39 protein-coding genes (2 of these 39 cut by a window edge) are annotated in these 57,671 nt (G+C 40.1%); 24 read left to right on the top strand and 15 right to left on the bottom strand.

What is annotated here, in order from left to right; translation table 11 throughout:
• The 3 genes from NK987_RS08405 to NK987_RS08395 form a co-directional block, all read right to left on the bottom strand.
• On the bottom strand, positions 1-4,067 hold the 5' portion of the coding sequence (locus NK987_RS08405) for a PAS domain S-box protein (RefSeq protein WP_259263487.1). It extends 247 nt beyond the left edge of the window; only the first 4,067 of its 4,314 coding nucleotides appear in the window; it begins with the start codon at positions 4,065-4,067; its stop codon lies beyond the left edge, outside the window.
• 593 nt (positions 4,068-4,660) lie between these two features.
• Complete coding sequence (locus NK987_RS08400; RefSeq protein ID WP_259263486.1) at positions 4,661-4,843, bottom strand: hypothetical protein; 183 nt, start codon at positions 4,841-4,843, stop codon at positions 4,661-4,663.
• 251 nt (positions 4,844-5,094) lie between these two features.
• Positions 5,095-5,460, bottom strand: a complete 366-nt coding sequence (locus tag NK987_RS08395) for a hypothetical protein (RefSeq protein ID WP_258422569.1) — start codon at positions 5,458-5,460, stop codon at positions 5,095-5,097.
• A 304-nt stretch (positions 5,461-5,764) separates the two neighbouring features.
• On the opposite strand from NK987_RS08395, the gene fmt reads away from it, so the two are divergent.
• The 6 genes from fmt (at position 5,765) to NK987_RS08365 (ending at position 11,859) form a co-directional block, all read left to right on the top strand.
• A complete protein-coding gene (gene fmt, locus NK987_RS08390; RefSeq protein WP_259263485.1) occupies positions 5,765-6,691 on the top strand; it encodes a methionyl-tRNA formyltransferase in 927 nt (308 codons plus the stop codon).
• A gap of 152 nt (positions 6,692-6,843) precedes the next feature.
• Entirely contained in the window at positions 6,844-7,773 is a 930-nt protein-coding gene (locus tag NK987_RS08385) for a DUF4412 domain-containing protein (protein ID WP_259263484.1), read from the top strand.
• 135 nt (positions 7,774-7,908) lie between these two features.
• The gene (locus NK987_RS08380) at positions 7,909-8,409 is read left to right on the top strand and encodes a dihydrofolate reductase (RefSeq protein WP_259263483.1); all 501 of its coding nucleotides are present in this window, start codon (positions 7,909-7,911) and stop codon (positions 8,407-8,409) included.
• Complete coding sequence (locus NK987_RS08375) at positions 8,406-9,191, top strand: SDR family oxidoreductase (RefSeq protein WP_259263482.1); 786 nt, start codon at positions 8,406-8,408, stop codon at positions 9,189-9,191. The genes NK987_RS08380 and NK987_RS08375 overlap by 4 nt, the downstream gene beginning before the upstream one ends.
• Before the next feature lie 8 nt (positions 9,192-9,199).
• On the top strand, positions 9,200-10,465 hold the full coding sequence (locus tag NK987_RS08370) for a competence/damage-inducible protein A (protein WP_259263481.1): 1,266 nt from the start codon (positions 9,200-9,202) through the stop codon (positions 10,463-10,465).
• Positions 10,466-10,548: 83 nt separating this feature from the next.
• Positions 10,549-11,859 carry a dihydrolipoamide acetyltransferase family protein gene (locus NK987_RS08365; RefSeq protein ID WP_259263480.1) on the top strand — a complete coding sequence of 437 codons (1,311 nt, stop codon included), beginning with the start codon at positions 10,549-10,551 and terminating at the stop codon, positions 11,857-11,859.
• 9 nt (positions 11,860-11,868) lie between these two features.
• On the opposite strand, the gene NK987_RS08360 is transcribed toward NK987_RS08365, so the two are convergent.
• From NK987_RS08360 to NK987_RS08340, 5 genes are all read right to left on the bottom strand, one after another.
• Positions 11,869-14,766 carry a PAS domain-containing hybrid sensor histidine kinase/response regulator gene (locus NK987_RS08360; protein WP_259263479.1) on the bottom strand — a complete coding sequence of 966 codons (2,898 nt, stop codon included), beginning with the start codon at positions 14,764-14,766 and terminating at the stop codon, positions 11,869-11,871.
• On the bottom strand, positions 14,767-15,765 hold the full coding sequence (locus tag NK987_RS08355; protein WP_259263478.1) for a PDC sensor domain-containing protein: 999 nt from the start codon (positions 15,763-15,765) through the stop codon (positions 14,767-14,769). It lies immediately after the preceding gene.
• Positions 15,766-15,792: 27 nt separating this feature from the next.
• Complete coding sequence (locus tag NK987_RS08350; protein WP_259263477.1) at positions 15,793-16,032, bottom strand: hypothetical protein; 240 nt, start codon at positions 16,030-16,032, stop codon at positions 15,793-15,795.
• Entirely contained in the window at positions 16,029-16,445 is a 417-nt protein-coding gene (locus NK987_RS08345; RefSeq protein ID WP_259263476.1) for an OsmC family protein, read from the bottom strand. Before NK987_RS08345 ends, NK987_RS08350 begins: the two co-directional genes overlap by 4 nt.
• Before the next feature lie 184 nt (positions 16,446-16,629).
• Positions 16,630-20,007: a methylmalonyl-CoA mutase family protein gene (locus tag NK987_RS08340; protein ID WP_259263475.1), complete on the bottom strand. Its 3,378-nt coding sequence runs from the start codon at positions 20,005-20,007 to the stop codon at positions 16,630-16,632.
• A 363-nt stretch (positions 20,008-20,370) separates the two neighbouring features.
• Between NK987_RS08340 and NK987_RS08335 the strand changes: the two genes are divergently transcribed.
• From NK987_RS08335 to NK987_RS08315, 5 genes are all read left to right on the top strand, one after another.
• Positions 20,371-21,459, top strand: coding sequence for a site-2 protease family protein (locus NK987_RS08335; RefSeq protein WP_258422557.1), 1,089 nt, complete (start codon positions 20,371-20,373; stop codon positions 21,457-21,459).
• Positions 21,456-24,098, top strand: a complete 2,643-nt coding sequence (locus NK987_RS08330) for a cation-translocating P-type ATPase (RefSeq protein ID WP_258422556.1) — start codon at positions 21,456-21,458, stop codon at positions 24,096-24,098. The genes NK987_RS08335 and NK987_RS08330 overlap by 4 nt, the downstream gene beginning before the upstream one ends.
• 61 nt (positions 24,099-24,159) lie before the next feature.
• The gene (locus NK987_RS08325; protein ID WP_259263474.1) at positions 24,160-26,298 is read left to right on the top strand and encodes a glycoside hydrolase family 97 protein; all 2,139 of its coding nucleotides are present in this window, start codon (positions 24,160-24,162) and stop codon (positions 26,296-26,298) included.
• A 345-nt stretch (positions 26,299-26,643) separates the two neighbouring features.
• Complete coding sequence (locus tag NK987_RS08320; protein ID WP_258422554.1) at positions 26,644-27,057, top strand: GxxExxY protein; 414 nt, start codon at positions 26,644-26,646, stop codon at positions 27,055-27,057.
• A 125-nt stretch (positions 27,058-27,182) separates the two neighbouring features.
• Positions 27,183-28,685 carry a glycoside hydrolase family 32 protein gene (locus tag NK987_RS08315; protein WP_258422803.1) on the top strand — a complete coding sequence of 501 codons (1,503 nt, stop codon included), beginning with the start codon at positions 27,183-27,185 and terminating at the stop codon, positions 28,683-28,685.
• Positions 28,686-28,874: 189 nt separating this feature from the next.
• Here NK987_RS08315 and NK987_RS08310 read toward each other — a convergent pair whose 3' ends face one another.
• Positions 28,875-31,724 carry a PD-(D/E)XK nuclease family protein gene (locus NK987_RS08310; protein WP_259263473.1) on the bottom strand — a complete coding sequence of 950 codons (2,850 nt, stop codon included), beginning with the start codon at positions 31,722-31,724 and terminating at the stop codon, positions 28,875-28,877.
• Positions 31,725-31,880: 156 nt separating this feature from the next.
• Between NK987_RS08310 and NK987_RS08305 the strand changes: the two genes are divergently transcribed.
• Together NK987_RS08305 and NK987_RS08300 are read left to right on the top strand one after the other, a co-directional pair.
• A complete protein-coding gene (locus NK987_RS08305; protein WP_259263472.1) occupies positions 31,881-32,090 on the top strand; it encodes a hypothetical protein in 210 nt (69 codons plus the stop codon).
• On the top strand, positions 32,087-32,407 hold the full coding sequence (locus NK987_RS08300; RefSeq protein WP_259263471.1) for a type II toxin-antitoxin system RelE/ParE family toxin: 321 nt from the start codon (positions 32,087-32,089) through the stop codon (positions 32,405-32,407). Before NK987_RS08305 ends, NK987_RS08300 begins: the two co-directional genes overlap by 4 nt.
• 28 nt (positions 32,408-32,435) lie before the next feature.
• On the opposite strand, the gene NK987_RS08295 is transcribed toward NK987_RS08300, so the two are convergent.
• Positions 32,436-35,657: a UvrD-helicase domain-containing protein gene (locus tag NK987_RS08295; protein WP_259263470.1), complete on the bottom strand. Its 3,222-nt coding sequence runs from the start codon at positions 35,655-35,657 to the stop codon at positions 32,436-32,438.
• 365 nt (positions 35,658-36,022) lie between these two features.
• Here NK987_RS08295 and NK987_RS08290 point away from each other — a divergent pair, with 365 nt between their 5' ends.
• Both NK987_RS08290 and NK987_RS08285 read left to right on the top strand, forming a co-directional pair.
• The gene (locus NK987_RS08290) at positions 36,023-36,343 is read left to right on the top strand and encodes a hypothetical protein (RefSeq protein ID WP_259263469.1); all 321 of its coding nucleotides are present in this window, start codon (positions 36,023-36,025) and stop codon (positions 36,341-36,343) included.
• Complete coding sequence (locus NK987_RS08285; protein WP_259263468.1) at positions 36,333-36,659, top strand: hypothetical protein; 327 nt, start codon at positions 36,333-36,335, stop codon at positions 36,657-36,659. The genes NK987_RS08290 and NK987_RS08285 overlap by 11 nt, the downstream gene beginning before the upstream one ends.
• A gap of 138 nt (positions 36,660-36,797) precedes the next feature.
• On the opposite strand, the gene NK987_RS08280 is transcribed toward NK987_RS08285, so the two are convergent.
• Positions 36,798-39,743, bottom strand: coding sequence for an FAD-binding and (Fe-S)-binding domain-containing protein (locus NK987_RS08280; RefSeq protein ID WP_259263467.1), 2,946 nt, complete (start codon positions 39,741-39,743; stop codon positions 36,798-36,800).
• 219 nt (positions 39,744-39,962) lie between these two features.
• On the opposite strand from NK987_RS08280, the gene NK987_RS08275 reads away from it, so the two are divergent.
• Positions 39,963-40,226 carry a hypothetical protein gene (locus NK987_RS08275; RefSeq protein ID WP_259263466.1) on the top strand — a complete coding sequence of 88 codons (264 nt, stop codon included), beginning with the start codon at positions 39,963-39,965 and terminating at the stop codon, positions 40,224-40,226.
• A 453-nt stretch (positions 40,227-40,679) separates the two neighbouring features.
• On the opposite strand, the gene NK987_RS08270 is transcribed toward NK987_RS08275, so the two are convergent.
• The 3 genes from NK987_RS08270 to NK987_RS08260 form a co-directional block, all read right to left on the bottom strand.
• On the bottom strand, positions 40,680-41,183 hold the full coding sequence (locus NK987_RS08270) for a hypothetical protein (protein WP_258422545.1): 504 nt from the start codon (positions 41,181-41,183) through the stop codon (positions 40,680-40,682).
• Positions 41,184-41,335: 152 nt separating this feature from the next.
• A complete protein-coding gene (locus NK987_RS08265; protein ID WP_259263465.1) occupies positions 41,336-42,442 on the bottom strand; it encodes a Gfo/Idh/MocA family protein in 1,107 nt (368 codons plus the stop codon).
• 150 nt (positions 42,443-42,592) lie between these two features.
• Entirely contained in the window at positions 42,593-43,129 is a 537-nt protein-coding gene (locus tag NK987_RS08260; RefSeq protein ID WP_259263464.1) for a dihydrofolate reductase family protein, read from the bottom strand.
• Between the two features lie 289 nt (positions 43,130-43,418).
• Between NK987_RS08260 and NK987_RS08255 the strand changes: the two genes are divergently transcribed.
• From NK987_RS08255 to NK987_RS08230, 6 genes are all read left to right on the top strand, one after another.
• On the top strand, positions 43,419-44,747 hold the full coding sequence (locus NK987_RS08255; protein ID WP_259263463.1) for a DEAD/DEAH box helicase: 1,329 nt from the start codon (positions 43,419-43,421) through the stop codon (positions 44,745-44,747).
• Between the two features lie 603 nt (positions 44,748-45,350).
• Complete coding sequence (locus tag NK987_RS08250) at positions 45,351-48,569, top strand: SusC/RagA family TonB-linked outer membrane protein (protein WP_258422541.1); 3,219 nt, start codon at positions 45,351-45,353, stop codon at positions 48,567-48,569.
• Positions 48,570-48,597: 28 nt separating this feature from the next.
• Complete coding sequence (locus NK987_RS08245) at positions 48,598-50,154, top strand: SusD/RagB family nutrient-binding outer membrane lipoprotein (RefSeq protein ID WP_258422540.1); 1,557 nt, start codon at positions 48,598-48,600, stop codon at positions 50,152-50,154.
• A 70-nt stretch (positions 50,155-50,224) separates the two neighbouring features.
• Positions 50,225-52,774 (top strand): phosphocholine-specific phospholipase C, encoded by a 2,550-nt coding sequence (locus NK987_RS08240; protein ID WP_259263462.1) that lies wholly within the window; start codon positions 50,225-50,227, stop codon positions 52,772-52,774.
• Positions 52,771-53,862, top strand: coding sequence for a phosphoglyceromutase (locus NK987_RS08235; RefSeq protein WP_259263461.1), 1,092 nt, complete (start codon positions 52,771-52,773; stop codon positions 53,860-53,862). Before NK987_RS08240 ends, NK987_RS08235 begins: the two co-directional genes overlap by 4 nt.
• Positions 53,859-55,517, top strand: a complete 1,659-nt coding sequence (locus tag NK987_RS08230; RefSeq protein ID WP_259263460.1) for a metallophosphoesterase family protein — start codon at positions 53,859-53,861, stop codon at positions 55,515-55,517. The genes NK987_RS08235 and NK987_RS08230 overlap by 4 nt, the downstream gene beginning before the upstream one ends.
• A 1-nt stretch (position 55,518) precedes the next feature.
• Here the strand turns inward: NK987_RS08230 and NK987_RS08225 are convergent, their stop codons facing one another.
• The gene (locus tag NK987_RS08225) at positions 55,519-56,088 is read right to left on the bottom strand and encodes an HD domain-containing protein (protein ID WP_258422536.1); all 570 of its coding nucleotides are present in this window, start codon (positions 56,086-56,088) and stop codon (positions 55,519-55,521) included.
• Positions 56,089-56,391: 303 nt separating this feature from the next.
• Here NK987_RS08225 and NK987_RS08220 point away from each other — a divergent pair, with 303 nt between their 5' ends.
• Together NK987_RS08220 and NK987_RS08215 are read left to right on the top strand one after the other, a co-directional pair.
• Positions 56,392-57,087: an HAD hydrolase-like protein gene (locus tag NK987_RS08220; RefSeq protein WP_258422535.1), complete on the top strand. Its 696-nt coding sequence runs from the start codon at positions 56,392-56,394 to the stop codon at positions 57,085-57,087.
• Between the two features lie 36 nt (positions 57,088-57,123).
• Positions 57,124-57,671: the 5' portion of a DUF5690 family protein gene (locus tag NK987_RS08215; protein ID WP_259263459.1), read on the top strand. The gene runs 820 nt beyond the window's last position; only the first 548 of its 1,368 coding nucleotides appear in the window; the start codon lies at positions 57,124-57,126; its stop codon lies beyond the right edge, outside the window.

Raw genomic sequence — 57,671 nt, 5'->3', positions numbered from 1 at the left:
ATAAATGCCTTGATTGCCTCATTTCCATCATTTGCCATGACAACATTTTTAACCCCCCATTTATGGAGAAATTTTTTGATCATGATCTGGTTTACAAGGTTATCTTCAGCGACAAGGATACTTGCTTCTTCCAGAAATTTTAATCCTTCTGAATGGTCACTTTGGGAGAAAACAGCCTTGGTTTGTGGCTTTTCAAATACGGCAGTAAATGTAAATCTTGTTCCCCCTTCTTCTCTTTGGTAAGCTTTGATCTCAGCCCCGAACAACTGCACCAATCTTTTGACAATCGCCAATCCAAGACCTGTCCCACCATATTTTCGGGTCGTTGCAGCACTTGCTTGGGTAAATGCCTCAAATACCAAGTCAAGTTTTTCCTTGGGAATTCCTATGCCTGAATCCTCAAAATCAAACCTGATGGCAATAGACTTTTCATTTTCTTTCTCGTTGGTCAACTTGATTTTGATAAATCCTTTTTCGGTGAATTTTATGGCATTGGAAACCAGGTTATTGACAATCTGCCCCAATCTCACTGGATCACCCATTAGATTTTGAGGCAATTTGTGATCAGCTTCAAAAATGACCTGAAGTGACTTTTCCCTAGCTTGATAAGAATAGGAATGAAGAATTCGGTTGAAAACATTACTGAGTTCAAAATTGACTTTTTCAAGCTCAACTTTTCCTGAGTCAATTTTGCTATAATCCAGGATATCATTAATCAATCCGAGGAGATTCTCGGCCGAAAATTGAAGGGTTTTTAAATTCTCCAATTGGTCCGGTCTAGGTTCATCTTCTATCAACAGGTGAGCCATCCCAATTACCGCATTCATGGGAGTCCTGATTTCATGACTCATGATGGAAAGAAATTGAGACTTTATAGTTGAGGCTTGTTCGGCTTTTTCTTTTGCATGGAAAAGTTCCTTTTGGGCTTCTTTGAGACTGGTAATATCCCTTGCAATCCCTGTGTAATACATTTTTTTTCCTTCGTCATCAATTACCAACTTCCCATTGGAACTGAAAACCCTATAATCCCCTTCCAGGTGCCGTAATCGAAATTCGAGATACTGGTTTTTTTCAAAAAAGTCAGGTTCAGATCCACTCTTTTCAGCAAATATTAAAATATCCTCAGGATGCAAAAATTCTGTCAAATTCCTACTCATGACTTCCTCGGAAGGATATCCAAGAAACTGCTTCACATTGGGAGAAATATAGATAAGCGTCATGTCAAGATCTAAAGAGAAAATGATTTCTGTAGATTCCTCTACCAGTTTTCTATACTTTTCTTCATTTTTTCTTAGATTTTCTTTTGCCTGATGTTCCTCATTGATATCTCTCAAAATCCCAAGTGCATATTCAATTTCACCCCCATACATAATAGGACGAACAGTAATTTCATATACCCTGCGACGGAACACAAGGTGCTTTTGGATAATCTCATTTTTGAGCAATGCTCTGGTAACTATAGGTTGAATTTCGTTAAGGTTACCGGTATGGACTTCTGCTAAGGTTTTTCCTTCAAAGTCCGAAGCCATCATTCCCCAATCAGCAAAATTTGTTCCCTGTGCTGCAATATATCTCAAGTCACGGTCTATCAGAAAGATACTTGTACCAGGTATATTTGAAGCTAATACACGGTATCTTTCTTGGCTTCTTAGAATTTCTTCTCTGTTGTTTTTTCTTTCGGTGATGTCCTGAAGAATTCCCTCATGCACAAAAATCCTTCCCTCCGAATCATACACTTCTCGTGTCCGGTCCTCGACCCATCTATAGGATCCGTCTCCTTTTCTTATTCTGTATTCTCCTGAAAAAGCTGGGATACCGTTTTCACTTTCTTTAGAATAATGATAATCCAAAAGCCTAACCACATCATCCGGATGAATCAAATCAAGTATGCTTGTTTTGGAATTTACAAGTTTGGTAGAGTTATAACCAAACTGCCTGATATTGTCAGTGATATAAAGTATCCTAAAATTCTCATTTGGATCTACTGTAAACAAAACTGCAGGACTGTTTTCGACAATCATCTGCGCCTTTCGAGCGATTGCTTCTTGCCTCACCTGAAGGGATAAATTTCTGATCACAAATGAAAACCCTATTTTTTCGAGGTCATCATTCAAAAACTGTTGCACAGAAACTTCATAAGGATCAACCACTCCTGTCCTCAACCTGAGTTGCATTTGTTTGGTAATGCCTTCATTGGATTTCAGGCTTACCAATAACTTTTCAAGTGTGTTGGAATCTTCGAATATAAATTCAAATAGGTCGGTGATTTTCCCTTGGAAATTCTCTGCTTCGGAAATTTTACATTCTTTGAGACCAGCCTTATTGATGTAGATTATTTTTAGGGAAGAATCAGTCACCACAATCGGGTCATCAACTTGGGTGAGGATCTGTGATTGAAGTTTCAGGTAATTTTCAGCATCTTTTTTATGTGTTATATCAGAGCAATATCCAAAAACTTCTACATCCTTACTGCCTTGGATTTCTCTCACCTGTATGGTGAAGTTTATAAATTTTTCTTTCCCTTCTCCTGTGTAAATACTAAACTCTCCATAAGTAGTACTTTTGGTCATGACAGCTTGGTTCAATCTTTCCACAAACCCTTTTCTGTCAGATTTTTTGATTCTTTTTAAAAAACCCAAAAAATTAGAAGAATACATATTTTCCTCTAATTCAAAAATCCTCTTTAAACCTGAGGAAAAGAAAATCTTTTTTTTGGTATTGCTAAATCTCCAGGAACCTGATTTGGCTAGAATTTCTGTGGAAGCCAACAGCTTTTCATTCCGTTCAAGTCTTTTCTTTATGGCCCTATTGATAAAACTTCCTGCATAAATATCTCCAAGCTGCCTGAGAACATATTCATCTTTTTCATGCCAAGCTCTTTTTTCATGGACTGCATCTAACCCAAAGAACCCTATCAGTTTGTTTTCAGAAAATATTGGGATCAATACAAAGGATTTGATTCCCTGCTGTTGGTAAATGTCTCTTTCTACCCCAAATTCGTCAGGCATTAGATCAACATCAGGGACAACAAGAACCTCACCTTTTCGCAAGGAATCTATCGTCAGGTTATCTTCAGTAATCGGAAGGTTTTTAAGGTATTGAATCTGGGGCTCTATCCCATCGGCTGTCCATTCATAGACATTTTCGATTTCCTGCAGGTCATCATGAACGAGAAATATATATGCCCTATCGGCTTTTTCAAATTCTCCCAACATCCTTAAAGAAAGGTTGAAAACCTGGTCGACTTGATTATATCCTGCATTGACAAATTTTGCAGAAATTCTGTTGATCAAATTCTCAAGTTCATACCTTTTCTGAAGAGACTTTTTTGCTTTCCAATAGGCAGTAATATCACGGGCACTAAAAAGTAATCCATTAATATTGGGGTCATCAAGTAGGTTCCTGCAGTAACTTTCAATATATACTTTCTTACCATCAGGAATATTTACCCAAAAGTTTATATTTATTTCAGACTTTGATTTAAAAACCTGATCAATATCCCCTTCATCAATTTTTATAATTCCTTCATTTACAAAATCTTTATATGATTTTCCGATGATCTTTGAGGTATCGATTCCCAATTTATCAATAACTGCAGCACTCAAAAATTTATACTTTCCATCTTTATCCAATATCACAACCATATCATGGCTATGCCTTAGGACGCTTGCCACAAAATTTAAATCAAGGACGCCAAGACTATTCTCTTTATCAAAGAATTCATCATTTTCCTGAATCGATTTGGCACCAAGTGCAACACAATACCTTTGCCCGGACGCATCAAAGATGCTTTTAAATTCCCAATTAATCTTTGGAGAAAGGCCATCTGATAAAAGCAGAGTGGAACAAAATTTACTTTCAGGCAGCTTACCTGTTTCTAGAAATATAACAAGCTCTTGATGGATTTTATCAGAATTGAATAATTCCTTCCAATCAGTGAAATTTCCTTTGACATTCTTGATAAAATAATCATTGAAAAAAATGTCGTTTTTGTTGGAAAAAACAACAACCGGATCTTTTAATTGATCAAAAAAACCTAAAATATCTAATTTATTTCTTACACTCATGTATTGCGGAATGACTTTCAATGAAATTTAAAATCTCAGCTCCTGTTTGGGAAATCAGCATGGAAATATACCTAATTACAAAGCCTAAGTTTAATCATTTAAAAAATAAAATCAATAATAAGTTTCAAATTAAAAAGTACTTAAAATCCGGATTTAAGAAATTAAACTATGTTTTTAAATTTATCTGATTGGATTTTCTATACCTTCTCTTTACAGTTATTTCCTAATCAATATCAATTCCAAAACTTTATTATTTTCCATTATTTATAATTCATTGCAGTTAAATAAAATTTGGTCAAAGAAGATTGATCTATAAAAACTTAATTTCAGAGCAATACAATTAAAACTTTAAATTATAAAATCAATCCAAAAAAAATCTTAATTAGATTTTTTACATCTTAAAGTATAATTTTTCTAATTTTCATCCTAGAAAAATACCCAGTATTGGTTATTTTTTATAGGCTTTTAATTGCATAAGTTTGATAAGTTTTTAGAGTCTCTCTGAAAAGTGTTTAAGTTCAATTAAGGGTTTACCCCAAAATAAAAATCCCCGATGTTATCGGGGATTTTTTTATTGTAAATTAATTTTTTAATTAATTCACTGCGGTGGTATCAGCTGCAGCAGCAGTAGTATCTACCGGTGCTTCTTCTACAACTTCAGGAGCTACTTCTTCAACTGGAGTTTCAACAACTTCTACCTCTTCAGTTGTTTTGTTGCCACAAGAAGCCATAAATGCAGTAGCAGCGATCATCATTGCAAAGATTGTCTTTTTCATAGTGTTTGTTTGTTTAATGTCCAAAAGGACGGTTTGTTTGATTTTTGTTTTTTTTGGTAATGTTTTATTTTAAATTGTACGTTAAGAAAATCCTTTAAAATCAGGCTTGTATCGTGTTCCTTACAAGGGAACACATACTTTGAACCTTTACAGAGAATAGGTTTACAAAACTGATTTTGGAAATTTTGGGGATTTTTAAGATCGATTTCTTACAAGAAATCAACAGCAAGAATTAGATTAATTGTGTTCTTTCAGGGTGCGTGAGTATTTAGAGAGAACTTAAGTAATCTTGAAACAGGTAAAAAAATATAAAGGGTTTCTGCCTCTAAATCATGAGAGACCAAAGGCAATTCAAATACTAAATGTGGAATTGAAATCAGGGAATGAATAACTTCAATTTTACCAAGCTTTGTAATTTTATTCCCTGAAGGAATTTGTAAGGTATTTGGAAGTTCAATAAATTTAAAATCTGCTTCAGAAACAAATTCACCCGTGTAAACTATTTCTGCTCTTTTTACAAAACTGTCAAAAACAGCCAATAAAGTAAAAAATATAGCCATGGAACCGACGAAAAGTCTAATTCCTTTTGAAAGACCAAATTTTAAACCTTGATTCATGTTGCAAAATTATATAATTTTTTATTAATCCTAATTATATTTTTCGATAAGAATAATAATTACTTCATTTATTGATGATTCTTTAAGATTTTACCAAAATATTTAACAATTAGAAAATATTAAAAATTTTACAAATTAATGAATATACATTGTTTTAATTATTTTTCATGAAATAATAGTGATACTTTTTGTTGTTTTACAACACATTATTTTGACCAAAAAAAGGAAATTTTATTTTTTATTATTTTTCTTCATATTGTTCCATAAATAATTTCCGACCTTCACAACAGTACATTGATGAAAAATGGATAAAAGTTTAAGAATAATTTTTATGGGAACCCCGGAATTTGCGGTTCCGTCTTTTGAAATCCTAATTGAAAACGGTTGGAACGTTGTAGCGTCCATTACTGCACCTGACAAACCACAAGGTCGCGGACAAAAACTGATCCCTTCCCCTGTAAAAGAAACCGCTTTAAAATTTGGTATTCCTATCCTTCAACCAACCAACCTTAAATCTCCTGAATTCATTGAACAGCTAAGGGATTTAAAAGCAGATTTACAAATTGTAGTAGCATTCAGGATGTTGCCTGAGATAGTTTGGAGTATGCCACCCCTAGGAACTTTTAATCTCCATGCTTCATTGCTTCCAAATTATAGGGGGGCCGCACCAATCAACTGGGCAATAATCAATGGTGAGAAAGAAACAGGCATAACCACTTTTTTTTTAAAGCATGAAATCGATACAGGCAGCATAATATTTCAAGAAAAAGAATCTATAAGTCCAGCAGACAATATTGGCACTTTGTACGAAAAGCTTAAGCTCAAGGGTGCCCAATTGGTCTTGAGAACTGTAGAAGCTATTGCAGGTAAAAAAATCAAGACTACGATCCAAGATGAATCGCTTGCAATACACCATGCACCTAAAATTTTCAAAGAGACCTGCGAAATAAAGTGGAATAAACCGGCCAAAGAGATACACAATCTGATCAGGGGACTTTCTCCTTATCCTGCTGCATGGACTCAATTGGACGGTAAAATTTGTAAGATTTTCAAAAGTGAAATTTCAGAAAATAACCTGACCGGACTCCAACCGGGAGAATTTCAGACCGATAACAAAAAGGAGTTGGTGTTTCAAACAGGCCTTGGTTCACTGAAAATTTTGGAACTTCAGTTGGAAGGGAAAAAAAAGTTAGAAATTTCTGAATTTTTAAGAGGGTACAAACTTACTTGATACTTGAGTAAGCAAAAGGAATTTTGAAATGCTCTATTTATTGGACCTGTTTTTTCTTGTCTTTCTAAGTCAAATAGAATAATTTACATTCCAATATTTTATAGGATTTCTTGAATAATCAAAACCACATCTTACAATAAAAATTTATTCAAATGAAAAGGACATTCCAATTCTTCTACACTCTTGCTTTTTTATTGACTTCGTTTTCTACAAATGCCCAATTTATAAATAAGATAAAAAATGCCGCTGAACGTGGCGTTAGCAGGGCAATTGAAAAGAAGGTGGAAAGTGAAATGGAAAAAATGGCGAGAAGAAAGCTCGACAAAATGTTCAAAGATGTTTATGGGACTGATGACCCAAGTACCATTCCAACTGTTGACTTTGAAAAAATGATGTCATCTGTTTATAATGATATCGAGGTGGATGAATCCTACGAATTTGAAGGCTTTGCGGTATTGGAAATTACAGGAATAGATGAAAAAGGAAAACAAAACGACCCTATCAATTTGACCTCTTACTATTCAGAAAATCCAAAAATAACAGGAATGAAATTTACAGATCCTGAAAAAAAAGAAGATGGAACCTATGTTCTTATCTACGACTTCAACAGGAATGCCGGAATTACTCTGCTTGAAAATGAAGGCGAAAAAATGAGGATGACTTTTGCTTATGACTATGCAGCTATGAGTGAAACAGAAATATCCGAAGATGCTGAAATCCAAGATAAATCAGAAGATGTCTCCTTCAAAAAAACCGGAAATTCCAAAACCATCCTAGGCAAGGAATGTGAAGAATACCTTATCGAAACAGATGAAAACATCACCCACTATTGGGTTACAAAAACCCCTATTACCGGAAATACTCCTTTTTGGAGCCAAAACAATCCGTTTCTGACGGCGAGAATGAAAGACCAAAACCCTGACCTTTTCAATAATCTACCTACCGGAAATATGATGGAAGCCCATGTTGTGAGCAAAGTAGATAAAAGCAAAATAGACATGGTTACCATCGAATTACAGGAAAACAGCAAAGAGACTTTTGTCATGGCGGATTATCCAAGCATCACAAAATCCATGAAATGAATCTGATTTCAATTTTTTTGTGATGGGAAACAAGGCTTTTTTTTTCCATAAGCCTGAATTGAAAATCCTATTCTTTTTACTTTGGATTTCTTGATTAAATAATCCTTGGTAACTTAGCCCAAAACTCAATAAATCTTGAAAATATCTATTATCGTTGCCAAGGCGAAGAATGGTGTCATTGGCAAAGACAATCAATTGATTTGGCGGCTATCAGCCGATTTACAGTTGTTCAAAAGCCATACAACAGGTCACCACATCATCATGGGAAGAAAAACCTATGAGTCAGTCGGGAGACCTCTCCCAAACAGAACATCTATTGTGATTACCAATAACCAGGATTTTAAAGTTCCTGAAGGGCATATGGTCGCTCATTCATTGGAAGAGGCCATACAATTCTGTATCGGCAAAAAATTAGACAATGTATTTATTATTGGAGGTGCAGAAATATATAAGCAGGCATTGCCTATCGCAGATGAATTGATGGTAACAGAAGTAAATGCCATGCCTGATGGAGATGTTTTTTTTCCTGAAATTGATAAAACCGAATGGAAAGTTGTATCGACTACCTCCTACTTCAAGGATGAGAAAAATGAATATGATTTTGATTTTGTGGTTTATAAAAAATCTAAACCATGAATCAAGAGGTAATCTGGAATACCGGAGCAACATCAGGAATCGGAGAAGCTTTATTCAATCAAAATTCCAAAACTGATTGTAAATTGATCATATCCGGTAGAAACATTGGAAAACTTGAATCCCTAAAAAACGGAGTCTTCAAACCAGAAAATGTGCATGTTTTGCCTTTGGATCTCACAGATACACCAAGTTTTTCTCACAAAGTATCTGAAGCAATCAATGCTTTTGGAAAAGTTGACGTCTTGATAAACAATGGTGGAGTCAGCCAACGGTCGCTTGTCAATGATACCCAATTGGAAGTAGACCGCAAGATCATGGAAGTAAATTTTTTTGGCACAATTGGATTGAGCAAAGCGCTACTTCCTCATTTTATTGAGAATAAAAAAGGTCATTTTGCCGTAGTGAGCAGCCTCGTTGGCAAGTTCGGTTCCCCATATCGATCCTCTTATGCAGCATCAAAGCATGCCCTTCATGGTTTTTTTGATACTTTAAGAGCAGAGCATCACAAGGATAAAATCGCTCTAACGATGGTTTATCCTGGATTTATCCGGACTAATGTCTCTATCAATGCACTGACCGGAGATGGAACCCCGCTACAGCAAATGGATGATGCCCAAAACAAAGGAATGAATCCTGAAGTCTGTGCAAGAAAAATAGTTGCAGCCATCTCAAACAAAAAAGAAGAAATAAATATTGGTGGAAAAGAGATTTATGCAGTTACCTTAAAAAGATTTTTCCCTTTGATATTTTCAAAATTTATAAAAAAAGCGAAAGTCAGGTAAACCGAAATATGGTCAATTATAAAGAAGTAAAAGCCGAGATTATATCCATTGGTGATGAATTACTATATGGTCAGATTACAGACACCAACAGCCAATGGATCAGTCAGGAACTCGACAAGATAGGTGTTCGAGTAGTCCATAGGTCGACAATAGGAGACAATAGAGATTCAATTCTTGCAGCATTTGCAGATGCTGAAAAAAGAGCAGACATAATTTTGATTACAGGTGGACTTGGCCCAACCAACGATGACCTGACCAAACCACTCTTGGCTGAATATTTTGGTTGTGGGATTGAAATGGTTCCTGAAGCATTAGAAGCTGTGAGAACCTTTTTTGAAAAGAGAGGAAGGGAATTGACTGAACTTAACAGATTCCAAGCCCACTTACCTACCAAATGCAACTATGTCCCAAATGATCTTGGGACAGCGCCGGGAATGTGGTTTGAAGAAAATGGAAAGAAATGGATGTCTATGCCAGGAGTGCCCCATGAGATGAAAAACCTGATGACTCAGCATGTCATTACAAAAATCAGATCGCTTTTTACACTTCCAAATATTTACCATAAAGTAATAAAAACTGTTGGCATTGGTGAGAGTTGGCTTGCTGACCTGATCAAAGATTGGGAAAACAACCTCCCATCCCACATTAAACTCGCCTACCTTCCATCTTTGGGTCAGGTAAAACTTAGGTTGACTGCCTTTGGGGAAGATCCAATTGACCTTCAAAATGATGTGGAAAATGAAATCGAAAAAGTAAAGCCGCTAATTGAAAAGTATATTTATGGTTACAACAAAGAAACGCTTGAAGAAACTGTTGGCCGATTGCTAAAGCAAAAGGACAAAAAAGTTTCCCTGGCAGAAAGTTGTACAGGGGGATATATTTCCCATTTAATTACAAGCATTGCTGGGAGCAGTGATTATTTTCAGGGTAGTATGATTCCCTACCACAATACTTTCAAAAACAAATTACTTGGTGTTGAAAATGAAATACTTGAAACCTACGGTGCAGTGAGTGAACCAACAATCATCCAAATGGCAGAAAACATCAGGAAGAAATTCAATGCAGATTTTGGCTTGGCAAGTAGCGGAATCGCAGGCCCGGGAGGTGGATGGGCAGAAAAACCCGTGGGAACAGTTTGGATTGCATGTGCTTTTGAAGGAAAAACCGTGACCAAAAAGTTGCAGCTCACCCAAGACAGGATGCTAAATATTCAATTGACTGCCGTAGCAGTTTTGAATTTGCTTCGTCTGTCCATTTTAGAAAAAACAGAATAAAGATTTTATTCATCGATTTTGCATTGGTTAAAATAAAATTTAATTTTAAAACTTGGAAATAAACCCAATTAAATAATAAAAGAATGGCAAATGTAGAAATGCTGATGCCCAAGATGGGTGAAAGTATTATTGAAGGAACAATACTCACTTGGTTAAAAAAAGAAGGGGATTTCATCGAACAAGATGAATCCGTTTTGGAGGTTGCAACAGACAAAGTGGACACTGAGGTGCCAGCAACTCATGCCGGTATTTTAAAAAAAATATTGGTCAAAGTAGGTGAAGTTGTTGCTGTAGGTGCTCCGATTGCAATCATTGAATCAACTGCTCAAGCCTCTGAATTATCTCAAAATGAGGAAAAAACCCAAACATCCCCAAAAGAAGAACTGCTTGCGGCGGCACCGGCCCAAACAACTGCAGTGATTTCTTCCTATTCCCAAGGGGAACCACAGTCAGGAGATGACCGATTTTATTCGCCTTTGGTTTTGAGCATTGCAAAAGAAGAAAATATCAGCAAATCTGAATTGGTCTCCATATCCGGGACAGGCAAAGATGGCCGGGTAACCAAACAGGACATTCTCTTATACTTAAAAAACCGTAAAGAAGGAAATATCGGGATATCCAATCCCTCAGTTTCGGGAGTACAACCTGTATTAACTTCTCCTAGGGTAGAAATGAGTATTTCAGCTCAGGATGAAATCATAGAAATGGACAGAATGCGCAAAATGATCGCGCAAAGAATGGTCGATTCACGACGGATATCTGCCCATGTAACTTCTTTTGTAGAAGCCGATGTGACCAATATCGTATTATGGAGAAATAAAGTAAAAGATCAGTACAAGAAAAAAGAAGGAGAAGGTTTGACCTTTACTCCGTTTTTTGTCGAAGCTGTTTCCAAGGCAATCAAAGATTTTCCGATGATAAATATCTCAGTGGACGGTGAAAAAATAATCAAAAGAAAAGATATCAATATTGGGGTTGCTGTGGCTTTGCCTTCCGGAAACCTTATTGTACCTGTGGTGAGAAACGCAGACCAACTCAACCTCATCGGTCTTTCCAAAAAAATAAATGATATAGCTAACAGAGCCCGCTTAAACAAACTTTCACCCGACGAATTGAGTGGAGGGACTTTTACTGTTTCCAATGTGGGTTCTTTTGGGAACGTAATGGGCACACCTATTATCATGCAGCCACAAGTTGCGATTCTTGCAGTTGGAGCTATTCAGAAAAAACCAGCTGTAGTAGAAACACCGACAGGCGATGTGATCGCTATCAGACACAAAATGTTCCTTTCACATTCTTATGACCATAGAGTTGTCGATGGTTCTTTAGGAGGAATGTTTGTCAGAAGAGTAGCTGACTATTTGGAGGCATTTGATCTTAATACTGAATTATAAAAAAAGAGGTCAATTGACCTCTTTTTTTATGCCGTTCTTCGAAGAACAGGAACGGATCACACTTGTAATTTCATTTATTTTCAGTGGTTTGGTAAGATAGGAATCCATTCCTGTTTCCATGGCTTGGTCCACATCTTCTTGGAAAGCATTTGCAGACAATCCTACAATAGTAATCTTTCTTCCCCGTGATTTCCTAATTATTTTGGTCGCCTCGAGTCCATTCATCACAGGCATCTGAATATCCATCAAAACAAGATCATAATCTGACTCTTTTGCCATACGGACAGCGTCAGACCCGTTTCTTGCGACATCATAATTATATCCAAGTTGGGTCATCAACATATCCATAAAAAGCAGGTTAGTAGAATTATCCTCTGCCAACAAGATTTTAAGAGGATATTCCTGAGCCATATTTTTCCAAATAAAATCTTCATTATCATCCTCTTCCTCCACCAATTCCAAAAAGTTATCGCTTCTGTTCCAAACTTTCCCGAAAATATTGAAGGAGAAAACGGAACCAACACCAAATTCACTATTTATCAAAAGTTCCCCCCCCATCAACTCAATTATTTTTTGGGAAATTGCCAACCCTAAGCCGGTTCCTTGATGTTCTCTTGTACTGCTGCTGTCAAGTTGGACAAATGGTTTTGCCAACATCTCAATTTTATCCTTTGGAATCCCGATCCCGTTGTCTTTCACTTCAAAATTCAAAATAACATGCTTTTCAAAAACCATCTCTCCTGTAATATCAACTTCGATTTTACCACCTGAGGGTGTGAATTTGATTGCATTACCAATGATATTAATCAAAATTTGCCTCAACTTATCTTTGTCCAGTTCGACATATTCAGGTAAAGAAGCATCAAAATGAGAGGTAAATTGGATGTTTTTCTCATTTACCAGGCCCGAGAAAATTTTAAATATTTTTTCAATTTCCGCCTTCAGTTTGAATACTGAATTATAAAGAGTCATCTCCCCAGATTCAATCTTAGAATAATCAAGAATGTCTCGGATAATATTCAGGAGGGAATCACCCGAATCTCTGATAATCTGTAGGTATTCCTTCTGTTTTTCGTCCAATGTAGTAGCTTCCAGGAGCGGAATGATTCCCAAAAGCCCGTTCATGGGAGTTCTGATCTCGTGACTCATATTGGCCAAAAATTCAGATTTGGCTAAATTGGCCTCTTCAGCTGCTTTTTTTGCCTCCATCAAACCCCTCTGCCAAAGTTTTTGACCTGTGATGTCTCGGGCAATTGACATTACTTTGTCATTATCAAGTCTAAAAAATCTGGCTTCGAACAACCTTCTACCCGAAGGAATATCAATTTCATATTCCGCAGTCTGCATGTTTCCGGTCTTAATCGTGTGGTTAAAGACTTGCTGTATTTGATTTCCCAAATCTTTGGGTAAAATATCAATCAATTTTTTCCCAATAGCACCTTCTAAAGGCGCAACTAACAGACTCTGGTCTTTTACATAATAATCAAGGTATCGGCCTTCATTGTCATAAATAAAAATAAGATCCGGGAGACTGTTCAGTACAGCCCTTAACCTATTTTCGCTTTTTACGATTTCCTGTTCTCTCTCATACTTTTCCTGTATATCGGTACAGATTCCGACATTTCCAATAAAGTTTCCTTTTTGATCAAATTCAAGTCGTTCAAAAATCTTGGTTCTTTTGTATTTACCTGATTTGGTTTTAAAGTCCAATTCAAATGAAATGCTTCCGTTTTTTTTACTTATTGATTCCGAAATGGTTTTTTCTATTCTGGAACGGTCCTTTTTTGAAATATAATCCTTAAAATTCTTCCTGAAATCTTCTTTTTCATATCCAAGTACAGCTTTGACTTCACTACCTACACTTGTCATTTTACCCATCTCATCTTGGAAATAAATGAAGCCTTTGGTTTCGTGCAACAGGAGAGCTTGTCTCCTAAACAATTCTGAAATCTCATTGGCATTTTTGGATAGCGTTTCATTTGTTAACTGAGAATTTTTGATCGACTTAAACAAAATCAAAATTACAAGTGCCAATAAAATGAGTAAAGCTAAAATCAGATAAAAATAGGTACTGAAAATACCTGTAGTTATTATGTTTCGGTCGACAACAAAAACAGTGGAAAATTTACTCTTTAATGGATAAAGTGAGAAGGGATAATGATGGATCAAAGCTTCAAATTCTTTCTCTTCGTTTTTGTTTGAAAAATTACCCCGAAAGTCACCTTTAAGACCATCGGCGACCTGAATCAACATTTGATTCAAGATTGTTTCTTCTATAGAAAAACCGCCCTTAAGTGTTTGGTCATGGGCTCCTCTTAGCTTACCATCACAAAAAATTAGTTTCTCACCCGATATGCCAAGATAATAATTTGTCATCTCGTCGAAAAAAAATCTTTCGAGATTCACCTTGGCACTGATAGATACATTTGTCGTAAAATTGTTTAAGTGAAGTTCGTTCTGTGCAGGAAAAGGAAGATTTTTTTTACTTTCCAGGTATTGCTTGATAAAATTGTTTCGGTTATCGAAATGAAAGACCACAGTCTGATTTGGAAAAAAAACAGTAATAGTATCCAACAAATCACGGTGGTTGTTGAAAATCCTTCTTGCTCTTTTCTCAAATGCCAGAACTTCATTGTCACCCTTTTCATATGTCCAAGGCTCAAGATTATTCACAAAAAAGAACATATCGTCATAAAAGGCTGTAAACCTCTTTTCTATCTGTTTGGAGGAAAGTTCTACTTGCTTGTTTAAGTTGATTTTACTGGAATTGATTTGATTGTCATTGAGAACCTGAAAAAATGCTGTTCCCAAAAATGTGATTAATACAACAACAAAAATCCCCAATCCAACCAGGATACTGTAGAAACCAGTTTCAGATTTGGGGATTTTATAATTTTGGGGATTCATTTAAAATTGGATTTCAAGTACATACCAATCTAGCTTGCTCATTTTCTGACAAATGATTTTCAATTTCGTTTTATTTTCAGAAAGCCATAAGATTTTCTCACCTGAATTTATGATCTTATCTGCTATGACTCGCACATTTTTGTCCTTGCTTTTGAACAAATTAAAATCTTCTTTTCGGTAGCTGTCTGAGGTGATGGTTTGTGTATAGGTATAATTCTTCAAAGAAGGTAATGAAAGAGCTTCTATAGCCTTGCCCTTTCCTGCCACCACTGTCCCTGTCCCATCAATGATGAGGAATTGATTTGAGGTTTTGTTGATATAATTTTCAATGATATCATTCAGTGTGATGTCAAATCCCAATACCATTTTTAATTCATTTTCTGCGTAAACAGGATATGTCAAGGTAATCATCCAACCCCTACCCACAGGATCTATATAAATCTCATCCACCCAGACAGGAACTCTCGAAGGATTGTTTTTCTCATCTCCCTGATAATAAAAATTGAAATTTGTAACATTAATATCTGGTTCCAATAAATTTACATCATAGGGAGGGTAAAGCCTGTTTAGATGGTATTTGGAATTAAAATAAACCTGGGATATCACCGGGATTTCCTTTACAATTCTTTTGAATTCATCATCCAAAGGATTGGTCAATAGAATAAGTTCTTTGACCGCTTCTTTATTGTCTGAAATGGTAGGAATAAAAAGAGAGCTCTTTTCAGGATTGGCCCCGGGTTCGGAATTGGCCGCAACGCCTACTATTTTGTATTTATCGGGATCAGCATTTGCAAGTTTGTTTTTCTTATCCACAAAAAGATTTTCGGAAAATCTACCTAGACGCACAATTTCTTCCTCAATAACTTCAAGGTCATATTCGAGTAATGAAATGAAGGAATTGATTTCAAAGAAATCTGTTGTGCTCTCAGATTCTTTAGGCGAGGAACATGAAAATAAACAGATAGAGACAAAAAAACAGAAATAGAATAAACTCTTCATGTTCAGCAATTAAGTTAATTCTTAAATCTAAAGATTTTCAAGCTGTTTTTGAAAGCTTTCTCCCATTTCTTTAAATCTTGAAACAACCTTTTCAAAAAATTCTCCTTGATAAAATGAATCAAGATCAGATTCCTCCAAGATGTCCGTTTCCGGAATCTTGAAGGTTTGTTCCATAGGACCCAATTCATATTTCAGCAGGTATTTATTGTTCCAAGAAAACACCGAAACCCTGATCCCGTCTTTTGAAAACTCGCTGACTACCCTCATCCCGGTCTCCTGACTTCAGAGATATGCCTGATTTCTGACTTTAAGGAAGAGGCTACCGAGCAGTATTTTTCTACTGACAAGGTTACAACTTTTGCGAATTCTTCCTCAGTAGCATCAGGAGAAACCAGGACAAATTTCATATCAATCTGGGTATAATATTTTGGGATTCCTTCGTGCCTATTGCCTATTATTTCAATAAAAAAATCAGTAATGGTCCTTCTTTTCTTTTTCATCATCAGGACAGCATCTACAGCGGAACAACCTCCCAAAGCCGATAAAAGCAATTCCATGGGAGATTGGGCTTTCTTGTGCTCGCTGTCGTACATATCGATATCCACTTTGTTGCCAAAGTGATTGGTAGATTCATATTCCATATCCGCCTTCATTCTGACGGTGACGTGTTTTTTGCTCATTGCGGTTGGTTTATAGGTTAATGGTATTTGGTTATTGAGTTATTGGTTATTGTGTTCTAGTTGTTATAGTGGTTGTAATTGTGGTCTGCTTTGCGTTGTCTGGTTGTTAAGTTTTCATCACCCCTTACTTCTGACTTCCATACTTCCATACATACTAACTTCTACTTCCCACTTCCCTACTTCCCTACATATTCCTCCTGTACTGGCCGCCTACTTCATAAAGTGACCTTGTAATCTGACCCAAGGAACAGGTTTTGGCAGCTTCCATCAGTCTTTCAAATATATTTTCATTGCGAACAGCGACATGTTGCAGTTCGTTCAATTGGCTTGGTGTAAGGTCAGCGTTTTTTTCATGAAGTTGGAGAAGCGTCTGAATCTGGGCTTCTTTTTCTTCCTGAGTGGCACGGATGACCTCGCCCGGAATGACAGTCGGTGAACCTTCAGATGACAGGAATGTATTTACTCCGATAATCGGATATTCTCCGGTATGCTTCAAAGTCTCGTAATAGAGGCTTTCTTCCTGAATTTTACCTCTTTGATACATCGTTTCCATAGCACCTAGGACTCCTCCCCTTTCGGTAATCCTGTCAAACTCTTTATACACAGCTTCCTCCACCAAATCTGTAAGTTCTTCGATGATAAAAGCTCCTTGGATCGGGTTTTCATTTTTTGCCAATCCCAATTCCTTGTTGATGATCAGTTGAATCGCCATAGCCCTGCGAACAGAAGCCTCTGTCGGAGTGGTGATGGCTTCGTCATAAGCGTTGGTATGAAGGGAATTGCAGTTGTCATAGATCGCATACAGCGCCTGAAGGGTCGTTCGGATATCATTGAAGTCAATCTCCTGTGCATGTAGCGAGCGCCCTGAAGTCTGGATATGGTACTTGAGCATTTGCGAACGCTCATTCGCACCATATTTCAATTTCATTGCCTTTGCCCAGATCCTTCTTGCAACCCTTCCGATTACTGCATATTCCGGATCAATCCCATTGGAAAAGAAGAAGGAAAGATTCGGCGCAAATTGGTTGATGTCCATTCCTCTAGACACATAATATTCCACATAGGTAAAACCATTTGAAAGTGTCAAAGCCAACTGTGTAATGGGATTGGACCCTGCTTCAGCGATATGGTAACCCGAAATAGAAACAGAATAAAAATTTCTGACATTTTGGTCAATAAAATACTGCTGCATATCCCCCATCAATCTCAGAGAAAATTCAGTGGAGAAAATGCAGGTATTCTGAGCCTGATCTTCTTTGAGAATATCGGCCTGTACGGTTCCTCTGACATTGGCCAAAGTAAAAGCCTTGATTTTTTCATAGACTTCCTTCGGCAAAACCTGATCGCCTGTCACGCCCAAAAGCATCAGGCCAAGGCCATCATTTCCTTCAGGAATTGGTGCATTGTAAGTAGGCCTTACAGCACCTTTTTCTTTATAAATAGCCTCAATTTTGGATTTGACTTCTTCCTCCAATCCATTTTCTTTGATATAAATCTCACATTGCTGGTCAATGGCTGCATTCATAAAAAATGCCGTCATGGCTGCTGCAGGACCGTTTATTGTCATAGAAACCGATGTCATCGGGCTGGCAAGGTTAAACCCTGAATACAGCTTCTTGGCATCATCCAAGCAACAGATGTTGACTCCGGAATTTCCGATTTTGCCATAGATATCAGGTCTATAATCCGGATCCTCACCATACAAAGTCACTGAATCAAAAGCTGTTGAAAGTCTTTTGGCTGGCAATCCTTTAGATACATAGTGAAAACGCTTATTGGTACGCTCAGGTCCGCCTTCCCCTGCAAACATTCTCGTTGGATCTTCTCCTTCCCGCTTGAAAGGGAATACGCCCGACGTGTAAGGGAATTCTCCAGGTACATTTTCTGTCAGTCCCCATTTCAACAAATCTCCCCAAGCTTCATATTTAGGAAGGGAAATCTTCGGGATTTTGGATTGTGAAAGGGAAGTGTAATAAGTCTGAATCTTGATTTCCTTGTCTCTAACTTTGAACACATAAAAATCATCTACATACTTTTGGGCTTTTTCAGGCCATTGTTCAAGCCATCTTTTGTTCTTGGGATCAAGCTCCAATTCCACCTGCGCATAGACTTCCTGAAGTTCTTTGACCAACCTATCAACGTCAGACACTTTGGTGGATTTGACTGCCTCTATGGATTTTTGTATGCTGTATAGCTTTTGAGCTACTTCCTTCTGGGCAGCCACCCACTTGTCATAACCACGGTTATTTTCGGAGATTTCTGAAAGGTATCGGGTTCGGGAAGGTGGTATGATGTAGATCTTCTCAGACATTTCCTTACTGAGCTTAAAGGAAGTCTGCAGGTCAACGCCCGTTTTCTCTACCATTTTATGGATGATTCCTTTGTATAGGTTATTCATCCCCGGATCATTGAATTGCGAAGCAATGGTCCCATAAACTGGAATATCCTCATCAGCAATATCCCAAAGGTTATGGTTGCGTTTGTATTGTTTTTTGACATCTCGGAGGGCATCCTGCGCACCTCTTTTGTCAAACTTGTTCAATGCAATGATATCCGCAAAATCGAGCATATCGATTTTCTCCAATTGTGTGGCGGCACCGTATTCGGGCGTCATCACATACAATGACATGTCTGAGTGCTCGATGATCTCTGTGTCTGACTGACCGATTCCTGAAGTTTCCAAAATAATCAAGTCGAAATCAGCTGCTTTGACAATATCTACCGCATCCTGCACATATTTGGAAAGGGCGAGATTGGATTGCCTTGTGGCCAACGACCGCATGTAAACATGGGAATGATTGATGGCATTCATCCGAATCCTGTCACCCAAAAGTGCTCCTCCTGTCTTTCTTTTGGAAGGATCTACCGAGATAATCGCAATGTTTTTATCAGTAAAATCAATCAAAAACCTCCTGACCAATTCATCCACAAGGGAAGATTTACCCGCTCCTCCCGTACCGGTGATTCCCAAAACTGGAGCTTTGCTGTTGCTTGCCGATTTTCTGATTTCTTCCAAAAGGGATTTACTTTCATCAGGAAAATTCTCCGCAGCAGAAATAATCCGCGCGATGCTTGATTGATTCGATTTGTCCAGTTTGATGTTTTGGAAATCATCCCCAACAGGAAAATCAGAGGTACTTACGAGGTCATTGATCATACCCTGCAAACCCATCGCCCGTCCGTCGTCGGGTGAATAAATCCGGGTGATCCCATATTCATGCAGTTCTTTGATCTCCTCGGGCAAAATTGTGCCTCCACCTCCACCAAAAATTTTGATATGACCTGCGCCTTGCTCCTGAAGCAAATCAAACATGTATTTGAAAAATTCCACATGTCCACCTTGGTAAGAAGTGATCGCAATCGCCTGCACATCCTCCTGAATGGCGCAATCGACGATTTCCTGAACAGACCTGTTATGTCCGAGGTGGATGACCTCACAGCCTGTTGCCTGGATGATCCGTCTCATGATGTTGATCGCGGCATCATGTCCATCAAAAAGAGAGGCAGCGGTAACAAGTCTGATGTGGTTTTTGGGTTTATAAATCTCTTGGGTAAATGACATTTTATTTGGGTTAATATATCCTACAAACAGCCGAAGATCATCAGTGTTTTGGATGATAAATGGAATAAATTAATTCATAAATAATCGAATGCGAATATAAGAAAAATAAAAAAGTCGAAAGGTCAAAAAACCGGTCATATCCAAACATTATTTGGAATTATATATCCATAATTCTTATCACCAAACAGACTTTGGATTTCCCTTCAAAATTCAGGGGAATCCACAACTGTTTTCCAAAAAAGAGAATCATTTTTATTCCTGACCAATATCAGCAATTTTGAGATTTCTGATTATTTTCTTTGTAGGGTACACCGATAAAATGGCTTAAATTCGGATTCAACCATACACTTTAACTTGATTCTTATGAAATTATCCTTGTCTTTGGGAAGTTACAAAAATGTAAAGGTTTATATCCATTGGACTTTTTCACTTTTGCTACTTTGGATTATCATCTCTAATTCACGTCAGGGAATGCCAGGGATGGACATTCTGTGGATCATTATCTTTGTTTTGGCTCTTTTTGCCTGTGTTGTTTTTCATGAATTTGGGCATGCTTTGGCCGCCCAGAAATACGGAATCCAGACCAAGGACATCGTCTTGTATCCTATCGGTGGTGTTGCCAGGCTGGAAAAATTACCCGAAGAACCCAAGCAGGAACTTTGGGTCGCTATATCAGGCCCTTTGGTGAATATTGGGATATTCTTGATTTTATCTCTTGTCCTGAATTTTACCGGATTTGATATAACCAATCTGGAACAGCTCGAAAGTATCAAAATCGGCCCAAGCACCATCGTCCTTTACCTTGCTTCTGCAAATTTGATCCTGGCACTTTTCAATCTCATTCCTGCATTTCCTATGGATGGAGGAAGGATTTTGAGGGCATTTTTAGCGATCCGTATGCCAAGGGCAAAAGCGACCAAAATCGCAGGGAGTATCGGTCAGTTTTTGGCTATTTTCTTAATTTTCTTTGGCCTTTTCAATAACCCCATTTTGGTTCTGATCGGGGTGTTTATTTTCCTTGGTGCAGGAGCTGAGGTCAGCCATACCCAACAGGAAAGTTTGCTCAAGGGATTTAAAGTAAAAGATGCGATAATGATGAAATTCCAGATTCTCGGTTTTGACGCACCTCTTTCTAAGGCGGTTGAGAAATTACTCAATTCCCAGGCAACGCATTTTGTGGTGGTCAAAGACGATGTGGCGGTAGGAACATTGAGCAGAAATGAAATCATCAAGGGATTGCAGGAGGGTGGAGAAAACCTGTTGATTGAAAAAGTTGCTGATATGAATCCTATGAAAGTGGAAACTGAAGAAGACTTAGATGAGGCTTGGAAAAGGATGCTCACAGAAAGTAGGAAAGTTGCTTTTGTAATAGAAAACGGTCATTTTCTCGGGATATTGGACCAGGAAAATATCAGTGAATTTGTCATGGTGAAGACGGCTATCCAAAAATGATTTCATTGCCTGCATATCCCCACAGCATTGAAGCCAAAGAGCTCCTACGACAGCTGGGAAGCAGGGAGGACGGGATTTCAGGTAAAGAATCGCAAAAAAGATTACAGGAGTTTGGGCCCAATGAAATTCCTGATGCGGGTAGAAAACCCATCTGGAAAATTGTATTGAAGCAGTTCAACAACCTGATGGTTTACATCCTTTTGGCGGCAGCTTTGATCTCATTTTTTACAAAGCATTACGTTGATGTTTACGTCATCCTTGCGATAATCATCATCAATGCCATTATTGGATTTGTTCAGGAATACAAAGCGGAAGGGGCGCTGATTGCACTCAAGAACCTGCTCGTCCCACAATGCAAAGTAATCCGAAACGGAGAGTTGCAGACCGTCAATTCCAGGGAATTGGTACCGGGGGACATAATTGCTTTGGAAGAGGGAGATAATATCCCAGCAGATGCGCGGGTTATTTATGCCAAAAATGCAAGGACATCAGAAGCTTCACTGACGGGAGAATCGGTACCTGTCAGCAAAACCTCAGATACCCTTTTTGGTGAAATTCCTTTGGCCGAAAAATCAAATATGGTGTGGAAAGGCACTTTTTTGGCAGGAGGATCAATCAAAGCCGTGGTAACTGGCACAGGTTTAAAGACCCAAATTGGTGAAATCGCCACCAGCATCCTGCAGATAGAACCCAAAAAGACCAATTTCCAAAACAAAACTGATAAGCTCGCCCGTCAGATGGCCCTCATAGCCATAGCGAGTGCGGTAGTGCTATTTGTGGTAGCCTACTTTTTTAATGATTTTGAGATCAACGAGATTTTGTTGATTTCCATCGCGGCACTTGTATCCGCCATTCCGGAAGGACTCCCTGCAGTCCTTTCCATCGTCATGGCAGTGGGATCACATCGGATGTCAAAAAACAATGCGATCATCCGGGAAATCACAGCAACAGAAAGCCTCGGATCTGTCAGCACGATCGTCACCGACAAGACAGGGACACTCACCCAAAACACCATGACCATCAAAAAGGTATGGGTTCCCAATGCCAAAGAGGTGGACGTACTTGGTGAAGGATGGGACAGTGAGGGGGAATTATCTGGGCAAAAAGAAGACATCGAAGCCATCGATTTATTGCTAGAGATAGCCTCCCATTGTCACAATTCGGCCATACAAGAAGATGACAAAGGCATGTTGGTCGTAACAGGTGACCCGACAGAGGCGGCCTTTTTGGTGTTGGGAAACAAAGCGGGGAAATCCAAAGACCATACCATCCTTGAGGATGTGGCCTTTAACTCCGACATCAAATACCGCTCGACTTTGGTGGAAAAAGGAGAAAAAAAAATCAGGTTTTATATCGGGGCGCCAGAATCCATATTGGAGATCTGTACCTCACTTAAACTGAGTGACGGGGAAACAAAAACCCTTGATGAGCCTGAAAAATCCATCATAAATGAAAAAATTTCTTCTTGGTCCAAGGAAAGCCTGCGGGTATTGGCCCTTGCCATTAAGGAAGAACACACCGGTCCCCAATCAGACCAAAACCTGGAATTCATTGGGTTGGCAGGGATGATGGACCCTCCCCGCCCGGGAGTATATGAAGCCGTCAAATCCTGCCATTTGGCAGGTATTCGGGTAATCATGGCCACGGGAGACCATGCTGACACCGCTTTGGCGATTGGTAAATCTGTTGGCATTGTAAAAGAAGGACGAGAAAAGGTCTATACCGACTCCGATCTTTCAAAAATGTCAAAGGAAACCTTTGACCTTGCTGTCCAAGAATCCGATGTATTCTGCAGGCTTACCCCTGTGATGAAACTCAACATCGCTAAATCCCTTCAGAACCAGGGTGAACTGATTGCCATGACAGGTGACGGGGTAAATGACGCCCCCGCATTAAAGCAGGCCAACATCGGAATTTCGATGGGGATTTTGGGCACTGATGTGGCCAAAGATGCCTCAATGATGGTCTTGGCTGATGATAATTTTGCTACCATCGTCAAGGCTATTGAGCAAGGGAGAATTGTCTTCAATAATGCTAGAAGAACCTCATTCTTTTTGATTTCTACCAATTTTGCGGAAATATTGATCTTGATATTGGCAGTTTCATTTGGACTGCCCATGCCCCTAACAGCTACTCAGATTCTTTGGATCAATCTGGTAACAGACGGCTTTTGCGACAAGGCTTTGGCTGCCGAACAAGGAAAAGGAAACGAGCTCCAATCTCCACCCATTGATCCCAAAGAGAATATTCTGAACAAATCAGTCTACCCTTTTTTGATCATCAACACCATTCTAATGACCGGAATTTCTTTGACAGCTTATCTCTATTACCTCCCGGAAAGCCTAGAAAAAGCCAGAACCATAGTATTTATAACCATGGCCTTCAGTCAACTTTTTAATGTGCTCAATATGCGGAACCTTGAAGGTTCAACTTTCAAAATCGGGCTTTTCAGCAATAAATGGGTGAATTATACACTCTTGATTTCTATTTTACTTCAGATCATAATTATTGAGATTCCTTCTATGGCTACTTTATTTAAATTTATTCCGATCACATTCTGGGAATTCATCTTTTGGGCGGGCATTACTTCTCTGGTATTTTGGATCACCGAAGTTTTCAAATATTTTAGGTTCAAATAAAAACTAGCCCTAATTTGTGTGACCAATCTCAGCTACATCAACAATCATTGACATCAATCCCATGAGAAAATCAATCTTTCTATCCCTTCTATTGAGTTTTTGGACTATCCTACTTTGGGCTCAGACTTTGCAATCCCCAGATGGTAACCTAAAATTAAACTTCGAACTGATCGAAGGCCATCCTACATACCAACTGACTTTCAAAGGAAAGGAAGTCATCAAGCCAAGCAAATTGGGTTTGGAGCTGAAAAACAAGCCTTCTCTTACAGATGGTTTCAGCCTGAAAGATTCCAAACTAGACTCCAAAAATGAAACCTGGACTCCAGTCTGGGGAGAGGAAAAAGAGATCCGAAACCATTACAATGAGTTGGCTGTAACCCTAACGCAGCCAGAAACAAGCAGGACCTTGGTCATCAGGTTCCGTCTGTATGATGATGGTCTGGGATTCCGATATGAATTCCCTTCCCAGCCTAATCTTGCGCATTTCGCGATCAAGGAAGAAAAAACCCAGTTTGCAATGGCAGGAGACCATACTGCTTTTTGGATTGCTGGAGATTATGATACGCAAGAATACGACTACACCGAATCCAAACTATCTGAAATCAGGCCTTTGATGGCATCTGCTGTTACAGCCAATTTAGCGCAAAAGCCCTTTTCCCCTACAGGAATACAGACATCGCTGATGATGAAAACGGATGATGGTCTCTATATAAACCTTCACGAGGCGGCGTTGATCGATTACTCGACCATGCACCTCAACCTCGATGATAAAAATATGGTTTTCGAATCCTGGCTGACACCCGATGTATTGGGGGACAAAGGCTATCTGCAGACCCCAAGCCATTCGCCATGGAGAACCATTATCGTAAGCGACGACGCAAGAAAAATCCTCGTATCAAGGATGACCTACAACCTCAACGAACCTTCCAAAATAGAAGACACTTCTTGGATCAAACCCATGAAATATGTTGGTGTTTGGTGGGAAATGATCACCGGAAAAAGTTCTTGGGCGTATACAGACGAGTTTCCTGCAGTGAGAATCGGAGAAACTGATTTCTCCAAAGCGAAGCCAAACGGCAAGCATGGTGCAACGACTGCCAATGTCAAAAAATATATCGATTTCGCGGCCAAACATGGTTTTGATGGCGTTTTGGTGGAAGGATGGAATGTTGGCTGGGAAGATTGGTTTGGCAATTCCAAAGATTTTGTATTTGATTTCCTCACGCCCTATCCTGATTTTGACCTGGTGGGAATCCGAGATTATGCCAAGAGCAAAGGCGTAGAAATGGTCATGCACCACGAAACGTCTTCTTCTGTCAGGAACTACGAAAGGTTCATGGATGAGGCCTACAAATTCATGAAGGACAATGGCTACAATGCCGTGAAAAGCGGCTATGTGGGTTTTATACTTCCCCGAGGAGAGAATCACTACAGTCAGTGGATTGTCAACCACTACCAATATGCTTTGGAAAAAGCGGCTGACTACAAAATCATGGTGAATGCCCACGAGGCTGTTCGTCCGACGGGAATCGGCCGAACCTATCCTAACCTGATCGGCAATGAATCGGCCAGGGGAACAGAATACCAGGCATTTGGCGGTTCCAAACCAAACCATGTGACTGTCCTTCCATTTACAAGATTGATTGGAGGACCGATGGACTATACTCCGGGGATTTTTGAAATGGATATCAGCAAAATCAATCCACAGAATAACTCATGGGTCAACAGTACTTTGGCCAACCAACTTGCACTTTATGTGACAATGTACAGCCCGCTTCAGATGGCTGCTGACTTACCGGAAAATTACGACAGGTTTCCCGATGCATTCCAGTTTATCAAAGATGTAGCTTTGGATTGGGATGAAAGCAGGTACCTGGAAGCAGAACCCGGATACTACCTTACGATTGCAAGGAAAGAAAAAGGGGCTTCGAATTGGTTTGTCGGAAACGTGAACGGAACGAGTGAGAGGGTTTCCAACATCAATTTTGACTTCTTGGATGCAGGCAAAACCTACATTGCGACCATTTATTCAGATGCAAAAGACGCTCACTACCGAAACAATCCCCAAGCCTACAACATCAGAAAAGTGGTCGTCACCTTCAAATCCAAGCTTTCCCAAATGAGCGCTCCCGGCGGTGGCTATGCCATCAGCATCAAGGAAGCAAGTAAAGAAGAAATAAAGGGGCTGAAAAAGCTTTAAATATTATAACCACAAAGAAACAAAGTACACAAATTTGAATAAGGTCCTTTGTCTCTTTGTGGTTCTTTTTTTTACACAAAAACCAGATGAAATTCGTTTCAAAAAATAACTATACTATTTTTAATCTTTAAATAAACTCTCCTGCTTTGATAGCAATAAATTTAACAACCATAAAGAAACAAAGGATACAAAGTTGAATCAGGTCCTTTGTATTTTTTTGTGTCTTTGTGGTTCATTAATTATTGTCAAATTAATCAATCAATATTTTATTCTTAAACTAGTATTTTTTTTATTTAAGGCTTTATTTGTAGTTTTTAATTAAACTATTAAATCCAGTTTTGTTTTATGAAAGTAACGAAGACTTACCTTAACAATCTCACTTACAAAATCAACGGGGCGGCAATTGAGGTTCATAAACATTTGGGGCCAGGTCTCTTGGAAAGTGTTTACCATAAATGCTTGGCGCATGAGCTTGAATTGAGAGGAATTCAATTTATTTCTGAAATGTCAGTTCCTGTTAATTACAAAGGTTTAGAAATAAGGACTGATTTTAGGTGTGATTTTTTCATAGAAAATATTATAACAGTCGAGCTAAAAGCAGTTGAAAAAATACCCAACATTGATGAGGCAAGGCTTTTAAATTATATGAAACTTCTTAAATCCCCTAAGGGAATAATGTTCAATTTCAATGTGATAAACCTTTTTCAAGAGGGACAAAAAACTTATGTGAACAGTTTCTTCGCAGACTTACCAGAATAAATTCTCCTTTTGTTTAACACAAGGCATTTTGAAATTTTTTATTCAAACTCCACATTTTGTTATTAGATTGAATTCAATTTCTGTTCTAAAAAATATCATTTGACTTCCCTGCTTACGAAACCATGATGACTAAAAATATTCTCAGATCAACCCTGTTCCTATTTATGATTTTTTCTTGTGGTCCAAAAGGGTCAGAAATTCAAGAGTCCGAAAGGGGAAACAACGAACCTCACCGACCACAATATCACTTTACGCCTACCGACAACTGGATGAATGATCCAAATGGCATGGTGTATCTCGATGGGGAATACCATCTGTTTTACCAATATTATCCAGACAGTACCGTTTGGGGGCCGATGCATTGGGGACATGCGATTTCCACTGATTTGGTTCATTGGGAGCACCTTCCTGTGGCCATCGAACCCGATTCTTTGGGATATATTTTCTCAGGTTCGGCAGTGATCGACCACGACAACACAAGTGGTTTGGGAACCAAAGAAAATCCCGCCATGGTAGCCATTTATACCTACCATGATCCTGTGGGAGAAAAAGAAAAAAGAATCGATTTCCAGACTCAAGGGATAGCATACAGCACAGATAAAGGCAGAACCTGGACAAAATACGCCGCGAATCCTGTGTTGAAAAATCCGGGAATCAAAGACTTCAGAGATCCAAAAGTGTCATGGGTAGAAAGAGAAGATGGTTCTGGCAAATGGGTCATGTCCTTGGCGGTCTTGGACAGGATCAGTTTTTATTCTTCTCCAAATCTATTGGACTGGACATTGGAAAGTTCCTTCAACCCGGATTGGGCGGCTTATGGAGGCGTTTGGGAATGCCCTGATTTATTCCAATTGAAAGCATCAGACGGAACTGAAAAGTGGGTTCTGTTTGTCAGCATCAATCCCGGAGGTCCAAACGGCGGCTCCGCAACCCAATATTTTATTGGAGACTTTGATGGAAAAAACTTCTCAGCAGAACATGAAGATGTCAAATGGTTGGACTTTGGTGCGGACAATTACGCTGGGGTCACCTGGTCCAATGTACCGGAACAAGACGGTAGAAAACTTTTTATTGGTTGGATGAGCAATTGGGATTATGCCCAAGTCGTACCAACCCACCCTTGGCGATCGGCGACAACTTTGCCTAGAAGTCTAGAATTGGTTAAATCTGGAGATGGCTTTCTAGTAGCCTCAAGGCCTGCTGCAGAATTACAAGCCTTAAGAAAATCCACTATTGAAATCACAGAAAAATCCATAGCATTGGAAGAAGAATTGGTGGAATTAGAATTGACACCGACCGTCGGAAGTAATTTTGAGATTGAACTTTCAAACGAAAAAGGAGAAAAAGTCATTTTTAAAAAGTCAGATGACAATTTGGTTTTTGACAGAACAGCTTCAGGTTTGGTAGATTTCGAAGCAAGATTTGCCAAAATCCATACCGCTCCGCTTAATGGTTTGGAAGTAAAATCCCTCAAAATATACATCGACCGCTCGTCTGTTGAGATTTTTGTCAATGATGGCGAAATGGTCATGACGGAATTGGTTTTTCCGACTGAGCCTTACAGTAGATTAAAACTTACAAGCTTTGAAAATCCTGGATCCATGCATTATCTCAAGTCAATTTGGTAATCAAAAAAGCCTATCGCCTTTGGCAATGTCTCCACTGCCAAATTTTTACAAAATCTTGGGGATACACCAATGAAGGCACAGACTGGGCGAGCTTTTCGCATTTGGCAGTGTTTCCACTGCCAAATTCACTTAAAGAATGTCCGTGAAGACACGGACATTGGCGGCAGAAAAGTTTCATTAATTCAATACTTACCTTCCACAAATACCTGAATAGGGGCAATACACGCATTTTTTCAAGTCATCAGTCTGAGAAAAAGGAACTTCAGGATCATACATTTCTTCAAGCATTTTCCTCAAACCTGATTCATATTCGACTGCATATTCTATGTAGTCCTGTACTTCAGATTTTTGTTCTTTGTTTTTGAGGTATGGATTGAAATCTTCTTTGAAAATCTCCTTGAAATTAAATAGCGCAGGTTTCAGAGGATTGGAATTTTCAGGATGCATGGCCTGATAAAGCAATCCATAATACATGGTCTGCATGGCTGCTTTGTTCCTGTTTTTATCATCCCGATCAAAAAGACTTGCCACATTGGTAAAATCCTTTTTGTCACCACCCGATTTGTAATCAATCAATCTAATAGTACCCTCTTTCTCATCCACCCTATCGATAAATCCTTTGAGACTGATCTTTTTGATTCCGGTTCCAGTGTTGATTTCAAATTGGGCTTTGTGGGCTTTTTCCATAGATACCAGGCGGAAAGGCGCATCTTTTTCATCAATCTCCAGCAAACGTACCATGTATTTTTGCATCACATCCCGGACAATAGCCATTTGTCCACTGAGTTTGGTATCGGCATTTTCCTCCAAGTGATAAAACTTCCTCACCCCCAATTCGATCGATGGAAAGACCCAATTTTTCCTCAAATCCTCGAAATCTCCTTTTTCAAGAACATCCCGATTTTTCCTTTTCCTAAATCCATCATAGAGAAATTCCATGCTGTAATGGGCAATATTTCCAAAAACCGCCGCATCGATTTCCTCCTTCACCTCATCTTTTTCCTGAATGTTGGCGAGGTATTGCAGGTAAAACTTAAGTCTGCAATCCAGATACACACTCAAAGCAGAAGGTGAAAATGAAGTCTGGGAAAAACCTTCGGTAGTAACCACATACCTCTCCAGCAAATTGAGCACTTCGGGGTTTTTGTGAATGGAAATGGCATCTGTATTTTTCAAGTCAATGGGTACATAGATGATTTCTTCCTTCATCTCAATTCCCATCTCCACCATCATCTGTTGGATATACCGGCTCTTTTCACCGGCCTTGCCCTGATCGGAAGCAGTGGTATAGATCATATGAACTTCCTCCGCACTGTGCAAAAGCCTGTAAAAAGTATAGGCATAAATGGCATCATTCTGTTCCTGAACAGGCAGACCAAACGCCTTTCGGATATTAAAAGGAATCATGGAATTGAGCCCGGCTGAAGGAGGAAAACTGTCCTCGTTCATATTACAAATAATCACACGGCGAAAGTCCAGGTTCCTCGATTCCAACACACCCATGACCTGCAATCCCTGCAACGGTTCCCCTTCAAATGGCAATTTCACCTCACGGAATACCTGTCTGAACAATCGGATAAAAAACTCGCGGTCTACAGTCGTCGATTCCTGTTTTTCAAAAATTTCCCTTAACCTGTTCAACTGCTTGAAGCATTGGTATAGGTACGAGCGCTGCAATGGTTCATCGGTCAATCTCTCCGCAAGCTGTTCCATCAGGACAGAGAGATATGGAAATAGGGTTTCACTTTTGAGTTGCTGAAAGATAAGCTGGAACAAAGTGCCTCCTTGATGGAGCGAATACTCAGGAATATAGATTTGATTTTTCTCCTGCATGTCTGCCAAAGTCTTTGCTACAAAAGACTCATTTTCAGCTTTGAGGTAAATCGAAGACAGCAGGTTTTTGACAGGCTGATGGTAAAATAAAACCTTGCCTTCCTCGACTTTGATAAAGCGCTGCATTTCCAAAACAGCCTCCAGAAAAGCATACACAGGGGTATTTTTGACGGGATAGCCCATTGTCACATTGACCTTGTCGATTTGACCGGGCAAGGTGTGTAAAATTGGAAACAGCATCTGCTCATCCGGCAAAATCACCACTGTCTCCTCCCAATTTTCATCCTGTCCTCCTTTTTCTAAAATAGACCCAACCAAATTCGCCTGATTGGTTTTGAGCGGAGTGGCATAGGTATGGATTTTAGCTTTTCGGTTTTGGATATGGATGGGAATTTCCTTTGGAAATGTCGGTCCAAAAATTTTGTCTTTTTGATATTCCCTAAAGAAAAGTCCCGCTTCCTGATTGGCATCATCCAAATAATATCCATCGATATCCCAAAAAATCTTGGCATCAAATTCAGCAATGAAATGCTTGATCAATTTCTCTTCCGTACCTGTAAATGCATTGAACCCGATGAAGATGAATTGCTTTTCTGGCTTTGAAATCTCTTCCAATGACTGTGCTACTTTTCGGTACAACTTTCCAGAATAAGCCAATCCTGAAACTTCCAGAGATGCCTGATAAGCTTGGTATAATGGACTGAGCATTTGCCAAAACTTCAGAAATTTTTCCTGATGGCTTCTGTCCTGTCTTTCAAATGAATTCCAGAATTGACGGATCAATTCAATCTGACTGTTGCTCAAAAAGCTAAGGTCAGATTCTAGTTCCTTGATTTCTGACAAATGGAGATAGAGTTTTTTGGCATCAGCCATAAACTGATCCAAGTCATTGAAGTCTTTGAGGATCATTTCTCCCCAAAAATAAAACCTGTCAAAAGTCTCCGGTTCAGGATGAAGGCTTTGGTAAACTTTATAAAGTTCAAATATCAACGTCAGATCGTCTGAAGGCCGCTGTCCGGCATATTGGTAAAAAACATCCTCAATCGTCTTTACCTCCGGCATCCAGGTCGGCTTCTCTATCAATGCTCCCAAATGTTGTGTAAAGAACAATCCAGCCCGGCGATTGGGCAAAACGATCACCAGATTTTGGAGTTCCTGATATTCTTGAAGAATGGAAGCTGCTGTATTTCTTAAAAAACTATGCATGAAAGTAAGTTAGCTAATCCTACAAAAGAAAAGGATTTAAAGGAAGGTAAAAAATCATTGACAGTAGATGTCAAGAATTAATTCCTCCTGCATTATTGCGGTAACTTTCAGTCAAGATTTATATCTTTATAACAGGTATATCTAAAAAAGTGCGAAATGAAACAAGTAACCATTAATATCCCGGAGAATATGTATGGATTTTTTATGGAATTGATCCAAAAACTTGGACTTGAAAAAGTGGAAAATGAAATTGTAGATATCCCTGATTGGCAAAAAAGAGAAGTTATACACCGGATGGAGTCAACCTCCCCTGAAGAATATTTGACTTGGGAAGAAATCGAAAACCGATTAGAAAATGGTTTATGATCAAATCTTACACAGTAATATTCAACCCACAGGTTTACGACGATATCAAAGATTCACTAGCCCATTATAGGAAAGAAACAAAAAGTGAAATTCTAGGCCAAAGATTTCTTAAAGCTGTCAGGACAAACATCAAAAAACTAAACAAAAACCCGCTGAATTATCAAATTAGATATAGAGATATCCGATTTTTGGAAATTGTTCCTTTTCCACATCTTGCACATTTCAGAGTAGATGAAGAAAATAAAATTGTCAGGGTTGAGGCCATTATTCACCCAGCTCAAGATCCAAATAAATGGCATTCCAAAACTTCTCTCTGATTTTCTGATTTGGACCTAGGGAATAATTTCAAACTACCTCTACCACTTTTCCTGATTCCAAATAACATATAAATCCTCTGACCGGCTTTGCGGCCAGTTTACCTACCAAGTCCATGTACTCGCAAACCTGCTTTTCATACTTTTCATAAGCTTCACCTGTCTTAAAATCCACGATGAGAGCCTCGTTATCTTTGAGAATAATCCTGTCCGGCCGCTTTTGTTTTCCGCCTGGTAGGAGGATTCCCTGTTCGGCCAATAAAACGCCTTCTGTATCAAACCAAGAAGCAAAAAGCGGATCCGCAAACAATCCCTGAAGTTGGGATTCTACCTGAAGGCGCCCCTCTTCTGAAATTCTTCCTTCATAGTAAAAGGCTTGTAAAATGGATTGGCATTCAGTCAATGTCCCGGATTTCTCCAAAATCTCATGAACCAACAATCCGAAATTCTGCTTTTTCCGCTGTGCCATTCCTTCTGCAGAAAAATCAACGGCATACTGTTTCACCTTCAGGAGTTCAGACCAATTTTGGTATGCCCACCGGAGTTGTGGCATATTCTTCTCCTCCTTTTTCTTGGTTTCCATTTTTGGCCAAGCTCCGTAATCAAAGACCTTGGTTTCAGGATCGAAATATTCGGAAAGGCTCAATTCTCCGGTGTGATCCGAAGATCCGCTAAGTATTTGTTGCAGATGGATTTCAAGGTTATTCAAAGAGGAATCTTTTTTGATTTCTTTAAAAGGCACCAATCCCCAAATCACTTCCTCGGCCCTTGTCAAAGCCACATAAATCATATTCAGACTGTCCAGATACGCCAAAGTAGCCTCCTCAGAATAGGTTTCATTGAAATCTGACTTCGCTAATTTGCCATTCAGAGTCAAAGGAATGATGGCAGATAAATTCCTTTCAGAATCCTGAAAAGGTGACCAAACCACATTGCCCTTTCTGGTATCAAAAATTTCCCATTTCAAAAATGGCATCAGCACTACTTTGAACTGCAACCCTTTGGATTTGTGAATGGTAAGGATCCTCATGGCATTATGCCCTTCGGGGATTTTGACAGTGCGTTTTTCCTTGTTTTCTTCCCACCACTCCAAAAATCCTGATAAATCGGCTCTGTTGTTGGCTGTAAAATCATAAACCGCTTCTTTGAAACCCGATATGTAAGCCTTCTCCAAGCCATTTTCCTGAAGCTCCAATTCCCCGATCAACTCCTCCACTGCCTCCATCAAAGGCAACTGCAAAAGAATTGTCTCCTTTTTTTTGAATGACTTTTCCTTTTTGACCAAGTAATCGGGGGTTTTTTCCAAAGCAAACAAGTCATGGTTGACCGGTTCGTTTTTCAGAACGGAATAATAGTACCACATCGTCTTGAACTGTACCTTATCTTCCGGTTCATGCAAGTAATTCAATCCCGCAACCAAGGCTTTGACTGAAGCCGACTTCTGTAGGTACATGGACTCATCCGAGAGTACATCAAAGCTGTAAGGAAGTACGAGATTGTCTGCTCCAAAGGCCATCAAAGTATCTGCGATCGCCACTCCCTGATCTTTCGTTCTGACCAAAAAAGCAATATCACGAAGCTGATACCCCTTGTCCTGTAACTCCATCACGATTCTTGGAAGTCGGGAAAGTGCCTGTGCGTCAAATTTTCCCTCTTCCTCACTTTCCTTGACATCGATAAATTCAAATCGAACTTTTCCTTTCGATTCCAGATTGGCTTTTCGGTCAGAGACCTTTTGGTGCACATCATGGTATGCCCGGGAAATAATCCCTGCATCGCTTGCACTATAGACTCTTTCCACTACCTCTTCAAAAACCTTGGGAAGCTGCTTGAAAAGTGCATTGTTGAAGTTGATAATATTGGGAAGGCTCCTAAAATTGGTGTCCAAGTTTTCGTTTCTGACCCTTTGGGCGCCGATTTCAGATTCGACTTGCTCAAGTAAAAGCTTCATCTCCCCTCCTCTCCAACGGTAAATCGACTGCTTGACGTCTCCTACAAGCAGGTTGGTATTTCCTTGGGAAAGTGAGTTTTCAAGTAATGGTTTGAAACTTGCCCATTGAAACCCTGAGGTGTCCTGAAATTCGTCAATCAGGTAGTTCCTGTATTGGTTGCCCACTTTTTCATAGATAAAAGGAGCATCGTTTTCCTTGGTGATTTCTTTCAAAAACTCATTTGCATCGGAAATTAACAGGATGCTTTCCTCGTCTTTGAGAAGGGTCAGTTCTTCAAGGAGGTTTCTAAAAATCCCAAAAACAAAAATATTCTTGGATATTGCCTCGAGCGTATTCCATTTGGTCAATAGGGTATCAAACTGAGAAAGGATCAGGTTCAATCCCTGATGATAAGCACTTTCGATCCGCTCCATATTCGGATCTTTTTTCTTATACCAACTTTCAGGATTGTCGATTTTGTCCACCTGCGTCGGGCTGAGTTCGGGAACAGGATGGTAACGGTCGCCCAAAAGATCAAACTTTTTAGCAAAAGAAAGGGTCGCTCCGGAAAAATCAGTCCATTCCAAACCATTGTTGATTCGGATCTGATTGGCTTCTTCCTTGAGTTGACGTGTGACCTTGATGAGTTCTGCTTTCCTTTCGCGAACAAAAGCATTCAGGTTTTTGATGTTTTCTTTTTCCTTCAAAAACTCCCTGATCTCATTCCCATATTTCTTGAAATCTTCCTGAAAAATCTGCTTTCCAAGTTCTTTTATATTTTTTCGGATATCCCAGGATTTACCGTTTTGGATTTGCTCGACAGCATAATCCACGAGCCATTTGTGCAAAAACTCATCGTCCATCACCTTTGAAACCACCCGGTCTACCACGCGGTCAAGAACAGCATCCTGATCCATTTCGATCTCAAACTTTGCATTGAGATCCATTTCCCTGGCAAAGGACCTCACGACTTTCTGGAAAAAACTATCGATCGTACTGACAGAAAACCTCCCATAATCGTGCAGTATGGCAGTAAGGACTTGGGCAGCACGGGATTTCAATTCCTCCTCACTGATTTTCAAACCGTCTAATAATTCCCGATCCATTTTCTGGTCAGTTTGAATGGAATGTTTCAGCCTTTTCAATTCCTTGATGATTCTCTCCTTCATTTCGGCAGTGGCTTTATTGGTAAAAGTCACCGCCAAGATGGATTTGAAACTATCAGGAAATTTTAAGGCAAGCTTAAGGTATTCCATTGTCAGGGTGTAAGTCTTGCCTGACCCTGCAGAGGATTTATAAATGATAAAGTTTCTGTCTTCCATTTTCAAAAATCAAGATAGACAAAACAAGTAGAATTAAGGAGGATAAAAAAACGATTGACGGAGAATGTCAATCTATAATTTTTACTCCTATCTTAATTTCTAAAAAAATAATTTCAGATTTATTTTGAGCCAAAGTGACCGTCTAAAGACAAAAATATACAATTCACCATATCCGAGTTTGAGCAAAAATCCAATTGAACTATAATTATTGATCTATACAACTTAAAAAAAATATTGAACAACCTTTATTTTTGGTTCTTTTATGAAAAAAAGAAAGATAAAATAATAATATTTATTTTATAAACATTATTTTTTTACTATTCTTATTGTCAAAATTCAAAAAAAAAAAATGTTAATAAAACAATATGAAAATTGAAATCAGCATAAAAGACGAAAAAGCAGAATTTTTCCTTGAGGTGCTCAGTAACTTTAAGTATGTCAAAATTCTGCATCCAAAAACCCCTCCACCCAAAAAAATATGGGATGGTAATGCAACTTCCCCTCAAGTAGAGGAGAAACTATATAAGTATGAAAGGGTAAGACCTCCTAGAGCTCCTTTACCTGTAAAAGAACCAAAAGTCATCATACTCCCTGAGAACCTTTCTGAGGCCGTCAGTCAAATCAAGGAACATCTTGAAGGTAAAATCAAACTTAAACCTGCTAAAGACTTATTGAATGAACTTTAACATCCTTTGCACGGATAACTTTAAAAAAGAGCTAAAAAACTTAATTAAAGAACATCCTTCCTTCAGCCACGACTTTAAATTATTATTGGAAAGATTAGAGGAAAACCCTGACACCGGAACTCCGCTTGGAAACCAGTTTTTCAAGATAAAATTGGCTTACAGGTCTATGGGGAGACAAAGCCGGGAGAAGCCCAATCTACAGGTGTATTTTTGCATCAGGCAAAATAATGTGTATCTGATAGCAGCATATAACAAAAATCAGCCTACTGAATTTCCAGAAAAAGATCTCATAGAGACTTTGAAATCAATCAAGTAAGGCAATAGCATTCATTTTTTAACCGGAGTTTTGTACTCTGAAAAAAACCGTAACCACAATTTCAGCTTCAGTAGATTCCGGGACAAAGGTTATTTAAGCCATTGTCCCGGTTTTGTTTTATACAAAATAGTCTGTTTCTTATTTTAAGGCCTCCCACATTACTTCTACCGGATGTTTGGCTTTCCTGCCTGTGCCATCTGCTATCTGATGACGGCAGGAAGTTCCCGGTGCCGCAATTAGAGTTGTCTCTTCCGCCTTGCGGACAGCCGGAAACAAAACCATCTCCCCTATCTGCATGCTGATGTCATAGTGCTCTGCTTCATAGCCAAATGACCCTGCCATGCCGCAGCAACCTGAAGGAATTGTTTCGACACTATAATTCTTGGGTAAGGAAAGCATCTTCTGCGTCCAAGTCATGGAAGACAAGGCTTTTTGATGACAATGCCCGTGAAGCTTGATTTTTTTGGTTTCTTCAGTAAAGGATTCTGATTTGATGTTTCCTGCAGCAATTTCCTTTCCGATAAATTCCTCTATGGTTTGGGTGTGGAACTTCAGTTTCTTTGCCCCTTCGACCAAATCTTTTCCTACGATCCTTGGATACTCATCCCTAAAACTCAAAATAGCAGAAGGTTCAATTCCAACCAGAGGATGATCTCCATCGATAATATCCTGAAAAACCCTCACATTGGCTTCTGCATGTTTCTTTGCCTTTTCGAGTAGACCCTTGGACAAAGCAGAACGGCCGCTTTCCTCGTGGTCCACTACCTTCACCTCATAACCCAACTTCTTGAACAATTTGATCGCCGTGATTCCAATTTGGGTATCGTTATGGTTGGTAAATTCATCTATAAACAGGTACAAAGATTTGATCACAGGTGTTTTTCCGGGAAGTTTGTTGTAATTATTCTTATACCATTTTCTCAAACTTACCTTACTGATTTCAGGCAAATTCCTTTTTGGAGCAACTCCCAATACCGATTTCATCAATCCTCCTGTAATTCCGTTAGACAAAGTAAAATTGGCTAAACCGGGAAGGATTGCCGCCAATCCATTCAGTTCATTGATATGGGCAAAGGCTTTGGAGCGCAAAGGAACTCCGTGGGTTTTTTGGTATTGATAAAGAAATTCCGCTTTCATCGAGGCCATGTCAACATTGGATGGACATTCGGCAGTACATCCTTTGCAGGAAAGACAGAGGTCCAAGGCCTCCTTGATCTCCGGATGGTCAAAGGCATTTTCTTTTTTGTCCAAAGTCAAAAACTCACGTAAAGTATTTGCACGGCCACGGGTAGTATCTTTTTCGTTTCTTGTAGCCTGATAACTTGGACACATCGTGCCACCCGATGCCGGCAGTTTGCGGCAGTCACCTGAACCGTTACATTTTTCCGCCAACCTCAAAATGCCCCCTGCTGCACTGAAATCCATCAGGGTGTGTTGCTCCGGAGTCACCATTTCGGCTTCATACCTCAATGAAGTATTCATCGGTGCTGTGTCCACAATCTTGCCGGGATTGAATATATTATCAGGATCCCATGTGTATTTTACCCTGCGGAGCAATTGGTAATTTTCCTCACCCACCATCATCGGTATAAATGGCGCACGGACACGGCCGTCTCCATGTTCGCCGCTGAGGGAACCATTGTATTTTTTGACCAACTTGGCAGAAGCCTCCGAAATCCTGTAAAACTCCTCCTGATCTGCTTTTTTCTTCAAATCCAAAATCGGACGCATGTGGATTTCCCCTGCACCGGCGTGGGCATAGTGAACGGGATTTTGGTTGAATCCTTTCAATATTTCATCCAATTCATCAATATAATCCGCCAGATCATCAATGTCCACGGCTGTATCTTCAATACATGCCACGGCTTTTGGGTCGCCGGGAATATTCGCCAACAGGCCCAAACCTGCACTCCGTAAAGCCCAAGCTGACTTGGTAAGATCAGGTCCGATCACGGGATAGGCATATCCCAAACCTGCAGCTTTCAGGTCGGCAATCAATTTGTCTCCTTTTTCCCTTGCCTCAGATTCAGTCTTTCCGGTGAATTCAACCATCAGCAATGCCATCGGATCGCCCTCGACGAAATAGCGGTTTTTGCTATATTCAATGCTTTCTTTGGTACAGTCCAATATGATTTTGTCCATCAGCTCCACGGCAGTCGCAGGATGCTTCATCGCCACTTGCGCGGCTTTCATGCTTTGGTGGATGGACTCAAAATGCGCAGCCACTACGATTTCCAATGGATCCGGAACAGGATCCAAGAGGATTTTGATCTCTGTGGTAAAGGCCAATGTTCCTTCCGAACCAGCCAATAGCTTGCAGAAATTGAATTTTCCACCATCTTCTGTAAAAATTTCAGAACCCAATAGAACATCCACTGCATAGCCTGTATTGCGGCGGTGAATGGTTTTCTTTGGAAATTGTTCTTCGATGTTTTTTTGGTTTTCCGGATTGGAAAGTTCCTGTTTGACCTGACGGTAAAGCTGCCCTTCCATGGTATCGAGCCTGCATTTTGCTTCAAATTCTTCCTTGGTCAGTTCCCCGAATACTACCTCTGAGCCATCACTCAAAAAAACTTTCAACTCCATGACCTTGTCCCTCGTCGTCCCATAGACGATCGAAGTAGTCCCGCAGGAATTGTTCCCCACCATCCCGCCGATCATGGCACGGTTGGCGGTGGAAGTAATCGGACTGAAAAACAATCCGTGGGGTTTCAAAAATTGGTTGAGTTCGTCGCGGACTACGCCCGGCTGCACGCGAACCCATTTTTCTTCTTTGTTGAATTCCAGGATTTTGGTAAAGTTTCTTGCCACATCCACCACGATACCGTTGCCAACACACTGTCCTGCGAGTGAGGTTCCCGCTGTCCTTGGGATCAGGGAAGTTTTGTTTTGACTAGCGAAAAGGATCAGTTTTTGGATGTCGGATTCTGATTTTGGGAAGGCGACAGCCAAAGGAATCTCCCGATATACGGAAGCATCGGTGGCATAAAGTGTTTTGGTAAGTGCGTCAAATCTGAGTTCCCCCTCTAATTGGGTAGCCAAATTCTCCAATAAAGGCAATAGGTTAGGTTTGGTCAAAGTCATGGTTCAAAAATAAATAAAAGAAAATGCTTCTCGATATTGATTTTGAAATTAAGGTGAAATAGAATCTTTGAAATGGAATGGATATTTCATTGATATTAAATGATACTACCTCTCGGTGGTCAGTCGACAGTGGCCTGTTGACCTAAAAAATCACTCCTTCATCCTTCATTTTTAACTGTTTTTTTCTTTAATTGAAATTAGAACCAAAAAACAACTTACATGTCAGGCGGAACATCTGTATTTAACATGCTCTCCTCTTTGAAAAACAACCAGAACATCAAGTCCGGAAGAAGTAAATTGGGAGACAATCCTTATAGTTCAAAATCTATCGAGGCTGAAAAGAGAAATTCAACCTATACCAAAGAATTGATCGACCACCGATTTGAGAGAAAAAATTCTGCAATCAGGTTGACCAAATGGGTTTGTGTGGCTTTGGGATTTGTGATTATGGGTTGCTTGGCTTATTTTCTAATTACTAATTAACAAAAATTTATGGGTGCGGAAGGGATGATGTCACAGATGAATCAATCGATTCAGGACAATAAGAACCTCAGAAAAGGCCGCAAGAAAATGGCTGAAAACCCCTATGCTCCTCAAGATGTAAGTCTGGAAAAAAGGAACCCCACGCTCTACGTGGAATCCAGGGCACATAGATTTTGGAGAAGGTCGGTTTCCAAAACGATTACCAGGCTTTATTACCTTATTTTAGGACTAATCGTTTTATGTTTTTTGGCTTACTATTTTTTTATGCAATAAAAATCAATTTGAACCCACATTTGCAAAATGATACGATTTGATACAATATTGACACGAAAAAATTCCTTCGTTTTCGGTCGAAAGATAAGATTCTTAAAAAAGCTGCTTTTTAGGAAAATTACGAATTCCAAAAAATATAAAGGTGTAATTACAAATTACACCTAGCCCTAACATCAAACGTTAATCCAGACCCTGAGGGGAGTGTTTATGATTTACTATTTTTTGTCGGCCAGATACAATTAGTTCATCCATTGAAACGGGATCAAAGTTGTCAGCCATTACAAAAAACTTGGCTGTAACTGTGTTGTTTATTCCGTAGTCCTTGTCAATATTAAAAGTTTGTCCAGGCTCTGCTTTGCTTAGTTTGTCAGCAATGATTTTTCTTAATTTTTTCAAGTCAGCAATTGTCCCACCTATAGCGTTGTCAGTAATTATTGCTTGGTCGTCAAGCGTAATAATTTTTAAATACATATATGGTCCGTAATGGTCGTGTTCAAAAACTATGTCCCGACTTGGGCTGTTCGTATAATCGTCAAGAAGTTTTACGAAATTCTGAAGTCCGCTTTTGCTACCGTAAAATCTCCATTGGTTTACGCCAAGTCTCTCGTCAAGGTCGTAGTAGAAACCAAGCTGTCGCCACTCGTCAATCATCATTTGGTCTATGTCAATTTTCTTGTCCGTCATTGTCGTAATGTTGGTCGTCTAAGGTTACCGCTAACATCTTTCTTTGTCCAACAGTAAGAGAAAGCATTCCAATTCAGGATACTTTCCCAAACATTGAGGTAAGAAATCCCATAAAACTAAAAGAATTTTTTAAATCTAATCTATCTAAATTCCTATCTCCCCAAAAATACCGTCCCCCCTTTTTCCGTTGACTTCCTAGCTGCATCGAGGATTTCTGCGACAATCATGTTATTGTTCAGAGAATAAAGGTTGTAGTCTTCCGCTTTGATTTTGCCCCGGATCACATCTGCGAAATAGGAAAAAGGATCTACATAAACCCCAACTTCCTCAGGTTGAACTTCGAAGGTTTTTTCCTCAGGATTTTCCCAAGTTCGTGTCCGCATCTTGGACTTATTTTCACTGATTACCTGACCGGTTTTGCCATAGACTTCCATGTCCTTCCTGTCAAAAGGCCAATTCCAAGAGGCTTGGATGATCGCCTGCGCATCTCCATAATCCAAAATGATCGTCGCCTCATCATCCACTTTGGGATAAATGTCCGGCTTGTAGGTATTGGTGATGGCTGTGACGGAAATCGGCTTTCTCCCTTCCATCAGGTAAGTCATGATATTGGCACCATAGCAACCAAAATCAACCAACGCTCCTCCCCCATTTTGAACCGGGTCCGTTAGCCAATCCAAAAACTCCTTCCCCACCCCGATTTCTTTGGGACCTCTGTGTCCGTGATGGAAAACAGCTTTGCGGATCGGGCCATAGGCTTCCTTGTCCTGAAGCAATTGGTAGGTCTTTTCGGTGCTTGCATACCAGGAAGTCTCAAAGTTGGTCAGGAGATGGATTCCGTGTTTTTTGGCCAAAGCTTCCATTTTCTTGGCTTGTTCGAGAGAGTAGGTCAGGGGCTTTTCCACCATGACATGAATTCCCCGCGGAGCGGCAAGTTCCACGGCTTCCAAATGGGCATAAATGGAACCAAAAGCCAATACTGCTTCCGGTTTCACCGCATCAAGCATGGCTTTGGCATCGGTAAAAAACAGTTTTTCATCCATGTTGTAGCGCTTGGCATAACTTGCTGCAAGGGCTGCATCAGGTTCGTAGATCCCCACCAATTCCACATCAGTTTTGTCTTTTCTATTGAAAATCCAGGGTGAATGCCCATGCGAAAGTCCCATCATCGCCATGCGGACAGGTTGACTGCTTAGCTGGGCAAATGAGGGTTGTATAAAACAGAAACAGATGAAAAGAAAAAGGAGGAGGTTTTTCATGGTTTGACTTGGGTTGGAGTATGGAATATACAAGATGGGAATTTTCATTTATCTAATGTAGAAAAAAGGCTAGCAGACAAAGTAATTCCTTTTCAGATCACCTTTCCACCAATTGAAGTGAATGAATTAAACGCTAATCCTTTACGCTTTTCAGGGATTTTCCTTTTTCACCTCATACCACAACTGCACCAATCCCGAAGGATAGCTGATGGCTCTTTTGAATTGGAGGTTTTGCTCGATATTCCCCTCTTTGAATAAGCGGATACCATCTCCAAGCAAGTGGGGAATGACGCTGACAATGACAGTGTCAAACAGGCTGTTTTGTAGCAATTCAGATACAATCTCCGCACCTCCATCACAATAAATATCCTTTCCTTTCTTATTTTTTAGGTTTTTGACCAAGTCCACGACATTATCATGATATTGAATATGTCCATTTTTCCTTTTCCTTGTCCGTGAGATGACGAACACTTCTTTGTCCTGATGCGGCAATTCACCTCCAAATGACAGGACTTTATCAAATGTCTTCCTTCCCCAAATGACTGTATCTATGCCCTGCAAAAAATCTGCATAGCCATAATCCTCATTCGGAACTTCGACCATATTCAAAAAATCAATGTTGTCGTCCTTCTTTGCAATATAGCCATCCAGGCTCATAGCGATATATAAGATGAGTTTTCGGTCCATAGGTTGGGGTTTTTCCTTATTCAAAAAAGCTAAAATAATCATTAAATCAAATTTTTGAAGTTCTCTTCATGTGTCACTTTTTGTCTTGAAACAAAAAGTAACCAATCCCGATAATCATCGGGACAAGTAATTTTAATCCTCGCCCACAATTTGCCTCGCCGGACCGGTAAAATTTCTTCCTCCCCACCGGTGTTCCAAAAAGAAATTCCCCGGAAGTAAAAGATTCTAATTTCCATCCATACCTAATTACTCCCTCCTCCTCCAAACTTTATTTCCGTACCTTTGCCCCATGTCAGAAAATACCGCCTCCTCCCATTCCCGATTTTTGAAAAACCTGTCTATCGATGCATTAAATGAAATGCAATCGGACTTTATAGAAAGTGCTGCCAAAACCGACAATATCATGCTCTTGGCACCTACCGGTTCGGGGAAGACATTGGCTTACCTGATTCCTTTGGTGGATGCACTTCAGGAAGACCTAAAGGAAGTCCAGGCCCTGATCATCGTCCCATCACGGGAGTTGGCGATACAGATCGAGCAAGTTTTTAAGGGGATGAAAACTCCTTTCAAAGTAAGTACTGTCTATGGCGGTCATGCCATGAAGGTCGAACAAAACAGCCTCAGCGAAGCGCCTGCTGTGGTAATTGGAACGCCGGGAAGACTTTCGGACCATGTCCAGAAGGAATCTTTTGATACAAAAGGAATCAAAATGATCATCTTGGATGAATTTGACAAGTCATTGCAAATGGGTTTCCATGAGCAGTTGAGGATTATATTCCGTGGCCTGAAGACCCAGACACAGCGACATTTACTGACTTCAGCTACGGTTTTGGAGAGATTGCCTGACTTCCTGCCTTTCAGCAATCCAACTACTATAAATTACCTGAAGGATGAGGAAGATTCCAAACTTGAACTCAAACTTGTCCATACTTCGAGTAAGGAAAAAGTCCAGGTTTTGATGCGCTTGGTGGCGGGATTTCAGAATGAACCCTGCCTTGTTTTTTGCAACCATCGGGATGCGGTGGGCCGGATCAGTATGCTGCTGACCGGAAATGGATTTGAACATGGGGTCCTGCATGGAGGAATGGAACAAATTGACAGAGAAAAAAACTTGATCAAATTCCGCAGTGGAGTTTACAATCTCCTGATCGCAACCGACCTGGCATCCCGTGGCCTCGATATTCCCGAAATCATGCACGTGGTTCACTATCAGTTGCCTCCACGAAAAGATGCATTTACCCACCGAAATGGAAGAACCGCAAGGATGCATGCTGAAGGCAACGGCTACCTGATTTTGGCAAATGATGAAGTTCTGCCTGATTATATTGACAAATCTGTTGAGGAAACAACTGTGACGGAGGTTTTGGCACCCGTGCAGCCATCATCCTTTGAATGCCTGTATTTCAGTGCTGGCAAAAAAGATAAAATCTCCAAAGGCGACATTGTGGGTTTGCTCACACAAAAAGGAGGCTTGACAACATCGGATATCGGGTTGATTACACTTCTGGATTTTTCTTCTTATGTGGCTGTCAAACGATCGAAAGTCGAAAAAACCCTTGACAAAATCCGTAATGAGAAACTGAAAAAGAGCAAGGTGAAAATTGAGGTGGCGAGGTGAGGTTGTTGGTTAATTGGCTAAAGGATTAATTGGTTAACTGATTTGGGTTTAATTGGTTAATTGATTATATGGTTAACTGAATATCCTTAATCTAGTTTATCTCAGCCCGAAACGTGCGAGATTATAACCATAATACGGAATGATAGAATAGCAATGAGGTATTCCTATTTATCATCAATTTCACATATACTTACTCAATTCTTTTGCAACTTCCAAACCACAGTCTTTTCCAACCCAGGAACCTTCCAATTTTTTAAACCTCCTGCTCCTCTTACCTTTTACTTCTCACTGTCTAGCTACTTAGTACTTGGTACATTGTACTTAGTACTTTCAGGTACTTAATCCTTTCCTCCCTATTGTTTACTATTTATATACTTTTTTATTTAACAAAAACCTAACTTTTACTAAACACTACATCTTTTTTACCCTCCAATATTATCTCCAAAATATTGATATTTGATCGAAAAAAGGCATTTTTTAATCATTTAACATAAAATTAATTCACCTTAAGTTAACCATTTCTTAACCGGTAAAAAAACTCAAAAGTTTAGCTTTGGTAAAACTTTTAAATCAAACTATATCAAAAATTTCTACCAAAACAACATGAAAACGGCAAGATTACAGCGCGTCGGATGGATGTTGGTCCTCTTTTTTGGATTGACACTATCAGCCATCGCCCAAGAAAAAAGGGTCGAAGGAAAAGTTACTGACCCGGCAGGGCAACCGCTACCCGGTACAAGTGTACTGGTCAAAGGCACCAACAGAGGCACCGTGTCCGATCTGGATGGTTTGTATAATTTAATGACTACCCCTTCCGACACTCTGGTTTTTTCCTTTATTGGATTTGAAAAAACAGAAAGACTTGTCGGTAATTCATCCATCATCAATATCACTTTACAAGAAGGGATTGAAATCGGAGAAGTAGTGGTCACTGCACTTGGCATGGAGCGTGATGCCAAAGCTTTGGGATATGCCGTACAGACCGTGGATGGAGATAGGTTTTCTGAAGCCAGAGAAACCAACGTGCTCAATTCTCTTAGCGGTCGAGTGGCCGGTGTCAATGTAACAAACGGTTCAAGTGGTTTAGGGGGATCCACCAGGGTAACAATCCGTGGAGAATCTTCTTTGAACATCAATGCTAACCAACCTCTTTTTGTAGTGGATGGAATTCCTATCAGTAATAACCTTACCGGTTCATCAGGAAGCGGAAACCAGGAAGTGGATTATGGAAATGCTGCCGGTGACATCAACCCTGATGATATCGCTTCAATGACTGTATTGAAAGGTCCAGCTGCCGCAGCCTTGTACGGTTCACGTGCTGCAAACGGTGCTATACTGATCACCACCAAAACAGGAAAAGGCAAAAAAGGATTTGGAGTGACGATCAATTCCAATACAACATTTGACAGTCCATTGGTAATGCCGCAATGGCAGGACAGGTATGGCCAAGGCAATAACGGCCAGTTTTCTTTTGTGGATGGTGCCGGCTCAGGAATTGCGGACGGCGTAGATGAGAGCTGGGGTCCTGAATTGGACAAGGGATTACTTATTCCCCAATTTGATTCACCAAGAAATATTCCGGGCTTTAGAGGTGGTGATTTGAATGCTCCTACAGGAAGTACAATTACTCCTACTCCCTGGGTATCCCAACCGAATAACATTAACGATTTTTTCCAGACCGGAGTGACTTTGGCAAACAATGTCTCAGTCGGCGCTGCAAATGATAAAGCCAATGTGCGTTTTTCATGGACCAACCTTGATCAGAAAGGAATTGTGCCAAATACGGACTTGAAGCGGAATACTTTAGCAATGAATACCGGAATCAACATTGTTCCGGATAAACTCACTCTGAACTCAACTTTCAATTACCAAAACACAAATTCAGGCAACAGGCCAAACATCAGTTATGGTACAGAAAACCTGATGTACCTGTGGATTTGGTATGGCCGTCAGTTGAACACCGGTAACCTGAGGGACTATTGGATGCCGGGCTTGGAAGGAGTTCAGCAGTTTAACTATAACTACAACTACCACGACAATCCTTATTTCAACGTTTTTGAAAACACCAATGGACAACAGAAAGACAGGGTCTTTGGAAACGTTTCTCTTAATTACAAAATCACCGAAAAACTGAACTTGATGGTCAGGACCGGTTTGGATACCTACAATGAGTTGAGAGACAGAAAAAGGGCTTTCTCCACACAGCGTTTTCCAAGAGGAAATTACAGAGAAGACAATGTCTATTTTATGGAAAGAAACTCTGATTTCTTGCTTTCTTATTCTGAAACAGGAAACATGAACTGGACTTACAATATTGCACTTGGTGGCAACCTGATGTCTCAAGAAAACAGATTCATGCAGGTGGTGGCACCTGAGCTTCTTATCCCGGGAATATACAACTTCACCAATACGGCAGTTGCACTCCAGACTTCTCAGTTTAACAGCACCAAAAAAATTAACTCTCTTTACGGTTTTGGACAGATTGGTTACAAAAACATCCTGTTTTTGGACATCACGGGAAGAAATGACTGGTCCTCAACATTGCCTGTAAACAACAACTCCTATTTCTATCCATCTGCGACTTTGAGTGCCATCGTATCGGATATGTTCCAGATGCCAAAAAGTGTCAGTTTGGTAAAAGTACGTGCAGCTTATGCAGAAGTCGGTAATGATACGAGCCCTTACAGTTTGACCAATGTGTTCAACAACCAAGTAGCATGGGGTTCTGACCAAGCAAAGACAGAATCTTCAGTGCTTTCCAATGCAGATTTGAGGCCTGAAAGAACAGCTTCTACTGAATTTGGGCTTGATTTGAGGTTTTTCGAAAACAGGTTGGGTTTTGACTTCACTTACTACGATAATGTCACAAGGGACCAGATCATCCCGATCACATTGGACATCGCAACAGGGTATAACAGCAGAATCATCAATGCAGGAAAAATCCAGAATTCAGGTATTGAGATCGTCATGCTTGCTAATCCAATTAAGAAGCAAAGCGGATTCCGTTGGGATATTGTGGCAAACTTTACAAGAAATAGAGGCAAGGTCCTTGAACTGACTGAAGGTCTTGATACATACACCTTGACAGAGAGAAACGGAGCCTTTGTACAGGCAAGGATCGGAGAAAGAATGGGAAATATCTATGGTGTCGGCTTTGCCAGAGTGGAAGATGAAAACAGCCCATATTTTGGACAAATCATCCATAACAGCACAGGAACTCCTTTGAGGGATTCGGAATTGAAACTTCAGGGAAATTACAATCCTGATTGGATGCTTGGTATCCAAAATAACTTCACCTACAAAAATTTTAACCTCGGATTCCTGTTTGACATCAGATATGGAGGAATTGTAGTTTCAAGAACCAAAACCATCGGAAGCACTTCGGGACAATTGGAAGAAACCCTTCTTGGAAGAGAAAACGGGTATGACCTTTCTGTGGAAGGCAACGGAATCATCAGCCCTGGAGTCATCCAAAATGCAGATGGCACATTTACTCCCAATACCATCAAAATCACATCCAGAAACTGGCACAACAGGTACTACGAGCGAAATAATGTGGAGGCTGCAAAATATGACGCATCTTATGTGAAACTGAGAGAGGTAACTCTTGGATATAATATCCCTAGAGAATTGATCAGAAAATCACCTTTTGAGGATATCAAAATTTCCCTTGTTGCCAGAAACCTTGCTTTGTGGACCGAAAACCCACACTTCGATCCAGAAACCTTATCCATGTCTGGAGGTACCCTCCAGCCTGGAGTTGAAAATATGTCCTTCCCATCTACGAGAAGTATCGGTTTCAATATCAACCTTAAGTTTTAACCAGAAAAATTTCTGAACATATATTGTTATGAAAACCAATATCAAAAAACTATTCACTGCCTTCCTAGCCCTTCAATTGGGTTGGTTTGCAGCCTGTACAAGTGATTTTGAAGAAATCAACAGCAATCCCAATTCACCGGAAACTGTCCCTTCTTCTCTTTTACTGCCGACGATTCTCAGGACAACCGCCAACCAACATGCAGGTCAGGCATGGGGAATCGGAAATGTGGTCATGCAGTATACTGCCAAAATCCAGTTTACTAATGAGGACCGTTACAATTGGGGACCTTTTGGCGATCCTTATGGCAGTTTTTACAATTCTCAAAGGGACATTACCAATATCATCAAAATCTCTGAGCCCCTTGGCCAGAATAATTATGTCGGAATAGCCAAAGTCGTACGTGCTCTTCAGTATTCTTTCATGACAGATGCCTATGGTGAGTTACCTTATTCACAGGCCACCCAAGCAAAGGACGGTATCAACTACCCGGAGTTTGATACACAAGAAGCCATCTATGAAGGTATTTTGAAGGATTTGAGGGAAGCAAACGACCTTCTTGGATCAAGCAATGAAGCTGTTCGGGGGGATATCCTTTTTGGTGGAAATATTGTCAGATGGAAAAAATTCGCAAACTCACTTCGCATCAGGGTTTTGATGAGGATTTCTTTGAGAAAAAATCCTTCTGCTGAATTGCAACAAATTCTAGCAAATCCGGCACAGTTTCCGATTTTCACAGGTAATGATGACCATGGGGTGCTCCAGCATCTTTCGGACGTACCCAATCAGCACAATCTATACACAACCCGTTCAGGTTCTTTTGACGAGTACAGGTTGAGCAAGAACATGGAATTAACCTTGAAAGGACTCAATGACGCAAGGCTTTTTGCATATGCACAGCCTACCAATGCCTCCGGAGCGGGTGTAGTCGGTAACCCTGATGATTATAGCGGAGTACCCAATGGGCTTTCAGACGAAGAAGCTTTGCAATATTCCCCTTCCGGTGACCCCGCTAAAGGAGGTTCCAACTTCCTTTCAAGGGTAGGTTTCCTATGGGCATGTTCTGCCTGTACTCCCCGTGCAAACCCAACAGGATACCAAACCATATTGATGAATTTCTCAGAATTACAGTTTCTCCTTGCAGAAGCTAGAGAAAGAGATTATATCAGCACAGGTTCGGCTGAGGAATATTACCTAAATGGCATCAACGCTTCATTTGACTACTACGAAGCTAGATACAGATTAGTAAATCTTCCACAAATCGCTGACAGACTCATGGTTGGAACAGAATACTTTACCCAACCAAGTGTAGCTTACACAGGAACTCAAGCTGAAAAACTTGCGAAAATCGGTACCCAAAAATGGATTGCCCTTTATTTCTCAGGTCTGGAAAACTGGTACGATTGGAGAAGAACAGGTATCCCAACAATTGTACCCGGACCGGCCGCTTTTGAACCAAACGTTCCAAGGAGGTTTATGTATCCTTCTTCTGTGCAGGCTTTGAACGAAGACAACTACAGAGCTGCACTAGCAAGGCAAGGTGAAGACAGAATCTCTACCAGGGTTTGGTGGGATTTAGCTAGATAATTTAATTGAAAAATGATAGATTCCTGCCTGTTCCGGATACCGGGACAGGCAGGATTTTTAAACAATACCCATGAAAAATAACAGAAGAGAATTTCTCAAGCAGGCAGCAATTTTTTCAGGAAGTATGGCGCTTTGGGGAGGAATCCCTGCAGCCATCCAAAAAGCCATGGCTATCAGTCCGGAAGCCGGCACGACTTTTTTAGATGCCGAACACATTGTTTTTTTGATGCAGGAAAACAGGTCATTTGACCATGCCTTGGGTTCACTTCAGGGAGTCCGGGGATTCAATGACCCAAGAGCGATCAAGCTTGCCAATGGCTTGCCCGTATGGCTGCAACCTGACAAAGCAGGAAATACCTACAAGCCATTTCACCTCGATATACAAAATACCAAAGCCACCTGGATGGGTGACATTCCCCACTCTTGGGAAAATCAGGTTGATGCAAGGAATGAAGGAAAATATGATGGATGGGTAGAATCCAAAAGACCAGGAAACAAGGAATTCAGCCATGTGCCTTTGACCATGGGCTATTATAAGAGAGAAGACATCCCTTTTTATTATGCATTGGCAGATGCTTTTACAGTTTGCGACCAGCATTTTTGCTCAGCCCTGACCGGTACCACTACCAACAGGATGTATTTTTGGACCGGAAAAAGCAGGAATCCCAAAGACGGCTTTTCTGTTGTCCGCAACTCTGAAGCCACCTATTCCAAAGAAGTGGATTGGAAGACTTATCCTGAAAGACTGGAAGAAAACGGTGTATCATGGAGAGTTTACCAAAATGAAATCAGCTTGTCATCAGGCTTAGAGGACGAAGACGAATCATTTTTAGCCAACTTCACAGACAATAACCTGGAATGGTTCAAGCAATACCATGTTCGTTTTGCCAAAAGCCACTACCCATTTTTACAAAAAGCAGAAAAAGAACTCCAAGAATCCATCGACCAGCTAGAGCATAGGATGAAATCCAATCCCGTCGATGGAATAGAAAAAGCAATGGAGGAAAACAAAGCAAAGCTGGCATATGTCCAGGAAACTTTAGTGAAGTATCATCCGGACAACTTTGACAAGCTTTCTGAAACAGAGAAAAACCTCCACAAAAAAGCTTTTACGATCAATTCAGAGGATCCGGATTTTCACCAGACAGAATGGATGGAATATGAAAAAGATGGAAAAGCCTTCAAAACAAAAATCCCAAAAGGCGACATCCTCCATGAATTTCGCAAAGATGTCAAAGAAGGAAAACTCCCAACGGTATCTTGGCTGGTTGCCCCGCAAAAATTCTCTGACCATCCATCGGCCCCCTGGTATGGCGCATGGTATGTCTCCGAGGCAATGAACATCCTGACCGAAAATCCTGAAGTCTGGAAGAAGACCATTTTTATACTCAATTATGATGAGAACGACGGATATTTTGACCATATCCCTCCTTTTGTAGCCCCGCATCCCACAGATCTAAATTCCGGAAAAGTAACAGGAGGCATCGAAACCAAGGACGAATTTGTCACCATGGAGGAAGAACTCTCCAAACCTGGGATGAAATCTAAGAATGCCCGACAAAGTCCGATTGGCTTGGGATATAGGGTTCCGCTGATTATCGCCTCCCCTTGGACACGTGGTGGCTGGGTCAACTCAGAAGTCTGTGATCTAACCTCTTCGCTGATGTTTTTGGAGAAATTTCTGAAACACAAAACAGGAAAAGACATCATAGAAGACAATATCAGTAGCTGGAGAAGGACCGTTTGTGGTGACCTCACTTCTGCTTTCAGACCCTATAATGGCGAGAAAATTGAATTTCCAAAACCCGTAGTACAGCAAGAATTTATGAAAATGATCCACCAAGCAAGTTTCAAAAACCTGCCTGACAACTTCGGGCCCCTTACCTCAACCGAAATCCAAACGGTCAAAAAAGCGGGACGGAAATCCAAAGTCCTACCTAAGCAGGAAGCCGGAACAAGAAATTCCAATGCGCTCACTTATGAATTATACCTTGATGGGGGAATGGATTTCTTTCAACAATCATTCAGGATAGTTTTTCAAAATTCTGATAATGTATTTGGGAAAAAGACAGCAGGCGTACCCTTCCAGGTCTATGCTCCTGCCAAATATTTGGAAAACAGCAAATGGCTTCCTATGAAAGTCTGGTCTTTTGCCTTAGAGCCGGGGACAGACCTGGATTACCAATGGCCATTGGTCAATTTTGAAAATGGACATTACCACTTGGATGCCTATGGCCCAAATGGATTTTTCAGAAGCTTCAAAGGAATGAGAAATGAGACTTTGGTCGAGGTCAATGCAACATACGACCTCAAAGAACCGAAAAATCCCAAGCTTATTCTCAGAATCCATAACCACGATAAAGTCAAAAATCTTGACCTAATCCTGGAAGACCAAGCCTACGGCAAAGTAAGGACTGAAATATCCCTTAATCCAAACTCAGAGAAAACGATCACATTGGACACCGAGAAAAGTTTTGGTTGGTACGATTATGCATTAAAAATCCAAGACAACGAATCCTTTGAAAGAAGACTTGCAGGAAGAATAGAAACCGGCTTGCCTTCAAAAACAGATCCGCAGATGGGAAACCTTATCCAAAACCAAGACACATTTAACGTATGAAAAATTTACTTTTGATCGGATTGGTATTCTTGGGATTGATTCGGGAAAGTTCAGCTCAAAATCTCAAAACTGAAAACCTGATTTTCATCACTTTGGATGGTTTGAGATGGCAGGAGGTATTTTCAGGTGCAGACTCTCTTTTGGTAGTGGATACACAATACGCACAGGATCCCGAAAAACTCACTGAAACCTTTTGGCACCTCGACCCAAAAGTCAGAAGGGAAACTTTGATGCCTTTTTTTTGGGAGGTCATTGCAAAGGAAGGACAGTTGCATGGCAACAGAAAACTTGGCAGCAAAGTGAATGATAAAAACAGGATGGTATTTTCCAAACCTTGCTACAATGAGATTTTTGCAGGATATCCAGACGATGAGCGCATCAATAGTAACAGCAAAGAAAATAACCCAAACCCTAATTTCTTGGAATTTCTCCAGAAGCAGCAAGGTTTTGAAAATAGGATTGCAGCTTTTGCATCTTGGGATGTGTTCCCTGCTATCCTCAACAGAGACAGGAACGGATTGAAACTAAATGCAGGATTTGAAAAAGCCCAAGGTGAAAATCTGACTGAAATCGAGACTTTCCTAAACCGTGCACAAGATGAGATTCGTGGTCCTTGGGGCGGTGTGAGGTTGGATTTTTTTACCCACCATTATGCGATGGAGGAGTTGAAAACAAGGAAGCCAAAAGTCCTTTATATAGGATATGGGGAAACTGACGATTACAGCCACGATGACCGGTATGACCAATATCTCCTTTCTGCAAGACAGACCGATGCCTACATCCGTGAGATCTGGGGTTTTGTACAAAATGACACACAATACAAAGGTAAGACCACTTTGATCATCATGACAGACCATGGCCGGGGAGTTTATCCCAAAGAGAACTGGAAGAGCCACTCAGTAAATACACCAAATTCAGATGAAATCTGGATTGCTGCAATAGGGCCTGACACACCTGCACTAGGTGAAGTCAGGCAAGACGGGCAAATCTATGCCATGCAGGTGGCAAGGACGATGGTGGAATTGTTGGGATTTGAATATCCGGTCACAAAAGCAGGGGAAGTCATTCCTGCAATCATGGGAAAATGAGATTCAAGGTTTTCATTTTACTCCTTATTTTGAGTGGATGCCAGCCAAAAGAGCAGGAAATAAAACCGACTTTTTCTTCTTCCCTTATGGCCTATTGGAAAGACAAGCCAATGGGTTCTGTTTGGGATTTTGTACCAAAAGAAGAAATCCATGAATTGTCCATAGGTTGGGAATTCCATGGTTGGGACACTTTGAAAGGAATAGGAGCAGAAATTCCAAATCTGAAATCAGGCTTGAAAATAAACCTTCCGCACCGCATCCAAACTCCCAATTCCAACATCTGGTACTCCGGAGATTTTGAACTGGAAAATGGAGTGTTGATAGTTGGTGCAGACGATGGACAACAGGTTTGGGTAGATGACAATCCCATCCTTCCTGACAAAAATCATGTCTATCAAATCCCTAAAACCAATGGAAAAATTACCATTAGAGTGATTAACAATGCTGTGGCAGGCGGCCTTGGAACTGTAAAATGGATTCCGATTGCAACCTGGGAAAAAGCCACTATAAACTTTGATTCAGAATGGTTTGGGAAGGTTAGGGAGGATAAGCATATGCTATGGCAGAAAGAGGTTGATTTTGATGAGATGACATCCAAAAGGTATCCCATTTGGTTTTCTGATCCGGTTATTTTACCATATGATAAAGACCAAATTCTCCTCAGGTGGACAGGAGAAAAGGGACATGAATCATGGATTTTTTATGGTAAGGATTCGGCAAACCTGCATCTTTCTACTTTAGCGATTGAAGATGATGGAGTCTATTCTGCATTTTTACCCAATGAGAAAATCCAACATTACAGGTTTGAGATGTCAGAGACCAAATCTCCTATCTACACTTCCAATTCGGTGGAATCGAAAATCCAAACCAGCTTTGCACTTTGGGCAGACAGCCAAGGAGGATGGAAATCGTTTGAAAAAATCCTTGAACAGATCAAAGAGGCAAATCCTGATTTCACCGTAGGAATCGGTGATTTGGTAGGAAACGGCAGACTTGAAAGTGAATACCAAAAATTGCTCCAGTACCTCTCCCCTATTGCTGTTCCCCATTATTTACTTCCAGGAAACCATGATTATGATGGTTCATATCAAACCTGGATTCCTGAGCCTTTCCAAAAAGTCCTCAAAGCAGACAACCAAAAAAATTACTATTCCTGGCAATCAGGGCCTTGTGCATTTATCGCTTTGGACCCCAATGAAAACTTTCCTGTCGGGATTCCGGCCAATACGGAGCAATTCGAATGGTTTCAACAGGAAATCAAATCCAAGAAATGGAAAGATGCTGCCTGGAAAATCATATTGGTTCACCAGCCACCCTTCAGTCAAGGTTGGATAGGGTATCATGGGGAGCAAAGCATAGAAAATTTGTTGAAACCGGTTTGGGAATCCGGCATGGCAGATCTGGTGATTTCGGGCCATACCCATGATTATGAAAGGTTGATCTTGGATCATCCAAATGGAAAGACTGCCATTTTGATTCTTGGTGGCGCCGGAGGGGGATTGGAGTCTGAAGGGAATAAAGAAGATTTTCCTATTATGGACAAACTTATCCGTGAGCACCATTTTGGCAGGATTGATGCCACTAACAAAAAGCTGGAATTCAAAGCCGTAAACCAGTCAGGAAAGGTGATCGACTCCTTTTCTCTTGAAAAATGAGTCAATCGATCACTTTCAGCGCCATTTCCTTAAGGTATCCCAAATCCGGAACTGGGATTTCTTCTTCCTTTGCCAATTCATCCCAAGTTCTCATTTTTAGCGAAAGATCAAACAAAGGGTCTTTTTCAAAATTTCCGGCCTCCATGGAGGTCATGACACCGCCCTGATAACCCAAAGTCATCAGGCTTGCCTCGGAAAGTTTTTGTAGATATTCCGGGTATTTGAAAGTAAGGTAACGTTTTGCCTGCACGTGGTTTTCAACAAGTTTGGCTACTTTCTCAGGAAAACCTACTTCACGTAAAAAGTCCGCGCCTATCTGTTCATGCCTCTTTACTCCAAAGCCTCCCATATTTTCAAGATCTCGATCCATGGCAAACAAATGGCCCAAATCATGGAAAAAAGCTGCCAAAATCACTTCGTCGTCATAACCTTCTTTTTGGGCAAGTTGGGCGGATTGGCACATATGTTCAATCTGGGAAACGGGTTCACCGATATAATCCGCATGACCAAATTTTTCATACAAGTCAAAAACCATCTTGACTCTTTCTTCCTTTGAAAGGGAATTCATCATTTTGTTGAATGTTTATAAATACTAAATTAATCTATCCGATTCGATTCACGATAGAATTTAAATTAAGAAAAGGTTAAATAAAAAAATGTTGAAATCAAGAGTAATTTAATGATTTATTTATTGATTAAGGCTAAATCATCAATTGCGACTTAAATGTTAACAGAATAGTAATTGTATTTTTTTTGAATAATAATTCCACAAAGTTTATTTTTGCTAAACTTATGTTTAATTCAATAAATCAAATGGATGAGAATTAAACACTTTATTTCAAACCAAGAACATCAAAATCAATAGATATCACCAATGAAAAAAGCCATCAAACTCGCAGTTTTTGACATCGCGGGGACAACCATAAAAGACAATAGCAATGTGGCAGGATCATTTCAGCATGCATTTCTCCAACATGGTTTTGAAAATGTGACATTGGCAGAGGCAAACGAAAAGATGGGATATCCTAAGCCATTGGCCATCCGTGATATTCTATCCAACCATGTATCGGATAAAGGAATCATTACTTTAAATCTCATCGATGCCATACACGAGGATTTTGTCCAAAACATGATCGAATATTACCGTCATGCACCCGGCATAGAGCCTATGGATGATGCGGAAGATACATTCAATGCACTTCGGAGAAAAGGAATTAAAATCGGCCTTGATACAGGTTTTAGCAGGGATATTACAGATGTAATTTTAGAAAGAGTGGGTTGGAAAAACTCCCCGCTGATTGACGTCACAGTATGTAGCGATGAAGTGGAAAAAGGCAGGCCTTTTCCAGATATGATCCATGTGATGATGGAAAAACTAGGAATAAAGGACCCCAAGGAAGTCATCAAGATAGGTGACACTGAAGTCGATGTCAATGAAGGAATCAACACAGGTTGCCTGATGAATATAGCAGTAACCACAGGAGCGTTCTCAGAAGAAGAACTGCTAAAGCATCACCCTACACACATCGTCAATTCATTGACAGAAATTCTGGATTTGATCGACCAATAATCAAAGTCTCCCAAACTCTCCAAGGGTTCGGAACCCTTGGAGAGTTCCTTAAAAAACGACTCAGATTTCTATTTTTCTCCCATGCTGCAACTTCCTTTCGTCTCAAAAAAACTTGCCCAAAGCAGCAACTTCAGTATGAGTTTGTTTGCAGCAGTGATGGCCTTTTTGACTTACAGCAGCATGTATGCTTTCCGAAAACCTTTTGCGGCGGCGACTTTTGAGGGGGAGTTATTTATGGGAATGGACCTGAAAGTCTGGCTGATATTGGCTCAGACTTTTGGCTACATGGCGAGTAAATTCTATGGTATCAAAATGATCTCAGAACTCAAACCTGAAAGACGGGCGGTTTTGATATTGACATTGATCGGCATTTCGTGGATGGGATTGTTGGGTTTTGCTGTACTACCCGCACCATTCAATATCCTTTGTTTTTTGGTCAATGGGTTTCCCTTGGGATTGATTTGGGGATTGGTTTTTCATTACCTGGAAGGGAGAAAATTTACTGAAATGATGGGCAGTATCTTGGCTGTCAGTTTTGTATTCTCCTCCGGATTGGTCAAAACAATAGGCAAGTACCTCATGGA

Origin of the sequence: Aquiflexum gelatinilyticum (assembly GCF_024813435.1) — a bacterium.
In the GTDB taxonomy this organism is placed as follows: Bacteria; Bacteroidota; Bacteroidia; order Cytophagales; family Cyclobacteriaceae; genus Cognataquiflexum; species Cognataquiflexum gelatinilyticum.
The sequence above is the reverse complement of the archived record's forward strand: the minus strand, read 5'-3'. Positions and strand labels throughout refer to the sequence as shown.

Bases quoted from the DNA above. Each gene is read 5' to 3' on its own strand.
- NK987_RS08400 (WP_259263486.1), bottom strand. From the start codon at position 4,843: ATGAAAAAGACAATCTTTGCAATGATGATCGCTGCTACTGCATTTATG.
- NK987_RS08395 (WP_258422569.1), bottom strand. From the start codon at position 5,460: ATGAATCAAGGTTTAAAATTTGGTCTTTCAAAAGGAATTAGACTTTTC.
- fmt (WP_259263485.1), top strand. From the start codon at position 5,765: ATGGATAAAAGTTTAAGAATAATTTTTATGGGAACCCCGGAATTTGCG.
- NK987_RS08385 (WP_259263484.1), top strand. From the start codon at position 6,844: ATGAAAAGGACATTCCAATTCTTCTACACTCTTGCTTTTTTATTGACT.
- NK987_RS08375 (WP_259263482.1), top strand. From the start codon at position 8,406: ATGAATCAAGAGGTAATCTGGAATACCGGAGCAACATCAGGAATCGGA.
- NK987_RS08370 (WP_259263481.1), top strand. From the start codon at position 9,200: ATGGTCAATTATAAAGAAGTAAAAGCCGAGATTATATCCATTGGTGAT.
- NK987_RS08365 (WP_259263480.1), top strand. From the start codon at position 10,549: ATGGCAAATGTAGAAATGCTGATGCCCAAGATGGGTGAAAGTATTATT.
- NK987_RS08360 (WP_259263479.1), bottom strand. From the start codon at position 14,766: ATGAATCCCCAAAATTATAAAATCCCCAAATCTGAAACTGGTTTCTAC.
- NK987_RS08355 (WP_259263478.1), bottom strand. From the start codon at position 15,765: ATGAAGAGTTTATTCTATTTCTGTTTTTTTGTCTCTATCTGTTTATTT.
- NK987_RS08350 (WP_259263477.1), bottom strand. From the start codon at position 16,032: ATGAGGGTAGTCAGCGAGTTTTCAAAAGACGGGATCAGGGTTTCGGTG.
- NK987_RS08345 (WP_259263476.1), bottom strand. From the start codon at position 16,445: ATGAGCAAAAAACACGTCACCGTCAGAATGAAGGCGGATATGGAATAT.
- NK987_RS08340 (WP_259263475.1), bottom strand. From the start codon at position 20,007: ATGTCATTTACCCAAGAGATTTATAAACCCAAAAACCACATCAGACTT.
- NK987_RS08335 (WP_258422557.1), top strand. From the start codon at position 20,371: ATGAAATTATCCTTGTCTTTGGGAAGTTACAAAAATGTAAAGGTTTAT.
- NK987_RS08330 (WP_258422556.1), top strand. From the start codon at position 21,456: ATGATTTCATTGCCTGCATATCCCCACAGCATTGAAGCCAAAGAGCTC.
- NK987_RS08325 (WP_259263474.1), top strand. From the start codon at position 24,160: ATGAGAAAATCAATCTTTCTATCCCTTCTATTGAGTTTTTGGACTATC.
- NK987_RS08320 (WP_258422554.1), top strand. From the start codon at position 26,644: ATGAAAGTAACGAAGACTTACCTTAACAATCTCACTTACAAAATCAAC.
- NK987_RS08315 (WP_258422803.1), top strand. From the start codon at position 27,183: ATGACTAAAAATATTCTCAGATCAACCCTGTTCCTATTTATGATTTTT.
- NK987_RS08310 (WP_259263473.1), bottom strand. From the start codon at position 31,724: ATGCATAGTTTTTTAAGAAATACAGCAGCTTCCATTCTTCAAGAATAT.
- NK987_RS08305 (WP_259263472.1), top strand. From the start codon at position 31,881: ATGAAACAAGTAACCATTAATATCCCGGAGAATATGTATGGATTTTTT.
- NK987_RS08300 (WP_259263471.1), top strand. From the start codon at position 32,087: ATGATCAAATCTTACACAGTAATATTCAACCCACAGGTTTACGACGAT.
- NK987_RS08295 (WP_259263470.1), bottom strand. From the start codon at position 35,657: ATGGAAGACAGAAACTTTATCATTTATAAATCCTCTGCAGGGTCAGGC.
- NK987_RS08290 (WP_259263469.1), top strand. From the start codon at position 36,023: ATGAAAATTGAAATCAGCATAAAAGACGAAAAAGCAGAATTTTTCCTT.
- NK987_RS08285 (WP_259263468.1), top strand. From the start codon at position 36,333: ATGAACTTTAACATCCTTTGCACGGATAACTTTAAAAAAGAGCTAAAA.
- NK987_RS08280 (WP_259263467.1), bottom strand. From the start codon at position 39,743: ATGACTTTGACCAAACCTAACCTATTGCCTTTATTGGAGAATTTGGCT.
- NK987_RS08275 (WP_259263466.1), top strand. From the start codon at position 39,963: ATGTCAGGCGGAACATCTGTATTTAACATGCTCTCCTCTTTGAAAAAC.
- NK987_RS08270 (WP_258422545.1), bottom strand. From the start codon at position 41,183: ATGACGGACAAGAAAATTGACATAGACCAAATGATGATTGACGAGTGG.
- NK987_RS08265 (WP_259263465.1), bottom strand. From the start codon at position 42,442: ATGAAAAACCTCCTCCTTTTTCTTTTCATCTGTTTCTGTTTTATACAA.
- NK987_RS08260 (WP_259263464.1), bottom strand. From the start codon at position 43,129: ATGGACCGAAAACTCATCTTATATATCGCTATGAGCCTGGATGGCTAT.
- NK987_RS08255 (WP_259263463.1), top strand. From the start codon at position 43,419: ATGTCAGAAAATACCGCCTCCTCCCATTCCCGATTTTTGAAAAACCTG.
- NK987_RS08250 (WP_258422541.1), top strand. From the start codon at position 45,351: ATGAAAACGGCAAGATTACAGCGCGTCGGATGGATGTTGGTCCTCTTT.
- NK987_RS08245 (WP_258422540.1), top strand. From the start codon at position 48,598: ATGAAAACCAATATCAAAAAACTATTCACTGCCTTCCTAGCCCTTCAA.
- NK987_RS08240 (WP_259263462.1), top strand. From the start codon at position 50,225: ATGAAAAATAACAGAAGAGAATTTCTCAAGCAGGCAGCAATTTTTTCA.
- NK987_RS08235 (WP_259263461.1), top strand. From the start codon at position 52,771: ATGAAAAATTTACTTTTGATCGGATTGGTATTCTTGGGATTGATTCGG.
- NK987_RS08230 (WP_259263460.1), top strand. From the start codon at position 53,859: ATGAGATTCAAGGTTTTCATTTTACTCCTTATTTTGAGTGGATGCCAG.
- NK987_RS08225 (WP_258422536.1), bottom strand. From the start codon at position 56,088: ATGATGAATTCCCTTTCAAAGGAAGAAAGAGTCAAGATGGTTTTTGAC.
- NK987_RS08220 (WP_258422535.1), top strand. From the start codon at position 56,392: ATGAAAAAAGCCATCAAACTCGCAGTTTTTGACATCGCGGGGACAACC.